The 57,671-nt window shown below is 61.4% G+C and carries 47 protein-coding genes and 1 pseudogene (2 of these 48 running past the window's edge); 14 read left to right on the top strand and 34 right to left on the bottom strand.

What is annotated here, in order from left to right; genetic code table 11:
- On the top strand, nt 1-396 hold the final stretch of the coding sequence (locus tag QRN48_RS05620; protein WP_285349343.1) for a M14 family metallopeptidase. Its footprint begins 591 nt before the window's first position; the window shows 396 of its 987 coding nt (coding positions 592-987); the start codon falls outside the window, past its left edge; the stop codon is at nt 394-396.
- 683 nt (nt 397-1,079) lie between these two features.
- Here the strand turns inward: QRN48_RS05620 and QRN48_RS05625 are convergent.
- On the bottom strand, nt 1,080-2,219 hold the full coding sequence (locus QRN48_RS05625) for a glutathione-independent formaldehyde dehydrogenase (RefSeq protein ID WP_037009540.1): 1,140 nt from the start codon (nt 2,217-2,219) through the stop codon (nt 1,080-1,082).
- A 198-nt stretch (nt 2,220-2,417) separates the two neighbouring features.
- On the opposite strand from QRN48_RS05625, the gene QRN48_RS05630 reads away from it, so the two are divergent.
- Both QRN48_RS05630 and QRN48_RS05635 read left to right on the top strand, forming a co-directional pair.
- On the top strand, nt 2,418-3,527 hold the full coding sequence (locus QRN48_RS05630; RefSeq protein ID WP_285349346.1) for a serine hydrolase domain-containing protein: 1,110 nt from the start codon (nt 2,418-2,420) through the stop codon (nt 3,525-3,527).
- A gap of 1 nt (nt 3,528) precedes the next feature.
- Nucleotides 3,529-3,654 (top strand): hypothetical protein, encoded by a 126-nt coding sequence (locus QRN48_RS05635; RefSeq protein ID WP_285349347.1) that lies wholly within the window; start codon nt 3,529-3,531, stop codon nt 3,652-3,654.
- A 30-nt stretch (nt 3,655-3,684) separates the two neighbouring features.
- Here QRN48_RS05635 and QRN48_RS05640 read toward each other — a convergent pair whose 3' ends face one another.
- Entirely contained in the window at nt 3,685-4,206 is a 522-nt protein-coding gene (locus QRN48_RS05640; protein WP_191943745.1) for a cupin, read from the bottom strand.
- A gap of 313 nt (nt 4,207-4,519) precedes the next feature.
- On the opposite strand from QRN48_RS05640, the gene QRN48_RS05645 reads away from it, so the two are divergent.
- The 3 genes from QRN48_RS05645 to QRN48_RS05655 all read left to right on the top strand — a co-directional run bounded on the left by QRN48_RS05645 (nt 4,520) and on the right by QRN48_RS05655 (nt 9,694).
- Nucleotides 4,520-6,775 (top strand): putative bifunctional diguanylate cyclase/phosphodiesterase, encoded by a 2,256-nt coding sequence (locus tag QRN48_RS05645; RefSeq protein ID WP_191943744.1) that lies wholly within the window; start codon nt 4,520-4,522, stop codon nt 6,773-6,775.
- 198 nt (nt 6,776-6,973) lie between these two features.
- Nucleotides 6,974-8,200 (top strand): MFS transporter, encoded by a 1,227-nt coding sequence (locus QRN48_RS05650; RefSeq protein ID WP_285349348.1) that lies wholly within the window; start codon nt 6,974-6,976, stop codon nt 8,198-8,200.
- Between the two features lie 183 nt (nt 8,201-8,383).
- Nucleotides 8,384-9,694, top strand: coding sequence for a GAF domain-containing sensor histidine kinase (locus tag QRN48_RS05655; protein WP_285349349.1), 1,311 nt, complete (start codon nt 8,384-8,386; stop codon nt 9,692-9,694).
- A gap of 307 nt (nt 9,695-10,001) precedes the next feature.
- On the opposite strand, the gene QRN48_RS05660 is transcribed toward QRN48_RS05655, so the two are convergent.
- The 7 genes and pseudogenes from QRN48_RS05660 to QRN48_RS05690 form a co-directional block, all read right to left on the bottom strand.
- Nucleotides 10,002-11,522: an ArnT family glycosyltransferase gene (locus QRN48_RS05660; protein WP_285349350.1), complete on the bottom strand. Its 1,521-nt coding sequence runs from the start codon at nt 11,520-11,522 to the stop codon at nt 10,002-10,004.
- Between the two features lie 3 nt (nt 11,523-11,525).
- A complete protein-coding gene (locus QRN48_RS05665; RefSeq protein ID WP_037009524.1) occupies nt 11,526-11,804 on the bottom strand; it encodes a lipid-A-disaccharide synthase N-terminal domain-containing protein in 279 nt (92 codons plus the stop codon).
- The gene (locus QRN48_RS05670; RefSeq protein WP_285349353.1) at nt 11,801-12,547 is read right to left on the bottom strand and encodes a glycosyltransferase family 2 protein; all 747 of its coding nucleotides are present in this window, start codon (nt 12,545-12,547) and stop codon (nt 11,801-11,803) included. The genes QRN48_RS05665 and QRN48_RS05670 overlap by 4 nt, the downstream gene beginning before the upstream one ends.
- Nucleotides 12,548-12,567: 20 nt before the next feature.
- Nucleotides 12,568-13,551 (bottom strand): NAD-dependent epimerase/dehydratase family protein, encoded by a 984-nt coding sequence (locus QRN48_RS05675; RefSeq protein ID WP_285349354.1) that lies wholly within the window; start codon nt 13,549-13,551, stop codon nt 12,568-12,570.
- A gap of 1,058 nt (nt 13,552-14,609) precedes the next feature.
- Nucleotides 14,610-16,010: pseudogene (locus QRN48_RS05680) on the bottom strand (right-handed parallel beta-helix repeat-containing protein); the annotation flags it as partial.
- Between the two features lie 94 nt (nt 16,011-16,104).
- Nucleotides 16,105-16,806, bottom strand: a complete 702-nt coding sequence (locus tag QRN48_RS05685) for a DUF3053 domain-containing protein (protein WP_285349356.1) — start codon at nt 16,804-16,806, stop codon at nt 16,105-16,107.
- A gap of 251 nt (nt 16,807-17,057) precedes the next feature.
- Nucleotides 17,058-18,002, bottom strand: a complete 945-nt coding sequence (locus QRN48_RS05690) for a DNA/RNA non-specific endonuclease (protein WP_285349358.1) — start codon at nt 18,000-18,002, stop codon at nt 17,058-17,060.
- A 336-nt stretch (nt 18,003-18,338) separates the two neighbouring features.
- Between QRN48_RS05690 and QRN48_RS05695 the strand changes: the two genes are divergently transcribed.
- Nucleotides 18,339-20,765, top strand: coding sequence for a DUF3772 domain-containing protein (locus QRN48_RS05695; protein WP_285349359.1), 2,427 nt, complete (start codon nt 18,339-18,341; stop codon nt 20,763-20,765).
- 99 nt (nt 20,766-20,864) lie between these two features.
- On the opposite strand, the gene QRN48_RS05700 is transcribed toward QRN48_RS05695, so the two are convergent.
- A complete protein-coding gene (locus QRN48_RS05700) occupies nt 20,865-21,734 on the bottom strand; it encodes an SDR family oxidoreductase (RefSeq protein ID WP_285349360.1) in 870 nt (289 codons plus the stop codon).
- 191 nt (nt 21,735-21,925) lie between these two features.
- On the opposite strand from QRN48_RS05700, the gene QRN48_RS05705 reads away from it, so the two are divergent.
- Nucleotides 21,926-22,819 carry a LysR family transcriptional regulator gene (locus tag QRN48_RS05705; protein WP_285349362.1) on the top strand — a complete coding sequence of 298 codons (894 nt, stop codon included), beginning with the start codon at nt 21,926-21,928 and terminating at the stop codon, nt 22,817-22,819.
- Nucleotides 22,820-23,141: 322 nt separating this feature from the next.
- Here QRN48_RS05705 and QRN48_RS05710 read toward each other — a convergent pair whose 3' ends face one another.
- From QRN48_RS05710 to tssA, 16 genes are all read right to left on the bottom strand, one after another.
- On the bottom strand, nt 23,142-24,119 hold the full coding sequence (locus QRN48_RS05710; RefSeq protein ID WP_285349363.1) for a serine/threonine-protein kinase: 978 nt from the start codon (nt 24,117-24,119) through the stop codon (nt 23,142-23,144).
- Complete coding sequence (locus QRN48_RS05715) at nt 24,116-24,844, bottom strand: PP2C family protein-serine/threonine phosphatase (protein ID WP_191943733.1); 729 nt, start codon at nt 24,842-24,844, stop codon at nt 24,116-24,118. The genes QRN48_RS05710 and QRN48_RS05715 overlap by 4 nt, the downstream gene beginning before the upstream one ends.
- Nucleotides 24,844-28,368 (bottom strand): type VI secretion system membrane subunit TssM, encoded by a 3,525-nt coding sequence (gene tssM, locus QRN48_RS05720; RefSeq protein ID WP_285349364.1) that lies wholly within the window; start codon nt 28,366-28,368, stop codon nt 24,844-24,846. The genes QRN48_RS05715 and tssM overlap by 1 nt, the downstream gene beginning before the upstream one ends.
- 13 nt (nt 28,369-28,381) lie before the next feature.
- Nucleotides 28,382-29,275, bottom strand: a complete 894-nt coding sequence (gene icmH / locus QRN48_RS05725; protein ID WP_285349365.1) for a type IVB secretion system protein IcmH/DotU — start codon at nt 29,273-29,275, stop codon at nt 28,382-28,384.
- Nucleotides 29,276-29,280: 5 nt separating this feature from the next.
- Nucleotides 29,281-30,612, bottom strand: coding sequence for a type VI secretion system baseplate subunit TssK (tssK, locus tag QRN48_RS05730; protein WP_285349367.1), 1,332 nt, complete (start codon nt 30,610-30,612; stop codon nt 29,281-29,283).
- Nucleotides 30,609-31,112, bottom strand: coding sequence for a type VI secretion system lipoprotein TssJ (gene tssJ / locus QRN48_RS05735; RefSeq protein ID WP_285349369.1), 504 nt, complete (start codon nt 31,110-31,112; stop codon nt 30,609-30,611). Before tssJ ends, tssK begins: the two co-directional genes overlap by 4 nt.
- Before the next feature lie 5 nt (nt 31,113-31,117).
- Complete coding sequence (gene tagH, locus QRN48_RS05740) at nt 31,118-32,329, bottom strand: type VI secretion system-associated FHA domain protein TagH (protein WP_191943728.1); 1,212 nt, start codon at nt 32,327-32,329, stop codon at nt 31,118-31,120.
- 15 nt (nt 32,330-32,344) lie between these two features.
- Nucleotides 32,345-32,485, bottom strand: coding sequence for a type VI secretion protein (locus QRN48_RS05745; RefSeq protein WP_191943727.1), 141 nt, complete (start codon nt 32,483-32,485; stop codon nt 32,345-32,347).
- 79 nt (nt 32,486-32,564) lie between these two features.
- Entirely contained in the window at nt 32,565-34,082 is a 1,518-nt protein-coding gene (locus QRN48_RS05750; protein WP_285349372.1) for a sigma-54-dependent Fis family transcriptional regulator, read from the bottom strand.
- A gap of 10 nt (nt 34,083-34,092) precedes the next feature.
- Nucleotides 34,093-36,756: a type VI secretion system ATPase TssH gene (tssH, locus tag QRN48_RS05755; RefSeq protein ID WP_285349374.1), complete on the bottom strand. Its 2,664-nt coding sequence runs from the start codon at nt 36,754-36,756 to the stop codon at nt 34,093-34,095.
- Nucleotides 36,753-37,775, bottom strand: coding sequence for a type VI secretion system baseplate subunit TssG (tssG, locus tag QRN48_RS05760; RefSeq protein WP_191943724.1), 1,023 nt, complete (start codon nt 37,773-37,775; stop codon nt 36,753-36,755). The genes tssH and tssG overlap by 4 nt, the downstream gene beginning before the upstream one ends.
- On the bottom strand, nt 37,739-39,526 hold the full coding sequence (tssF, locus tag QRN48_RS05765; protein ID WP_285349376.1) for a type VI secretion system baseplate subunit TssF: 1,788 nt from the start codon (nt 39,524-39,526) through the stop codon (nt 37,739-37,741). Before tssF ends, tssG begins: the two co-directional genes overlap by 37 nt.
- A gap of 113 nt (nt 39,527-39,639) precedes the next feature.
- On the bottom strand, nt 39,640-40,050 hold the full coding sequence (gene tssE / locus QRN48_RS05770; protein ID WP_191943722.1) for a type VI secretion system baseplate subunit TssE: 411 nt from the start codon (nt 40,048-40,050) through the stop codon (nt 39,640-39,642).
- Nucleotides 40,051-40,063: 13 nt separating this feature from the next.
- Nucleotides 40,064-41,539 carry a type VI secretion system contractile sheath large subunit gene (gene tssC, locus QRN48_RS05775; protein ID WP_191943721.1) on the bottom strand — a complete coding sequence of 492 codons (1,476 nt, stop codon included), beginning with the start codon at nt 41,537-41,539 and terminating at the stop codon, nt 40,064-40,066.
- A gap of 26 nt (nt 41,540-41,565) precedes the next feature.
- Nucleotides 41,566-42,069 carry a type VI secretion system contractile sheath small subunit gene (gene tssB / locus QRN48_RS05780; protein ID WP_285349379.1) on the bottom strand — a complete coding sequence of 168 codons (504 nt, stop codon included), beginning with the start codon at nt 42,067-42,069 and terminating at the stop codon, nt 41,566-41,568.
- A gap of 26 nt (nt 42,070-42,095) precedes the next feature.
- On the bottom strand, nt 42,096-43,652 hold the full coding sequence (gene tssA / locus QRN48_RS05785) for a type VI secretion system protein TssA (RefSeq protein WP_285349381.1): 1,557 nt from the start codon (nt 43,650-43,652) through the stop codon (nt 42,096-42,098).
- A 587-nt stretch (nt 43,653-44,239) separates the two neighbouring features.
- Here tssA and QRN48_RS05790 point away from each other — a divergent pair.
- The gene (locus tag QRN48_RS05790; protein ID WP_285349382.1) at nt 44,240-44,758 is read left to right on the top strand and encodes an Hcp family type VI secretion system effector; all 519 of its coding nucleotides are present in this window, start codon (nt 44,240-44,242) and stop codon (nt 44,756-44,758) included.
- A 52-nt stretch (nt 44,759-44,810) separates the two neighbouring features.
- Here QRN48_RS05790 and QRN48_RS05795 read toward each other — a convergent pair whose 3' ends face one another.
- On the bottom strand, nt 44,811-46,028 hold the full coding sequence (locus QRN48_RS05795) for an aspartate aminotransferase family protein (protein ID WP_285349384.1): 1,218 nt from the start codon (nt 46,026-46,028) through the stop codon (nt 44,811-44,813).
- 98 nt (nt 46,029-46,126) lie between these two features.
- Between QRN48_RS05795 and QRN48_RS05800 the strand changes: the two genes are divergently transcribed.
- The 3 genes from QRN48_RS05800 (at nt 46,127) to QRN48_RS05810 (ending at nt 49,495) form a co-directional block, all read left to right on the top strand.
- Nucleotides 46,127-47,029, top strand: a complete 903-nt coding sequence (locus QRN48_RS05800; RefSeq protein ID WP_285349421.1) for a LysR family transcriptional regulator — start codon at nt 46,127-46,129, stop codon at nt 47,027-47,029.
- A 224-nt stretch (nt 47,030-47,253) separates the two neighbouring features.
- Nucleotides 47,254-48,267 carry a zinc-dependent alcohol dehydrogenase family protein gene (locus tag QRN48_RS05805; RefSeq protein ID WP_285349385.1) on the top strand — a complete coding sequence of 338 codons (1,014 nt, stop codon included), beginning with the start codon at nt 47,254-47,256 and terminating at the stop codon, nt 48,265-48,267.
- A gap of 289 nt (nt 48,268-48,556) precedes the next feature.
- Entirely contained in the window at nt 48,557-49,495 is a 939-nt protein-coding gene (locus tag QRN48_RS05810) for a PI-PLC domain-containing protein (protein ID WP_285349387.1), read from the top strand.
- On the opposite strand, the gene QRN48_RS05815 is transcribed toward QRN48_RS05810, so the two are convergent.
- From QRN48_RS05815 to QRN48_RS05825, 3 genes are all read right to left on the bottom strand, one after another.
- Nucleotides 49,482-49,799 (bottom strand): hypothetical protein, encoded by a 318-nt coding sequence (locus tag QRN48_RS05815; protein WP_037009467.1) that lies wholly within the window; start codon nt 49,797-49,799, stop codon nt 49,482-49,484. The two genes, QRN48_RS05810 and QRN48_RS05815, sit on opposite strands and share 14 nt — an antisense overlap.
- A gap of 254 nt (nt 49,800-50,053) precedes the next feature.
- On the bottom strand, nt 50,054-50,491 hold the full coding sequence (locus QRN48_RS05820; protein WP_285349390.1) for a DoxX family protein: 438 nt from the start codon (nt 50,489-50,491) through the stop codon (nt 50,054-50,056).
- A gap of 102 nt (nt 50,492-50,593) precedes the next feature.
- Nucleotides 50,594-51,997, bottom strand: a complete 1,404-nt coding sequence (locus QRN48_RS05825) for an MltF family protein (protein ID WP_285349391.1) — start codon at nt 51,995-51,997, stop codon at nt 50,594-50,596.
- 197 nt (nt 51,998-52,194) lie between these two features.
- On the opposite strand from QRN48_RS05825, the gene QRN48_RS05830 reads away from it, so the two are divergent.
- Both QRN48_RS05830 and QRN48_RS05835 read left to right on the top strand, forming a co-directional pair.
- Nucleotides 52,195-53,031 (top strand): TatD family hydrolase, encoded by an 837-nt coding sequence (locus QRN48_RS05830; RefSeq protein WP_285349392.1) that lies wholly within the window; start codon nt 52,195-52,197, stop codon nt 53,029-53,031.
- A 112-nt stretch (nt 53,032-53,143) separates the two neighbouring features.
- Nucleotides 53,144-53,365: a hypothetical protein gene (locus QRN48_RS05835; RefSeq protein WP_052074958.1), complete on the top strand. Its 222-nt coding sequence runs from the start codon at nt 53,144-53,146 to the stop codon at nt 53,363-53,365.
- Between the two features lie 155 nt (nt 53,366-53,520).
- On the opposite strand, the gene QRN48_RS05840 is transcribed toward QRN48_RS05835, so the two are convergent.
- The 4 genes from QRN48_RS05840 to QRN48_RS05855 all read right to left on the bottom strand — a co-directional run.
- Nucleotides 53,521-54,315 (bottom strand): acyl-CoA thioesterase, encoded by a 795-nt coding sequence (locus QRN48_RS05840; RefSeq protein ID WP_285349394.1) that lies wholly within the window; start codon nt 54,313-54,315, stop codon nt 53,521-53,523.
- Between the two features lie 158 nt (nt 54,316-54,473).
- The gene (locus tag QRN48_RS05845; RefSeq protein WP_191943710.1) at nt 54,474-55,253 is read right to left on the bottom strand and encodes a CHAD domain-containing protein; all 780 of its coding nucleotides are present in this window, start codon (nt 55,251-55,253) and stop codon (nt 54,474-54,476) included.
- A 21-nt stretch (nt 55,254-55,274) separates the two neighbouring features.
- Complete coding sequence (locus QRN48_RS05850) at nt 55,275-57,275, bottom strand: transglutaminase TgpA family protein (RefSeq protein ID WP_285349396.1); 2,001 nt, start codon at nt 57,273-57,275, stop codon at nt 55,275-55,277.
- Between the two features lie 13 nt (nt 57,276-57,288).
- Nucleotides 57,289-57,671, bottom strand: the 3' portion of a protein-coding gene (locus QRN48_RS05855) for a DUF58 domain-containing protein (protein WP_191943708.1). 574 nt of this gene lie beyond the right edge of the window; only the last 383 of its 957 coding nucleotides appear in the window; its start codon lies off the right edge, out of view — the gene reads right to left on this strand; its stop codon occupies nt 57,289-57,291.

Raw genomic sequence — 57,671 nt, forward strand, 5'->3', positions numbered from 1 at the left:
GAGTCGAGCGCGAAGAATGCCCTGCTGATCGAAACGGGACAGCATGTGTCGGCTGTCAGCACAAAAGTCGCTCTGGATAGCGCGGCGCGTTTCCTGATGCTGACCGGCACCGTGAGCGAAGCCGACGTGGCGGAGTTCCTGCAACCGGTCAAGCCGGCGCCGCAGCGCTTTCTCGAAGTGACCGAACCGATCGTTGCCAGGACCATGGATTTCCGTTTTGTCGAAGACTACAAAGGGCTGGAGCAGATCAAACACGCGGGCACCGTCATCGCGATGGATGGTGATGACCCGGTGGTCACCCCGTACGACAACTGCGTGCTGATCCAGCCCTCGGTTCGCCATTTGGGCGAGGGCGTAACCGTCGTTCGCCTGGCAAAAGTGATCGACGCGCCGTGAGGGAAACAAAGTCGCCCGGTCTCTGACCCCGTGGCTGGCGCGTATCACAGACGGCAGCGCCGATTCCCGCAGCACCCGTAGGATGCCGGCTTGCTGGCGAACGCGTCAGGTCAGACGCTGCGACACTGGATGCCCCGCCCCATTCGCCAGCAAGCCGGCTCCTACGGTCAACGCGTAGACCCAGACACACCGCAGAGCCTGTCAGTGGGACCGGCTTTAGCCGGGAAAGCGTCGGGCGGCATACCGCGAACAAGTCACGGATAAAATCTGTATCACTGGCCGCATTGTGACCTGATAACCCATCCGGACCCGTAGGAGCCGGCTTGCTGGCGAACGCGTCGGGCCTGCAAACGAATTATCGGGGCGACTGACGCCTTCGCGAGCAAGCGCGCTCCTACAGCGGGTCTCCATAGAATGCAGTGCTGCGTTTAGGCAGAGATGACAAGGTAAGGGGCAATAACGCTAAAAGAGTTAGAACACTACGAAACAACTGTAGGAGCGCGCTTGCCCGCGAAATGGGCAGCGAATTCACTGCACATCCAGAAGACCGCACACGCAGGGGCGGCAAATGCTTCACCGACCCAGACCACGACCTCGCGGGCAATCCCATCCCGCTAGCGAACCGAGGAAGGTCATAGCACAAACGCCGGGCACTCTGGCCCGGCGTCTGCAATCAAGTGCCGTCAGGCGGCAGGCTTGAGAATCACTTTGGTCCAGCCCTCGGCGCGTGCATCGAACTGCTTGTAGGCGTCCGGTGCCTCACCCAGTTTCAGGCGGTGGGAGATGATCTGCGAAGGCGTGGCGCGCCCGTGGTGGATGAGCTCGGCCAGGCGACGGTTATAAGCTTTGACGTTGGCCTGGCCGGTGCGGATCTGCTGACCTTTGAACCAGAAGGCGCCGAAGTCGAAGGCCATCTTGCCCTCCTTCGCCAGCTCGTTCTTGGCGCCCGGATCCTGAGGCACAAATACGCCTACGACACCGATCCCGCCGGTGGCCTTGGTCGAGGCCACCAGATTGTTCATGGTCAGGTGGTTGGCCTCGTGGCCGTGCTTGTCGCAGCACTGATAACCCACGCATTCACAGCCGCGGTCAGTGCCCTTGCCATTGGTGAGGTTGAGGATCTGATCGACCGCTTCCTTCTCCAGCGAGTTGATCGGCGTGGCGCCCATCTGCGCTGCCAGCTTCAAACGATCTGGATGATTGTCGACAACGAAGACCTGGGAAGCGCCTTTGATCATCGCCGAATGCGCAGCCATCAGGCCGACCGGCCCCGCGCCGTAGATCGCGATGCTTTCACCCGGCAACAGGCCCGCCAGCTCGGTCGCGTGCCAGCCGGTAGGGAAGATGTCCGAGAGCATCACATAATCTTCTTCCCGCTCCACCGCGTCCTCGGGGAGCACCAGGCAATTGAAGTCAGCGTAAGGCACGCGCAACAGCTCTGCCTGGCCACCCTGATAGGGCCCCATGTCGGCAAAACCGTAGGCTGCGCCGGCACTGCCGGGGTTCGCGGTCAGGCAGAAACCCGTCAGGCCTTTCTCGCAGTTCTCGCAAAATCCGCAGCCGATGTTGAACGGCAGGCACACGCGGTCGCCGACCTTGACGCGGTCGACACCGGCACCGACTTCGATGACTTCGCCCATGTTTTCGTGACCGAGTACACGGCCTTCTTCCATGGAGGTGCGGCCTTCATACATGTGCAGGTCGGAGCCGCAGATGTTGGTGGTGGTCACCCGAATCAGGGCGTCGGTGGGTTTTTCAATTCTGGCGTCAGGTACGTTCTTGACACTGACGTCGCGTGGGCCGTTATAAACAAGTGCTTTCATAATGTTCTCGCGTCCAGGAAATGAATGGCAGCTGTGCTGCTCGCAAAGTGTCTGGCCTGCACATCCGCAGGTTGTTCAATCGTTTCAGCAGCGACACTGACGGGCGGTCGTTCAGCGCGGTTCATTCGGAACGGCGGCTCGCGACGCCGCGCGTCTTCGCGAAGTACTATTTCCCATCCCTTCATCACGAGCCAACCAATGACTGCTTCGACTCGCCTCCAGGCCTTGATTGATAGCCTTGCCCCGACACGCGTACCGGGCCTGACCCTGGCAGTTGGCAACCGCGACGGGCTTGTCTGGGAGGGGGCTGCGGGGTACGCCGACATCGTGAGTCAAACGCCGGCAGACCCTGCGTGCGTATTGGGGGTCGGAAGCATCACCAAGGTGCTGGTTGCGGTGCTGGTCCTGCAACTGGTCGAAGAGAAGCGCCTCGGCCTCGACCACACGCTGAATCCGTATTTATCGACGACCGTGCTTGCGGGGATTGCCAACGCTGACGTCACCACTGTTGGCCAGTTGCTGTCGCACCACAGCGGCATCGCCAGCTGGGAAGAGGACGCCCGGTGGATTCGCGACGCCAGAGGCGAGCGCATCACGCCCGGCAAGCAGTGGGCGAGCGTGGAACCGCTGAACTACATTCGCGGCGCGTCACCCGACCATGACGTCGGCACCCGCTTTCACTATTCAAATACCCATTACACCCTGTTGGGCCTGCTCATCGAAGCCGTCACGGCCAAACCCTTCGAGCAGGTCCTGGCCGAGCGCACCCTCGGGCCTTTGAACATGACGTCCACGTATCTCGAACGCGCAGATGCTCAACGTCCTCCACAGCTGTGCACCCGCTATCACGGCGGCACCGATGCATTTATAGAAACCGCTGGCGTCGCCCCGTCTTTCCGCCAGATTCAGCCCGGATGGCTGGAGGTTTCGTCGAGCAACTTGTCCGTCGAATGGGCCGCCGGCGGCGTAGTGTCTTCGGCTTCCGACATCGTCAGGTTCATGACCGCGCTCAGGGACGGGCGTGTACTGGGACGCGAGCTGATGCAGCAAATGCTGACATGGCGTCCGGCGCACAACGGCACGCAAATGGGTCTGGGGATTTTCCGCGCCGCAACGCCTCACGGCGCGGTGATCGGCCATGGCGGCAATGTGCTGGGCTTCAGCGCGACGACCTGGTGGTTTGAGGAGGGAGACTGCGTCCTCGCCCTGCTCACCAATTTGGGGTCAATGCATGCAGGACCTCAGGCCTGGTCCGCTTCGCGACTATTTGAAGACACCGTGCTCGGTCGGGAGGCGCAGGCGTTGTGAAGTGGCCGTCGACGATGACCGCGCCAAGGTCCCCGGCCTGCTGTTCGACGGTCTGATACCGGACGAAGTACCCATCAAGTTCATCGGCGTCAACCCGAGCCAGCCCCTTGATACGACTGTCGGCTAACACGCGATCCCGAACGCCTGGCGGGTGAAATCACTTGCGCCAATGCTCAACTACCCCGCCTCTATGGCCGATGACGGGATCACTGGCTGGAAACCTCAGGTGGGCGATCTGTTCGATCTGCGCCGGCGTCGCTGGCTCACGATTGATGTCGCCCTCCTGTCCCGGCGGATAGGCACCTACCACAGCGAAATCATCGCTGGACTCCAGGTTGCAATGCCCTGTGCCTGCCGGCAGCAGCAGCGCATCCCCGGCGTTGACCTCAATGACATGGCCGTTCGGCCCGCCCAGCATCAACCGCGCGCGCCCGGCATAAACTCCCAGCACCTCATGACCGCGAGTGTGGTAATGGTGAAAGTCGTAGACGCCGTAGCGCCACTGCGGCGGCCAGCCATTGGCGCCGAATAGCGCTTCAAACGCCTTGGCCGGATCATGAGCGGTGGCATCAATGGCACCGGCATACATCAGCACCGGCAGGCTTGGGTTGTTTGGAATGCCAAGGTTTGAATCCAGCGTCAGCGTCTGGATAGCTGGCGCAGCAGTGATTTTTTCCATGGTCAAGCTCTCCTTGGGCCCGGCAGGACGGCGAAGTGGATGTTTCAACTGACGTCGCAGCCGTGTTTCGGTTCGACCGGCTGTCGGTTGGCGGTCGAGAATGGCATCAAGGGGCCAACAAATCTTCGCCAATGATGGCACTAAGATACTATCGGGTACTCAAAGCTCATGCTCAACGGCCCATCGCCCAGGCGGCTCCACGTGTCTCCACGGCCCAGGCGTACGTGGCCGCCTCCAGGGTTGACTTGAACTCACCCTGATGGGAGCAGCCTCGACTGAATACCTTCTGAATCACCCCTCGCAGGAATTGTGCATGGCCGCGTTACCTCACCTTGGTTTGAACAAACAGGACGTGCTGGCTCACTTTGTGGATACGGCCTCCCACTTCACCGGCACGATAGGCGCGACCCTGATCTGCTGCGAGAACGATCGTTTAAGCATTGTTTCCTCCTACGGCAGCGCACCGCCGATCACGCCGGATTCCACCACGGCCGGATGGTTGAAAATGGTGTTGTCCTATGGCGACGTGGTCGACGTCGGCGAGACGATGCCGATTGACGCCGTGCAACCCACGGGGCTGCATTCACTGGTCAGCGATTCGCTGGTCTGCGTGGCCATCAGGGCACCTGCTGGCCGGCTGACAGGGGTAGTGCTGCTGACTATCCCGGTCCCCCATGCACGCCTGAGCGCTGCGCAAACCTACGCACTGCAAACCCACGCTGCCGACCTCTACGAAGCGCTCCAGCTGCACCCCATCAGCGCCGCCAGTGGGTCTGCGGCCATCGAACGCCTGCGCTTGCTCGAATCGGTGGTGGTCAATGCCAAGGATGCCATCCTGATTACCGAAGCCGAGCCCATCGATCTGCCGGGCCCGCGCATCGTTTACTGCAACCCGGCGTTTCTGGCCACCACCGGTTTCAGTCTGGAAGAAGTCATCGGCAAGACGCCGCGCATATTGCAGTGCGAGGACACCGACCGCGCGACATTGCAGCGCATACGCGACGCCCTGCAGCGCTGGGAACCGGTGGAAGTCGAACTCATCAACACGCGGCGCGACGGAACGAAATTCTGGGTGCAGCTGAGCATCGTTCCGGTGGCCAATGAGAAAGGCTGGTTCACCCACTGGGTGTCCGTGCAGCGTGACATCACCGAGCGCAAGGACGCCGAGCGCGCTGTCCAGCAAGCGCAGCTCGACCGTGAGGAACGCGTGGCGCTTGAATCGCGGCTGTTCGAGCGCGAGCGAATGCAGGACGAGCTGTCTTACGCCGCCTTTCATGACGAGCTCACACGCCTGAAAAACCGTGGCTACTTCATGGGCCGGATCCAGGCTGCGCTAAACGGCAACGGCGATGGACACGTCGGCGCGGCGACGGTCTTGTACCTTGACCTGGACCGCTTCAAATACGTCAACGACGGCATGGGCCACCACGCCGGTGACATCCTGCTCAAAAGCGTCGCCGAGCGTCTCAAAGCCTGCATCGACCCGGATGCCGTGATCGCCCGCATTGGCGGCGATGAGTTCGCCATCCTGTTGACCGGCGCGGACCACGAAGCCCAGGCGATTGAAACCGCCAGGCGCGTGACGCGGGCGCTCAGCGTGCCGACGGAGATCGACGGCCAGCCACTGTTCACTTCCTGCAGCATCGGCATCGCCAGCCTGGACGCTCAGCACAGCATCGCCGAAGACCTGATCCGTGATGCAGACGTGGCCATGTACGCGGCCAAAAACAAAGGCCGTGGCAGCTGGGCGGTCTTCGACCTGTCGATGCGCCAGGCGTCGATCAACATGCTGGTGATGCAGAACGCGCTCAAGCACGCCATTGCCCGTGATGAGTTTTACCTGGTCTATCAGCCGATATTTTCCATTGCCAGCGAAGCCGTCGTCGGCGTTGAAGCGCTGGTTCGATGGCGCCACCCGACACTGGGGAACATCTCACCGGACGTGTTCATCAGTGTGGCTGAAGACATTGGCGTCGCGGGCGATCTGGGTCGTTGGGTCATGCGCAACGCCTGCCGCGAGGTCAAGGGCTGGAACAGCGGTACGCAGGGCAAGATCAAGCTCAATGTGAACGTGTCGGGTGTCGAACTCAACCGTCGGGATTTCGCTGCGCAAGTCGCCGACATCGTCCAGGAGACCGGGTTTGACGCCCACTCCCTGCAGATTGAAATCACCGAGTCGGTGTTCCTGCACGAACCCGAAATGGTCGCCGAGACGCTTGAAGAGTTGCGCGCACAGGGCATCCGGGTTGCGCTGGACGATTTCGGTACGGGCTACAGTTCCCTGGGCTATATCGACCGTTACCCGATTGATTCGATCAAGATCGATCGCTCGTTTGTGACGCGCATGATGAAACACGAGCGCAGCGTGGCCATCGTCAAAAGTATCCTGTCCCTGGGCCAGGCACTGGACCTTGCGATTGTCGCGGAGGGCGTCGAAACGGTCGGCCAGCTTGAGCAATTGCGAAAGCTGGGCTGCCCGTATGCGCAGGGCTTTCTGCTCAGCCCACCGGTACTGGCGCGGGACGCCGAGGCGTTGTTTCTGGCGCGAAAGCCCAAGGCGCTTGATTGACCGCGACAGCCCTTCCCCGCGCCGGAGTCCTGGAAACATCGAACCGGACCACGGCGCAGGCGTCCCATTGATTGCACTGATGATCACTATCGAATGACCGGCCTGCAGGATTAACACGCCCGCCTCCTATACTCGCCTCCGATTTTGCCCATCCCCTCGCCTGCCGCACGGGCGACTTTTTCCGTGGAACCCAGCCTCATGCCAAGCGCCAGCCAAGCCCCTCGCGGCCTACCCGAACATCGTCAGCAAAGCGTCAAACAACAATGGCTGGCGATACTCTCCGTCGCCATCGGCGCCTTCGCTCTGGTCACCAGTGAGTTTCTGCCGGTGGGCGTGCTTAACGACGTTGCCAGCGATCTGGGCATCAGTGCGGGCCACGCCGGCCTGATGGTGACCCTGCCCGGCATTGCCGCCGCCCTGGCAGCCCCGCTGCTGTCGGTCGGCATTGGCGCCATGGACCGTCGCTATTTGCTGATCGGACTGACGCTGATCATGATCATCGCCAACACCGTGGTGGCCTACGCCAGCGACTTCAGCCTGCTGCTGTTTGGCCGTGTACTGCTGGGCATCAGCATCGGCGGGTTCTGGGCCACGGCCATTGCGCTCAGCGGACGACTCGCGCCCAAAGGCGTCGGTGTGGCGCAAGCCACCTCGATCATCATGGTCGGTGTGACCCTCGCGACCGTGCTGGGCGTGCCGGTCGGCACCTGGCTGAGCGGCCTGCTGGGCTGGCGCACGACCTTTCTGGTCACCGCGCTGGTCGGCGTGCCCGTACTGCTGGCGCAGATTTTCCTGCTGCCACGGCTCATGCCCGACAAGGCCATTCGCATCGCAGACCTGCCGGCCCTGTTCATCAACCCGCAGTCACGGGTCGGATTGATCGCGGTGTTGTTGATCGGCCTGGCGCACTTTGCCGCGTATACCTACGTTGCCCCTTTCTTCAAACAGCAGTCCGGCTTTGACGGCCCGACCATCGGCTCGCTGCTCCTGCTCTACGGCGTCGCCGGGGTCATCGGCAATGTGTTCGCCGGGTTCGCCGCCAACCGCAGCGTGCGCCATACGTTGTTGCTGGTCGCTGTGATGATCGGCATCAGCACGGCGCTGTTTCCCTACTTCGCCACCGGCATGACCGGCGCCGCCATGCTGATCGCGCTCTGGGGCTTTGCGTTCGGTGCGTTCCCGGCTTGCGCCAGCATCTGGATGTTTGTCGTGGCGCCCAAGGATGTCGAGCGCGGCATGCCGCTGTTCGTCGCCCTGTTTCAAGTGATCATCGCGCTGGGCTCGTTCTTCGGCGGACGTATCGTCGATACACTGGGCAGCTCCGCCCTGTTGAGCATCGCGACCGCGCTGGTGGTCTGCGGCTTTGCGACCGTGCTGGTGCTGGGGCGTCACGTCAGTAATAACCCGGTGGCACAGGCCTGCTAAGCAGCGGATTTGCGCGGTGTCGCATCTGCTTTCCCACGATTGACAGGCGCGACACCGAGGGCGGTATCGGGGCCCTTTTCTGGATCCCTGATAACGCCCATAAGCCCGCCTGGCCGCTGCGCTTGCGGTCCGACGGGCCTCAGCGCATGATGCGGGACGATTGACTCTCGCTCCGGTTTATTGATGGCCCATCATCCCGCCCCCTTCCCTTTCAACGAGGAAGAGCGTGTCTTATCGCTCGAACACCTGGATGTGCTGGACAGCGCACACGAAAAGGAATTCGACGATATTGTCTTACTCGCCACCACCTTGTGTGATGCCCCCATTGCGCTGGTTTCGCTGGTGGATCGAGAGCGCCAATGGTTCAAGGCCTGCATAGGCCTGGGCGTGCAGGAAACTCATCGAGACCTGGCTTTTTGCGGCCATGCGATTCTGGAGCCCGCGGATGTCCTGGTGGTCGAAGACGCGACCCTCGACCCACGCTTCTCCTCCAGCGCCCTGGTGCTGGGGCCGCCCTATATTCGCTTCTATGCCGGCGCGCCCATCGTCACGGGCAGTGGTGTTGCGCTGGGAACGGTCTGCGTCATCGATACCCGCACACGAAGCTTGAGCGAGGGCCAATCCCTGGCCCTGCAGGCCCTGGCCCGACAAGCCGCTGCGTTGCTTGAAGCCCGTGTGTTGGTGAAGCAGCGCGAGCAGCAACTGGACCATCTTCAAGAGCGTTTCCAGCAAGCGGAGCGAACTCACAGCGAAGTCATGCCGCTGCTTGAGCATTCACGCTGCATTTCTTCGCTGGGCATGCTGACCGCCAGCATTGCCCATGACTTCAACAACCTGCTGCAGAGTGTCAGCGCCGCCTTTCAGATGACCCGTTTGCGCTCGCGCCGGCCGCTGGACGTCGAGCGCTTTTCCGACACCGGTTTGCAGGCGGTGGAACAGGGTCGTCAGTTGATCAGCTACCTCATGTCGAGCGTACGCGGTGACGGGCCCGACCTGATCTGTATCGACGTGACGGCGCGCCTGCATTCCGCGCAATCGTTGATGAAACACTCGATGGCGGGGTCCATCGACCTGAGTTTCGATTTTGCCGAATGGGGCTGGGGGGTGCTGTGTGTGGAGGCCCAGCTGCATGCGGTGGTGATGAACCTGCTGACCAACGCTCGCGATGCGTTGAACGGCACAGGGCAAGTACGGGTGGCCACGCGCTGGGTACACGTCGAAGACGATCTGTCGTTGCAACAGGGCGATTACCTGGTGGTGAGCGTGCAAGATAACGGCCCGGGCATGACCGCCGAGGTCGCCGCGCGGGTGTTCGAGCCCTTCTTCACCACCAAGGCCAGCGGTGCAGGCACAGGCCTGGGACTGGCCCAGGTCAAGGACTTCGCGGTCAAATCCGGCGGTGACGCGCGGATCAGAACCGCTCCCGGTGCGGGCACAACCGTCAGCCTTTATCTGAGAATCCTCGGTTCCATCGCCGCTTCCGAGGCCATTTAATGGCTGAAGCGTTGCGGCCGCCATCCCCTTTTTCCGCCTGAATAGCCAGCCCCCGCGGTTGTTCCAGGCTGAAGCCATTCTCGCAACGGGAATTGCTGACAGATGAGGGTGAGCTTGCTCACAAAGGGATCAGCGCAGCCAATGGAAAATCTGCGCAAGCCTGCGCATTCCGAATGCAGAAGAAGCGGCTCAACCTCCCGCCTGCAACTCAGGGTTCGTCGGCAGAGTCAGGCTTTGGGTGCAAGCCAGAAAGCACTGCAAGAACTCCGCGCATGAGCCCGGCCGCTTTTAATTCAAGTCGAGCGCGCTACCGGCCGGTGTCTCCCCATGAAAAATGAAAAGCGCGGGCAGGCGTCGTTGGGCTGCATTGGCCATTGTCGGCATCAGGGCCGACGATGACCCACTCAGCTCTCGACGTTGATCCAACCGCGCGGGCTTTATTGCGCAAGAAACACCGCTCGATCTCAGCCACTGGCACCATCGCATAGGCCTCGGGATGAGTGCGCAACCAAAGAGCGGCATGTTCAAGGGCCAAGGGGTCCGCAAAGCCGAAATGGACCAGCGGCTGGCGCGCGAAGAGCCAGTGTCCCTCCCGCCAGCCAACCAGAACCAGTTCGGCGCTGGAAGTCATTCGAGCAGCTTCGGCCATGAGCTTTTCGTGGGGGTTGGGCCCGTCTGTGTACGGCTCGACGAAGCCACGCGCGAACCACAGAAAAAACCATGCCACCGCCACGCTATTGAATACGCCGCGACGTTTTGGCCGATCACCAAACCATCGTCGAAGCAGCCAGGGAACCATCGGTGCAGCGGCCAATACCAGACCAGGCACTGCCGGAAAAATATAAAGCTTACGCTTGCCGGTGCTCAGGCAGAAAAACAGCACCACAAGAACCACCCAACCCAACAGCACAAGCAGGCGGCCGTCGTGCCTTTGCAGTTGCCGTCGCCACACGGGTACCAGCCAGGGTAATGCCAGGACCAGGGGCAGCCAATATTGCGGGATGACGGTCAGGAAATACCAGAACGGCTCGCGGTGGTCCCAGGCCGAGGCGAATCGGTCGCCGGTCTGGTGGAGCAAAATCTCCTTGAGGTATGCCAGTTCTTCAGCGCCGCCGTGGAGCCAGACGTTGGCCAGCAGCGGGGCAAGCCAGACGGCACAGCCCGACAGCAGCATCAGAAAACCCACAGCCCAGCGACGGCCCTGTCCCGGCATGATTGCCACACCCTGCCACCTCTTTCGCACTGCATAGACGTAGGGCAGCAACATCAACGCGGGCAGAAAACCGACCCCTTTGCTGATGATGCCCAGGCCCATCGCCAGACACGCGAGGTAGAACCACCCCCATGCCGGCCCCAGCAGCAGATGACGTGCCATACCGTAAAAGCCGACGGCAATCCACAGGCACAGGAAGCTGTCGATTTGGCCGACACGCAATACGCTGTAGGTTTGATAGGTGGCTAAAAACAGCAATGCTGCGATCCTGCCGACCCTTTGGCACCATAGGCGCCGGCCCAGGTCGTACAACACGGCAGTGGTCGTAGCCGCCGAGAGCAGGCCCGGGATGTATAGCGCCTGCCCGGGCGAGCCGGTCAGCCAGATAAAAAAGGCGACCGCCCACATGAACAGGGGCGGCTTGTCGCCATATATCTCGCCGGCACGATGAGGGATGAGCCAGCTGCCGCTGTCAAGCATCTCCAGCGATACGCCTAAAAAGCGTTCTTCGTCGACGTTGAACGGCTGTCTGATACCAAAACCTGCACCGACCAGCAGCAGAGCAAGCACCACCAAAGCCAGGCATTGCAGCATGGGGGAATGGGCACGTCGCAATCGTTATTCCTTCAATGCTTTGTGTTTGGCAATCAACTGCAGATTGCGCAGATAAACGACGAAGCCAAATGACTGGCCGATGATGAACACGGGATCTTCGCGGTAGATTGCATAAAGCAGCAGCAGTGCGCTGCCGAGCATGCTGAGGTACCAGAACCCCACAGGAATAACGCTACGTTTCTTGATTTCGCTGTAGAGCCATTGCAACACGAAACGGCCAGTGAAGACTGCCTGGCCGAGAAATCCCACACCGAGCCAAAGCGCTTCGCGGGTGAAGTTCATTCGACCACCTCCACAGCTTTCGTACCAAGCCGCGTACGACGCACGAGCCACCACACTCCGAAGAGATCGAGAATGCCGACAAGCGCTCGATCCAGATTGCCATAGTTCGAAACGCCAGCCTGGCGATGACGGTGGTGAACGGGATGCACAATCATTCGGCCTTGATCGCGCTGGATCAACGCGGGAATGAACCGGTGCATGTGGTCGAAGTAAGGCAACCGCAGAAACGCCCGGCGCTGGACCAGTTTTAGGCCACACCCCGTATCGGGCGTCGCGTCCCCGAGCAGGCGGCTACGCAGGGCATTGGCGAAGCGGGACGCCCAGCGCTTGCTCGCGCTGTCCCGCCGGTTGATGCGATGCCCCGCCACTAACGTCACCAACGGGTCCTGCCCGTGGTTGGCACTGCGCACGAGAGCCAGCATGCCGGGCAAGTCGGCAGGGTCGTTCTGACCGTCACCGTCCAAGGTCGCGAGCCATTCTCCACAAGCGGCGTGGGCGGCATGCCAGATCGACGTGCTCTGCCCCAGGGAGACCCTGTGGTGCAGGATTCGCAACGGGTCGTACCCTTGCGCTTTGATCTGTTGCAGAACGTGGAGCGTGTCGTCGGTACTGCCGTCGTCAACTACCAGCACCTCATAGCGCTCGCCGGCGAGTGCCGTTCGTATTTCATGCAGCAGTGAGGGCAGGTTCTGCGCTTCATTTTTTGCCGGGATCAACACCGACACAAGCACCGTTTCACTCATTGCACCCACCGATTTTCCTGTTATGCCTGTTTGGCCGGGTAGAAATTCCGATACCAGCGCGCGAATTCAGCCACGCCTTGCTCCACGCTGACCTGCGGGCTGAAGTCAATCCACTGAGCAAGGCCTGATACATCGGCCCAGGTCTGCGGGACGTCTCCGGCTTGAAGTGGAAGGTAATTGCGCTTTGCCTGGACTCCCAATGCCGATTCCAGGCAAAGGATAAAGTCAAGAAGCTTGACCGGCTTGCCTCGCCCGATGTTGAACAGCTGGCAGGGCGCGACCCCATCGATGAGCGGTGGTGGCCTTGGCAGCAGCCGGGTGATCGACTCGACGATGTCGTCGATGTACGTGAAATCCCGCGCCATCTCCCCGTCGTTGTAGATATCGATGGGCTCGCCGTGAAGGATGGCTCGGGTGAATTTGAACAGCGCCATGTCCGGCCGTCCCCACGGGCCATAGACGGTAAAAAACCGCAGGCCCGTTGCACGAATGCGATACAGATGCGAATAGCTGTACGCCATGAGCTCGTTGGCGCGCTTGGTCGCCGCATAGAGAGAAACAGGCTGCTCAACGGCATCCTCCACGGCGAAAGGCATCTTGGTGTTTGCGCCGTAAACAGAGCTGCTGGATGCGTAAACCAGATGGTTCACAGGGTAAGCCCTGCACGCTTCAAGGACGTTGAGAAACCCGACCAGGTTGGCCTGGGCATACACACCCGGGTTGTCGATGGAATAACGAACCCCCGCCTGAGCCGCCAGATGAATAACCTCGCTGAAGCCAGACGTGCTGAAAAGGTCGAGCAATGATCGAGGGTCGACGATGTCGATGGGCTGGAACTGAAAGGATGAGAAGTTTCCAAGCTGCGCAAGTCGGGCGGACTTGAGCTCGACGCTGTAGTAGTCGTTCAAGTTGTCGATCCCGATTACCTGAACGCCGAGGCCGCACAATCGCCTCGCCATATGAAAGCCGATAAAACCCGCAACCCCCGTTATCAATACCGTCATCGCGGTACCCGGTGACTGTGCGGATGTACGCCGATATCACGCCGCGCCATCGCCCCATCACCCAAACAGGATGCAGAGCTGCCGGCTGCACGGGTAAACCCCTCGGCCCTGGCTAGCCTGTCGCTATGCCTCATCTGTACCGGCCGGAAGACCTGAATGAGTTCAACACCCTTTGCGCCAACCACGATCACCCTCATTTCACATGCCCTTGTTACAGAACTTGCCAGCTGGCCAGCATTTTCAGGCCAGAGGGATCGGCCCTGTTAAATGCATGGTCGGCGAAAAGAAAATCATGTCAGAGCAATATGAACGAGAGATGTCGTCAAGCCGAAATGGCAGAGCTTGTCTTGTAGCGTGGGACGGGCAGTCGGTGCCGGGTGACAGTGCAAGTTAGCCTGAACTACAGGCTTCACCCACCTGATGAAGTTAGCCAAATGGACAACGTGATGCCGTGAGCAGACAGTTGCTAAACGAGTAACCGTGCGGGGTTGACGAAGGTGAATGCCGAGGGGCCGAGGTGATATCGCGGTGTATGACAACACCATCGAGACGTACCGCAGGGCCGGTTTGTTGCCATGCATTGCGAAGGGCTGGCGGCGACAGTGATGCCTCGCCACGCGCCGTGAACGTCTTGTTACGGCGCGTGGCGGATTCAGTTGTTCACCGCTGCCAGACTTCAGCCGGGCAGATGGCAAACGGGCCCGGCATCAGGCAAACCCGGCCTCTGGATGCGCCACCGCCACGCCCACCACTTCGACCGCCGCGTGCTCCGCTCCGGCAGACGTGCTCGCCAGCGCTGCATCAGCGTGGGCGAACACAACCGACCGCGCCGGCAGACCTCCTGCGAAATTGCCATCGAGCACCAGCTCAAAGCGATGCCCTTGCACATCGGCATCCAGATCCTTGAGGTACACCCGCGTGTGGTCAGCGTTGGTGGTCAGCTTCAGGGTCGAATCGTGGCCATCGCCAAAGCCGACGAATCCAAGGCCGGAGACGTCTATCGTGTCGTGTTTTACATCAAAGTCGCCAATGCGGTCGGCATGCCCCTGGGTCGCGGTTCGGTAGCTGTCGGACACCGAACTGAACCGGAACACATCGGAACCCGCGCCACCGAAGAGTGCGTCGGCATCGGCCCCGCCGATCAAAGTGTCGTTGCCGCTGCCGCCGCTCAACCGGTCTTGACCATCACCGCCCCACAGCAGATCGGCGCCTGCGCCGCCGTTCAAGCTGTCCGCGCCGGCCTTGCCATTGATCGAATCGGCCTTGGCCGTGCCGCTGAGGGTGTCAGCGCTCTGCCCGCCTTCGATGGCATTGAGCACGTGGTTGGTGCCGATGTGGTCACCCGCACCTTGCAGGGACACGTCGCCCTGCTGCAGATGAGCAAAGGTATTGCCGTATACCGAATTGCTCCCGGTCTGGCCATTGACCTCGGCCACGCCGAAGGTGCTCTTGGCCCCGCCAGTGATGATGTTGTCGGCAAACGTGTTGTGGTCCGCAGGGAAAAACTTCCCCGAAACGCCGCCACGGTCATCGAAGGGTTGAATCAAGACCTCCGGCAGCGCTCCACCCTGGGCGTTTTCATGGATCAGATTGCCGCGGACTTCGACATCAGTGCTGCCATAAAGGCGTACACCGGAGGTGGCATTGTGATGAATGTCCACCCCGCTGATGTCGACACCGCTCGACAGCTTGACCAGCACGCCTTCGGCTCCGTTGCCGTAGAGTTCGCCGCCCTCAATCGTGATGTGGTGCGGTGACGGAATGTTTTCGCTGCCGCGCTGAATGACGATGCCGGCGCCGGCGTTGTCGTGGGCCACGTTATTCAGCAGCGCCAGATCATGGGTGGTGGTCACGATGTTGAAGCCGTGACGGTCATTGTCATAGGCCAGATTGTTGCGAAAGGTGCTGTCGATGAGGTAATCGGCAACGAAACCGTCCAGCCCGTTGCCGTGAGACACGCTGTTTTCGATCAGCATGTTCACCGTGCGTTCGTGCGGGTCGAAGCCGTAGCCGGAGCAATCGCGGATTTCAACGCCAGACAGCGTGACGTTGCTGTCCTGCCCCGGCTTGCCTGGCAGAAAGCCGTTGTACCAGCCATCCACTTTGCCCGTGGTCGCGTCGCGGTTGCCATCCAGGGTCAGGTTGCTCACGCCGAAATCATGGGTCGCCTCGCCGCTCGCAGAACGGATGAGACCCGTGACCGCCTGGCTGGAACCGTCCGCCAGCTTGAGCACCGTGGCGCCCATGCCGTCGCCTTTGATGAATACGTTGCTTTTAAGCATCAGCGCGCCGTCGGCGGGCTTGCCTGCTGCGGTGAGGGTCCACGTGCCCGCAGGGATATAAACTTCCCCGCCGCCGGCCTTGGCTGCTGCATCGATGGCCGCCTGGATGGCCGCCGTGTCAGACGTATGCCCATCCCCGACTGCGCCAAAATCCCGGACATTGAATTGCTGTGTCATAAAGTGCTCCGTTTCAAAAAGTCGTGGGCAGTATGCGCATGATCACGGCAGCGCGGCCCGGAGTTAGCACGAACAGAGCGCCTGCACCTGGGACTCACCGACCCATCATCACGCTCTGCAAGCGAGTCTGGGCGTCCTGCACCTGCCTGGCCTTCGCATTCAGCTCCTGCAGGAGGCCATTCAGTTCAGCCTGCACCTTGGCGTCTTTCACCTGCACCACCGCACCGTTGATCTCGATTTGCGATTTATGCGCCTCGACGTAGTCCGCCACTTTCAAACCGGTGTCCAGCGTGCTGTTGACTTGCGGCAAGACCGTCAGGAAGGTATTGGCCGGCACGGACACCGTGCGGTCGTACGCGCTGTCGTAGACCGGCTTCAGGTCGTCCGGTTGCTTGAGCTGGGCGTGGGCAGTGTCGGCCTTGGCCAACTGCTGCTTGAGCTGAGTGACCATGTCGTTCAATCCGCTTTGCACGGCCTTCAGATCGTCCCGCCGTTCAATGACATCTCCCAGCGAACGGAAGGCGCCCTTCTGCACCAGACCGCCCAACGGTTTGACGCTGGCGTCCATGCCGCTGTTGAAATCAGCAATCACCGCATAGTGACTGGCGTAGTCGCCAAACGCCTTGGATTCATCCGGCGTGAGCTTGGGCACATGTACGCCCGGCTTGTCGATGATCCGGGTTTGCAGGAACTGCTTGAAAGCGGCGCGCTGGTCGGGCTCGCTGTTGCCGCAAGCGGTCAGCAGCAACGGTAGCGCAAGGGCGAGTAACCAGTGACGGGTAAAGGTGACGTTCATGTCGCAAAATCTCCGGGAAGTGAATGGGCCCGCCATCAAGGGCTGAGGGCGGGCGTGCTGTCGAGCCTGCCGATCAACCGGACAGAACCGGGCATCGGCGCGGACAGCAGGCGTCATCCTAGATAGCCGTTAAGCGCATTAATTCCCCTTGGCTCCTGTTTTTTCGTGAAGGTGAAGAACGACGGTCATCTGGCGTCCGGCTTTGCGCGTGGGTCCACTGCAGGCCAAACGGGCTCGGCCGGGGCGGCAGGCTACAAGCGGATATCCTGCGGCCCCTGAATCAGCGCTTCGATGCGGGTACCGGTGATCTGCTCTTCATTGGAAAATCCGTCGTAGCGCACCAGCTCGCCGAAGTCGACGCCGGCGAGCTGTCCGATCTGCGCGACGCTGCGGCGATAGGTCCTGAGGGCGCCAAATACCAACTCCAGTTTGTCGAGCTCGCGGGTCTGGTCGATCAGGTACGCGCTGGCCGACGGCTTGCCGTCATCGCCCAGAAACGCGACCACCTTCCAGAAGGCGCGGGGGATCTGCACGCCTCGGTACACAGGGTCGTCAGTGCGCAGCACCGGCCCGGTGAAGATCGTCGCCCGGCCGTTCCAGCGGCGCGTGTTGTCCAGAATGAAGTTTTCCAGTTCGAGCCAGGTTTTTTGATTGAACGCGGCCATCTGCGGCGAGCAGTTGGTGAAGTGGAAGGTGTCCAGGTTGGCGGCCTGGGCTTCGGTGCCCCAGTTCGGGTCCTGGCGGCGGACCAGGTGGCCGCGGTCCAGCAGGTTGTCGCGGTACATGTCCTCGCCAATCTGCGCCTCCACCGGCAGGCGACCGTCGTAGGCCCAGGCGTCCTGCTTTCGCACGATCTCCACGCTGCTGGCGCCATCGATGTTGACCCCGACGTACTGCGCGATGCGGCGGCTGCGGGACATGCTGATCGAGAAATGGGTGTAGTCCAGACGGTTCCCCGGGTTGCCCAACGGGTAGATGTCTTCCGGCGTAAGCGAGGTCGGCCACGGCACCACGAAGTCACCCAGAAAATCACTGCTGTAGCCCTGCCGGTCTTCCAGCTGCGTGGCTGGCGTGATCCGCGGTTGCGCAGACGACCGCAGCGCAGTGGCGGGTGTCGGCGCCGCAAGGGCAATGGGCTGCAGATCCGCCAGGCGCGGCTGGTGGGTGAGATTGGCTTGAACGTGCTGTGTCGCCATCGTGTTGCCCCTCTGTTCTGTAATGGCTCGCCATACGCGTGCCGTGTCTGAGTGCGAAACGCGATCATGTGCCGGGCAATGTGACCATCCCGTGACCCTGCCGCCTAACCCGTCGCACGGGCGGCACCGAAGCGCCGGTTCAGGCAGCCAGAGCTGAATGATTCATCCGCCGCCAGGCAGGGCCTGCGAGGGTGCTCATGCCCCAATCCTTGCTATGATCCGCCTCCGCGCGATGGCGAATCTCCCATAGCCGCGACCCTGCGTTCAAGGCGCAGGCCAGACGCACAGACCGCAAAGCCGGTTAACGCACCGGTTAACGCACCCAAGGGAACCCCAATGCAACACGCTACGTTGAACCGTATCTACACCGGACTGCTTGCCCTGCTGCTGTTGTGCGGCACGCTGCCCGCAATGGTCCAGGCAGCGCCCGCGCCGCAGGTGGCGACGCAAGCCGACGCCACACCAGAAGTTGAGGCGCCGAGTCTGGATGACCTGAGCGAGCAGCTCGACCAGATCCGCCAGAAAGTCACGGTGAGCGCCAACGAGGACCTGCTGTCCACCTTGCGTCAGGCTGCCTTGCAGGTGCAAAAGCAGGCCGACGATCTGGTCGCCAAACAAGCGGTCGACATCGAGCACCTGAATGATCAACTCAACATTCTGGGCCCGGTGCAGCCGGACGAAGCGCAAACCCTGACGTCCCAGCGCAAGACGCTGACGGCGCAAAAGAACGCGCTGGTCAATGACGAACGCCAGACCACCACACTGAGTCAGTCCGCCCGAGACCTGGCCACGCAAATCTTCAGCCTGCGCCGCAGCCTGTTTGACTCGCAAATCAGCACCCGCACGGCCAGCCCGCTCAGCTCGGCGTTCTGGTCGACGCTGATCCGCCCGACCGACGATGACCTGCGACGCATGAACGGCCTGCTGAGCGATGTGCGCAGCGTCTTCAACAGCGCACTGGCACCCGGCAACCGGATGCTGTTTGGCAGCGTCGTACTGGGCGCGCTGTTCGTTTGGGTCGTGGTGCGGCGCCTGCTTGAAAGCCTGTTGATCCGTGTGGTGGTCCGCTGGTTGCCCGAGGGACGCCTGCGTCGCAGTGCCCTCGCGCTGGCCGTCGGGCTGTCGACGATCCTGACCATTACCGCGGCCACTTCCCTGCTGCGCTGGGGCATCGTCAGCAATGCGGTGCTCAGCAATGACGTGGTCAATCTGCTCGACCAGTTGCAGACGCTGATCACCTTCTGCGCGTTCATTGTCGGCCTGGGTCGCGCGCTGCTGATGCTGCCGCACCCTTCCTGGCGTTTGCCGAATATCGCTGACGAGATCGCCACGGCGATGGGTCGCTTCCCGCCTGTATTGGCGCTGGCGCTGATGATCATCGGCACCCAGGAGCGCATCAATAGCGTCATTGCCAGCAGCCTGGCCCTGACCGTTGCCGTCAACGGCCTGACCGCACTGGCGGTCTCGCTGGTGTTCTTCTTCGGCCTGCTGCGCTACCGCCGCACCCGCCGCCAGCACGCATTACCCCGCCCGGGCGGCCTGGTCGGGCTGATCCCGTTCGTGGTTGCGGTGTGGGTCGGCCTGAGTCTGCTGGCATTGCTGAGCGGCTATCTGACGCTGGCGTATTACCTGGCGGTCAAGCTGCTGTGGATGAGCGTGGTGGCTTCGACGGCTTACCTGTTGGTGGCCTTCTTCGGCGACGTCTGCGAAAACCTGTTATCACCCAAGCAACCGGGCGGGATGGCGCTGGGCTCGGCACTGGGCCTGTCGCCACGCCATCAGGCCCAGGCGAGCACTGTGCTGGCAGGCATCGGCCGCACTCTGCTGCTGCTCACCGCCGCACTCCTGGCGTTCCTGCCCTCAGGGTCCAGCCCGGGCGAACTGCTCGAAAGCTTCACCCAAGTGGACGTCACCAACAAATCCCTGGGCAACCTGAACATCGTCCCGAGCGACATTCTGCTGGCGTTGGGCTGCCTGGTCGCCGGCCTGCTCGGCGTGCGTGTACTCAAAGAATGGTTCGGCGAACGGCTGTTGCCTGAAACCAACATGGACGCCGGGATGCAAGCGTCGCTGGTGACCTTGATCGGCTACATCGGCTTCGTGCTGGTGGTTGCGGTGGTGATGTCGACCCTGCACATCAGCCTCACCAACCTGACCTGGGTGGTCAGCGCACTGTCGGTGGGGATCGGCTTTGGTCTGCAAGCGATCGTGCAGAACTTCATCTCCGGCCTGATCCTGCTGACCGAGCGGCCGGTCAAAGTCGGCGACTGGGTCAGTCTGGCAGGGGTTGAAGGCGATATCCGCAGGATCAACGTGCGAGCGACCGAAATCCAGATGTCCGATCGCTCCACGGTGATCGTGCCGAATTCGCAGTTCATTACTCAGAACGTGCGTAACGTGACCATGGGCAACGCGCTGGGCGTGGTGGGTGTCTCACTGACCCTGCCGCTGGAAACGGACGTCTTGAAGATCCGCGAGCTGCTGTTGCAGGCCTTCACCGAACACGAGGCCATCCTTGATACGCCGGCGCCATCGGTGACGTTCAAGGACCTCACCAACACGGGCCTGATCATCAGCGCCACCGGCTTTGTGAACAGCCCGCGTTCGGTGGGTAATGCCCGAAGCGACCTGTTGTTCACGGTGCTTGGCCGCCTGCGGGAAATGGGCATCGCCCTGTCTGCACCGCAAAGCATGGTGCTGATCAATGAGGGTCTGGGCAACGCCGGGCTGCGCCAGGAGCCGCCGCCAGCGACGGTGGTGTAAGTTTCCGGTCGCGCATGGACGCGCGACACCATTGCCCAGACATAACCAAGCCCGCTGATCGCGGGCTTTTTCTGCGCCAGACTTCAGAGCGTCGGTGGCTCAGACCGGGCGCGCCAGAGGCATGGCGAAGTCCTGATAGCGATGCAGGTCCCGCCCGAGCATCTGCGTCAGGCGCGCCACGTCGCCGGGTTCCGGAATCATCCCGTCGCCGACAAAGCGCTCGGCCATGAGGCGCATCTCGTAGGCCATCCAGGCGGGCATGAAGTTCGCGACGTTCTGTTCAAAAGCGGTCGGATCGTCGCCCCCGTAAACCACCGGACGACCGAGCACCTGCGTCCAGATCGAGGCAACACCCTCCCCCGTCAGCGTGTCCGGCCCCACCAGATTGATGGTTTCAGAGGGCAACTCATTGCGCGCCTGATCGCGACGCAGCAGCTCCAGGGCCGCCACCTCGGCGATGTCCCGCGCATCGACCATGGCCAGCCCCTTACTGCCGATGGGCATGGGGTAAATGCCGTGCTCAAGGATGGCCTGGCTGACCATTTCGTCGTTGTCGATAAAGTACGAAGGACGCAGGATCGTGGCGCTGAAGCCCATCGTCTCGATCATTCGCTCGGCGCCTGACTTCACCGCGAAATGCGGCACATTGACGAAGCGGTCGGCGTGGATGACCGAGAGGTAAACGACCCGGTTAACGCCGGCCTCCCTGGCGATGTTCAGTGCAATCAGCGCTTGAGTGAATTCATCGGCGGCGACGGCATTCAGCAGAAAGAATGTCGAGACACCAGCAAACGCGCGCCGCAGTGACTCAAGATCAAGCATATCGCCCTGAACCACCTCGACCTCAGGCGCAAAGCGGGTTTTGGACGGGTCCCGAACCAGCACGCGCACGTCTGCGCCGCGTTCAAGAAGTTGCTCGACGACTTTGCTGCCGACTCGGCCGGTAGCGCCCGTAACGAGGATGGTCATGATGTTCACCGTGGTGGGTTGGACTGGAGACGTCACTATCGGCGGATCATGGATGGGCCGATAGCCTCGATAATTGGACAGGCCGTCCCGTATGTGGAACAGTCGCCGCTTCTCGTGGAAGACTCCTTCGGCGCTGAGATTCAGGCTCCCGTCCTTCAGCCACGGCTGGTGTGAACATTTCAGGTGCGACCATGGATTTACTGGCTCTTTCGGATTTCAACCTCGTCGCCCGGCACGGCGGATTCGGGCGCGCCGCTCGAGCCACCGGCCGGCCCAAGGCAACGCTGTCACGCCGGGTCGCGGAACTGGAGCGCAGCCTGAACCTGCGCCTGTTCGAACGCGGCGCACGCACGCTGAAACTCACCGAAGAAGGCCGGGCGCTGTACGAGCGAACCGGCTCGTTGCTCAGCGAACTCGATGAGACCGCAGCAGACATCGCCTCAGGCGGTGCGCGGCCGCGCGGCCGATTGCGCATCAGCGCCCCGCTGTTCTTTGCGCAGACGGCGATGGGCAAGCTGGCCGCAGGTTTCGCGCTGGAACACCCGGAGGTGCGGCTTGAAGTCACCACCGAAGACCGCGCCGTGGACATGATCGAGGAAGGCTATGACCTGGTGATCAGGGTCAATCCCGCGGTCGATGAAAGCCTCATCGGGCGCATCTTCCTGCATGATCGTCTGGTCGTGGTCGCGAACCCGCAGTTGGCGAAACCGGCAGCCGACGTTGCAGTGCCGGCGGTGGTGAGGGGACCCGGCGACCGCGACATCAGCTGGAACCTCACCTCCCCCGCGGGCCGAAGCCGCATGACGATTGACCCGGTGCTGAGCCTGTCTTCGCTGATAATGGTGCGCGATGCAGTGCTGGCGGGCGTGGGCGTCGGGCGTTTGCCCGTGTCACTGGTGGGCGAGGATATGCGCGCCGGCACGCTGCTGCACTGGGGCGACATCGACGCTGCGCCCGTTGCATTGTGGGCGCTGTATCCGTCGCGGCGGCTGCTGAGTGCGCGCGTGTCCGCGTTCCTCGATTACTTGCGACGCGCCTTCCCGCACGGCGCGCCCGAGGAGCTGGCGGCGTTCATGGCCCGGTAAAGCTTTCCGGCTGAAGCCGGACCTACTGAAAAGCAATCGCGTGGATCCTTTGGGACCGGCATTGGAACGCGGTTGGTCTTGTGGAACCGGCTTGAGCCGGGAAGGCGTCGGGCGTCACGATGCGAAACTGACGGTGCGTCCAAGGGCCTCTTCCCGGCTGAAGCCGGTCCCACTGAAAAGCTATCGCGTGGATCCTTTGGGACCGGCATTGGAACGATGTTGGTCTTGTGGGACCGGCTTTAGCCGGGAAGAGGCCAGCGGCAACACCATCATGTTTGATCTCCACACCTGCCCAACGACCAGCAACGGCGCTTGGTCAGCGTCACCGGCTCGACCCTTGCCACCACCTGAGTGAGCGAATCGAGAAAACGTCACGCAGTTGTCCAGCCGTTATCGTACGAGCGGCGACGTCGAAGGCCAGCGCCTGCCGCAAGGCCGGCCAGCAGCGTTTGGGTAGGTTGTCGGGGGGACGCAGCTCACGGTCCAGGTGTTCATCGCGGGCCTGGGTTGAAAGGAGCCGTCGGAAGGGATGCCTGCCGCTCGCCAGCTCGTAGATCAGGCACGCCACTCCATAGACGTCAGCGCTGGCCGAAAGCCGTTGATGCTCCAGCAATTCCGGTGCCGCATAGCCCGGCGTCCAGGCATCGAACCGCTCGCGGCTGAGGTGCGGTAGACCGGGCAGCACACCCTCTTCGGCCCGGCTCAAACCGAAATCGAACAGGCGCACCCCCTCCTCGGTAAGCATCACGTTACTGGGCTTCATGTCGCCATGAACCACGCCGCGCGCATGAACGTAGGCCAGTGCGTCGAGGAGCGGCAGCACGATCTCACGCAGCTCCTTCCATGGCAGCCCCAGAGGTCGCTCACAGAGCAGCTGGTCGAGCGTCATGCCGTGAAGCAGTTCCATGGTGATGAAGGCGCGTTGGCTTGAGGCGTCGACGTGAAACGCATACAAACGGAGGACATGATCGTGGCGCAAATGTTGGGTCAGACGAAACTCGCTGTAGAGCAGAGCGCTGGCGTCCGGGGTCTCAGAAAACGCCTCGTTGAGGACCTTGAGCGCGACGTAGGGATGCGGGTCCTCATACTGCTCGGCGAGCAGGTCGCGGGCGCGGTAGACGGCGCCCATTCCGCCAGCGCCTAGCAAGCGCTCGATGCGATAGCGACTGGCGAGGACGTCGTGCATCGCAGCAAGGCTCGATGGTACGGCCGCCGGTCCGCGTCGATGTGGAGGCGCGAAAGCAAGATAGGTGAGATCGCCGTCGCTGGCGTCGTCACCGGGGTGCGCGGCGTCAGTCATTGACGTATGACCACCGCGGTCAGGTTGTCCCTGGCCGCTCCCCGCAACGCGAAGTCAAACAAGCGTTGCAGTGCCTTTTCGGGGACAGCGAGGTTGAGCGCCCGGCCCAGGGCATCGCTGCTCATGCCTTGGTAAAGCCCGTCACTGCAGAGCAAGAATGCATCGCCCGGAAGCACTTCAAGCTCAAGCACCTCCAACGCCAGTCGCTCGCCAGCGCCTACTGCGCGGGTCAGGGCGTGCGCGCCCGGGTGCGCCTTGGCCTGACGGACATTCATCTGCTGCTCGTCGATCAGTTGTTGCTGTAGGGAGTGGTCTCGGGACAGTTGATACAACCGCTGACCACGCCATAAATAGCATCGGCTATCGCCCGCCCAGACACATGCCGCCCGGCGTTGCTCAAGCAGCAGCGCGACCACCGTGCTGCCAATGATATTGTCGCGCCGATCCGGGCTGACCGTCATTTCCTGGCCGAGTCGGCGGTTCAACCAATGCAGGCATTGCCTGATGCGAATGACGCGATCATCGAAACCCAAGTGCAGGGGCAGCGCTGCCAGGCTGGCCACAATCATCTGGCTGGCAATGTCGCCGCCCTGATGCCCGCCCATGCCATCGGCGACAGCCCAGAGGCCGTGTTCGGGACAATTCAAAAACGCATCCTCGTTTCGCGCCCGAACCTTGCCGGTATGGGTCCGGCCGGCACTGCGCCACTGACTGCCAGTGCCCATCAAAGCTGCGCCGGCATGCGCAACCGTCGCAGCGCGGACAGGTCGAACGGATTGGGGGAACGCTGACTGGTCAGCACATAGCTTGCACGCAGCCCGCCGACGTCGGCCTTGAGGACCAACACATCACGACCGCTCAGTTCTTCACGCTCCATCGAATCCAGCAAACGAAACAGTGACCACGGGCCGGTGCTTTCTTCGATGCCCAGAGGACGACCGACCATTCGGTCGAGGACCAGGCTGGTTCGGCCGGCGTCGGCATCCGTGGGCCACTTGAACGACACCGCAACGATAGGCCCGTGGCGGTACTCAAGGGTTTTATCGCCGAGCTTGAATTCGGAACGGCTCACGGAAGAGTCCAGGGTATGAGGTTCAAGCTTGAACTGCACTTGAGGCTCGGCGGGGTCGTCTGCGAAAAAACCTTGACGAATGACCCGAACGGCAGCCATTTGCTCGAGATAAACCCGGGAGACCGGCAAGCTTTGCCCGTCGATGCTGCGCAGGCGCAAGGTGCCTGCCTCGCCGCTCACGAACGGGCGCATGAAGCTGTCGAAGAAACGCTCGGCAAGCCCTTGAACCTTGAAGAACTCCCGAAAATCACCCAGCGCCACGTCACTGACGCTGTCGGCCTTGAACGGATAGCGCTTGCTGATCGCCTTGGCGTAGAAGCCGTACACCTCGCTCTGGTAACGCTGGTTGATATGCCGATAAGCATCGTTGAGCACCAGCCGCCAGGCATCTTCAGCCAAGGCGTTGAACCACGTTCCCACTGGCCGCGGCAGGCGACTGGATGCAGCGCGCAGGCTGCCGAGTGCATCGCGCTGACCACCCATGCGGGACTTGGCCATCTCAAATGCGGCCTGCTCGGGTGAGCCGGCCTGGCCCAGGCTCGCCATCTGCATTTGCAGCTCGTTCAGCATGCCCAGAACTGGCAGTAGATCGGCCGCTGGCCCATCTTTGTCGTCGAGCAGGCGGTGCAAGGGATCAAACCGGTTTTGCAGCGATTTGCGCGCCGTATCGGGAATTGCCGCCCTTGGCGCGTCCGTTGTCTTGCTGATGACGGCTACCGTTTTGCCCGCAGCGCCATCTTTGTCCTTGGGCTGCGCTTTGGCGTCAACGGCAGCGGTCAGGGTTTCGGCGAGGGGGGTGAAGCGGGTGTGCTCGCGGACTTCGCGCAGCAGATTGACCACCGGGGAATGCGCCGACGTCAGGCCGGCCAACTGTTGCGCGCCGTCGACAAAATCGTAGGGGCCGGCAAGCTCGACGGCGCTGATGGCTTCGCCCCACTGATCAGCGTAATCCCGAAAGTAAAGCTGCTCCAGTTCGACCATCAGACGACGCATGTCCATGTCGCTGAGGCCGGAGCCCTCACCCAGCACCCAGTTGTCACGCAGGATATCGGCAACCACGCGAGCGCCCTGCAGCGAAAAATACTGCTGGTAGCCCTGACGGGTGTAGAACCCAGGGATCACGGCATCCGTGCCGACAAACATTGCCGCTTGCGGGCCCAGATGCTGGTCGAAACTATAGGCCGGCAAGCTCGCCGCCTGCTCGCGCAGCATCCGATAGACCACCGTCGCCAGGGACTCACTGCGCAATACCTGGCGGGCCTGGGCCACTCGCTGATCATTGAGCACATGCACGAAAGGCAGCTTCAGCAGTCGCTCAAAATGGCCGTTCAGCCTGTTTTGCACCGCGGCGTCCTCGGGGTAAAGGGCCGACCAGTCGGCGGCGACTTCATCTTTGAGCCAAGCCGCGTCGCGCCGGTCTTTCATCCCTAGCATCAGATAAGCGCGCAGGCGTTTAAGCAGTCCCTCGCGGCTATCCAGATGGGCGACCATCTGGCCTTCCAGCATTGCCGCGACCTGTGGCAGCAGCTGAGACTCCAGCTCACGTTCGTAGGCTTGCGCGATCACGCGATTGACGGCTTCTCCCTGATACAGACCGCCGCGCGCCTGATACCCGACTTGCCCTTTATCAGCAAACACCTGGGTCGCCGCATAGCCGGTGTCGAGGGTTTCAAGCATGGCCAGCAAGGTGTCCTGTGGCTTCGGCGCCGAACGTTGTTCGGCCCATGCACGGGCAAGCTCACCGACGCGATCCAGCCGGTCGTAGTTGAAGGAAAAACTCCCGACCCAGAGCATGCCAAATAGCGCGAGTGCCACGATCGCACCCACGTACAGCATGCGCTGCGCCCAGTGAATGCGCTGTTGCTCGCGGATGTCGAGGCCCGCAAGGTCTGCCTCCGGAAAAATCACTCGGCTGAGCAGGTGATGGATAAAGCGCGCCCTGCTGTTGCGCAGGGTCGCCACTTGCCCCAACGGGATGCCTGGAGGGGGCGCCATGCCCCCGCCGAAGGCGGCTTCCTGCTGAGCTGTGAGTGTTGCGCAGGTCAGATAGAAGCCGCGCAACTGGCTTGCAGGCTGGTAGCGAGTGCCCGTGAACGCCAGCTCCACGAAAAGACAGAGCTGTTCGCCGATGCTGCTCAGTTGGCACGGGAAGTCGAGTATGAGTCCTCGTCGCGAGGGATCACGTTCCTGGTGAATACGGGTGATCACCTGATTGTTCAGACCCAGCAAAAGCGCGCCGAACTCATCGCGCAAGACGCCCGCATCGGTGCCGTTCTGCCCTTTGCTGAAGCTGGTACCGAGCACCTGGTCGCTCTCGTCAGCAGTCAAAGTGTCGAAAAACTCGGAGAAGCCAGGAAGGCTGTCGGCCTTGCTCAATACCAGGTACACCGGCACTTCGAGGTGCAGCTTCTGATGGACCTCCTGCAAACGTGCTCGCACCTGCCGCGCAACGGTTTCGAGGGCGAGCTCGCTGCCGTTGAGTAACAGGTCGACAGGTAACGTGACCAGCACACCATTAAGCGGGCGACGACGACGGTGCTTGCGCAACAGACCCAGCAACGCCGTCCAGGCATTGCGGTCGACATCCTGACCAGGCTGGGTCAGGTACCGGCCAGGGGTATCCAGGAGCACGCCACTATTGGCGAAGTACCAGTCGCAGTGGCGAGTGGCTTGAGGGTTTCGGCTGAGCGTGCGCTCAAGCTTGTTCAACGGAAAATCAAGCCCCGAGCATTCCAGCAAGGTGGTTTTTCCACTGCCCTCGGGGCCGATCAGCAGGTACCACGGCAAGTCAGCACGCCCGTGTTCACGACGGCCGCGATACAGGCTCGAGGTTTTCAGTGTCTTCTGCGCATCACTGAATCGCGAGCGAAGTTCGGCCTGTTCCTCATCCTGCCGGTCGTCGGTCAGGCTGCGCGCCTGACCGATTTCGCTGCCTTCGACGGCCTTTTCAGCCACTCCCGCCCGCCAACCGACATAGACCATTGCCAGCCCCCAGGACAGGAACAGTGCGCTGATGGTCAGCAAGCGGGAGCTGGCACTCTCCCAGAACTTCCGCTCATCGACGGCCAACACCGGCCCCAAGACCCAGACAAACAGCGCCAGGCATAACACCAACAGCAGTGTCCACATCCATGTCTGACGCAACAACGCGCCGGTTTTCTTGAAAAGCTCTTTCATCACACGTCTCTGTTTACGGCTGCGGTTGCAGTTGTGATTGCGATTGCGGGTCAACTGCGGTCTGGTCCAGGAGTTGATAAGGCTGCAGAACGGCTTCACGGTGCTCGCCCAGCACCCAGGCGAAGCCCGAATACATCACGACCAGACAGACGACAACGAGCGTGACCACCGTCCATGCGGGAACAACGTGCACAAGGCTGCTGCGCCGGCCACTTAACCCTTGCCAATGGGGAGAGAACTCTCGGGGTGCGTCACCGCGCAGGTGGCGGATTTGCCGATACAACGCGTCGCGAATACTTTCAAGTTCCACCACACCACGGGTCTGCACGCGGTATCGGCCCTCAAACCCCAGGGAAAGGCACAGGTACATCAGCTCCAGCATCGGCAAGTGCTTCACCGGATTTTTCGAGAGCCGATCCAGTAGCTGGAAAAACTTTTCGCCACCGAAGGTTTCATTGTGGAAGCCGCTAAGCAGACTCATCTGCGACCACTCGCTTTCGTTGCCCCATGCAGTGGTGACCACCGCCTCATCCAGCACTGTGCACAGCACATAACGGGCGCCCATGACCTGACTGCCCTCCACACCGTTATGCAACGCCCGCACCTCGAAGGATTTAAGCGCGTGTGTCAGGTGATCGTTGAGGGTGGCCATGTCTTGCGGGTCCTCGACGCGCTTGAGGCGCACCAATTCGGACAACAACTCGGACGCCGCCGCCACGAGCGGATTCATGCCCACGTTGAACACCTGCGATGCAGGCAGATGCGCGGCATACACCATGCGTTCTTCGAGCTGCTCGAACCGCGGCGGCGCGGTGGAATCCGTCATGGGGCCTGTCGAGGGTCCATGACCCTGCCGACTGACCAGCACGGTTTTATCATCCTGGTGGTAATCGCTACCCCTGCTCATGTCGGTCAGCTCCTGATGGCCCAGAATTTGAGCTCCAGCTCGGGAAACTCGCCGGATACGTGAAACGCAAAGCCGCCTGAACGTTCGAGCTGGGCCAGGTCTTCGGCGGTCAGGTCGAGAACGAACCAGGTTTTTTTGGAGTGGAAGGCAATTTGCCGCGGCGCCACCGGCAGCGGGGTTAGCTTGATGCCCGGCAAATGCAGGTTTACCAGTTGGCGGATACGCTCCACCGGTGCCACCTTGAGGTGCGCGGGCAAGCGATGGCGCAGTTCCTCGGAATCACAGTGAGCGCTGGCGGCCAGCACAAACGAAGCCGAACCCAGCAGCGTGTGGTCATGCAACGGCGAGACGCTGATGCCGTACTGGCGCGCTTGCAGGGCCAACTCGACGGCATGTTGTTCAAGCACCATGGACAGCATTTGCCGCAGAGCGTCCATCAGTTTGCGGAAGCTCTCACCTTGATCATTGTGTTGATAGCGGCTGTCCAGACGTGGTCGTCTGTTTTCGCTCGAAAAGGTCGCCAAGTCGCCGAGCAGCGTCAACAACGTGCGGTAGAGTTCTTCTGGATGCACCTGCTCAATGCCCAGGTAATGGCGCAGCAGCAACTCTGCCCGGTTGATCAATTGCAGCATCATGAAGTCGCCGATCTCCGCGCTGGCCACCGTGCCACTGCAGCGAATGCGCTCGGCAATCGTGTCGCCACGGTGACTGAGCATGCCGATGACTTCCTTGACGCAGGACAGCAGGTAACTGGACGCGTGGGCTTGGAGGTAGGTGGGGACGAAATCCGATGCGAGAGTGACCACACCGTCCGGACTGGTGTCCAGCACCTGGCAGATTTTCAGCCTCACGAAAGCCTGGTCGCTTTGCTGTTCACCGAGCAGCAGCCTGAAGTCGGGGCGGCCACAGCTGACCTGGCACACCGCGTCATCACCGGCGTTCGAATCGGCGACCTGGGTTTCATACGCGGTGTAGCGCGCCAGAACATCAGTCTGCTCACCCCGGCGTGACTCGACATGATTGCCAGTAACCAACGGCAGCGCCAGATAAACAGGCGTGTCGGCGGTATTGGGCGGAACGTCCAGGGCCAGGGACTCCTTGCTGCCGCCCAGGTCGAACAGGCTGCCGTCGGGCAGGACGCCGGACGCCCGGCTGATCACCAGTTTGCCCATATGGAGAAACTGCACGTCGATGTCCAAAGTGATAAAGCCCCAGACATAGCCGCCCATTAATCGGGTGCGGGTTTTTATCTGGTAATCGTGGTAACGATCGTTGTGCTGCAAGTGCTGCGGGCGCAGCAACATGCCCTCCTGCCAGATGACTTTGTGGGCGTTCATGGGTTTTCCGTCTCGGCCAGCGCTTCTCGTGAAAGGCGAATGCCACTTTGATCAAGGGTAAGATCGATCTTCGTCGTCTCGGGCGCTGCAACACGATGCGTTGAGCGCCACACGGTTTGGGACAGGTCGCGATAGGCCGCGACCACACCGACATAGCGAGTGCCACGGTGTACGCTGAGCTTCAGTTCAAGCGTCTCGCCGGGGCGTAGCTCCAGCTCCTCGCTGGCGACCATGTCGGGCGCGAGGGTTTCTTTGGCCCGCTCATAAAGACTGAAAAAATCGGCATTTTCGAAAGCGACCGCGTGGTTGAGCTCGTAGAGCCGTAACACGATGGGCGACGGGCGCCCGTTCAGATCAGGATTCAGTTGATCGCTGGCAGTGAGCCGGAGGTCGAGCTTGGTCAGTCGTGAATAGGGAGACAGCGTCGAGCAGCCTGCCAGCAGCACACACACGGCCAATGCAGTCAGCGCGCCTGAGACGCGAGTGGAACGACAAAACATGTGTTTCATCCCTGGTGGCCACTGCGGAGGGTGGCGATCAATCGGATCTGCTCTTCATAAGCCTGAGCGAAGTCGCGCGCCATCAGACGCTCGCTCCAGTCGTTGTCCTGACGCAGGGCCTGGTGATAGCGGCCGTAGGCCCTCCATCGACTGCCTGAGGTCGGGAACAACGGCGGTTTGTCGCGCTCGAAGCGCAGGATCAGCTGTTCCGGCGAGAAGTGCTCCAGGGTGGCGCGAACGGCGGCGCGGCTGGCCGCCATCAACGCCACCTGATGCGCCTGCACGTCGTTGCAGGCCCGGGACACCGCCTGCTCGCCCGGCAGTTGGCCGGGTTTGTGGGATGTCAACAATGCCGCCAGGGCTTGTGGCGCATCAACGGCCGATTTCAGCGGGTTGCCTTGTGCGCCCTGCACCGTGGTCTGCGACAGGCGCAGTTCGTTTTTGAGTTCGCTGCGCGTGTGCAGAATCTGCTGCAGCCCGGCGACACTCAGCCTCAGCAAGCGACCTGCATCCACGGCCAGAGCTTCCCGGGCATCCTGATCGAGATGGCCGAGTTCAATGCCGAGGGCCGCAGAGAACTGCGTCCAGAACTCGCCGCCATGGGCTCTGGTTGTGGCCGTCGATGTAGCGTGATCAACGCTGGGGGCCGATGGTTCTGCAGGCGCCTCGACCAGTTCCGGCACGCGCAAGCTTTCCATATCCACCCGGGCATAGTCCGCACGATGGGAGCCATTGCTGACGCCAGCCGGGGGTGAAATCAGCTCGTCGATGTCCGAGTGAACACGTTCCTGCTGGTCGAGCGCATTCAGCGGGTCGAGGTCAAGAAAGGAATCATCGGGGATGATGCATCCGGCTGTGTCTGCAGGCGCCGCTTGCCGGTCGGATGAAGCTGAGCCCCGGGTGAGCCGTGCGCGAATTTCAAAATCGCCAATCACATACCCGCTGCCGTGATCAATGCGAATCGCCTGGCCCTTGGGCAACCGCTGGCCACTGTCGGCATCCATCACGCCGTTGCTGCTGGTGTCAGTCAGAAAAAAAGCGTTGTCGTTGCAGCTGATCGTCAGGTGGCGGTGTGACAGGTGCCGGGTGCGGTCGGGGATGACCCAGTCGCAGTCCTCTCCCCTCCCAATCACGCCGCCTCCCGCCCCGAATGTCATCCGGTACGACTGCGCTGGCACAAACTGCCGCGCGCTGTGCATTTCCAGAACCAGTTCCATGTTGATACTCCTGGGTCAATAGCCGCGGTTCGCCGGCTGCGGGTCACCCAGAGGGCGGTACAGGTTGTCGTTGAACTTGTAATTGCCGGCACAACCCGAGAGGCCGGATAACAGAAGAAGGGTCAATAGAACGGCTTGCCGATGACGAGCAGACATCAGGTGGTCTCCAGAGCTGAGCACGCGGCGCCAATGCCTGGCACCCTCGAAAATGGACAGGGGATGACGCGTTTGCTGACTAGGCATTCACGTCACCCGGATTGATATTCAGACGGGCCAGCCGGTACAGGAGCGTGCGCCGGGGCAAGCCGAGCTTGCGCGCGGACAAGCTTTGATTGCCCCGGTTTTTGCGCAGGCAATCGAGCAGCAGACCGCGCTCGATATGCTCGAGGCGTTCGCGCAGGTTCAGGTGGGTGTCGTCAGCCACCGGGGCACGGGTGAGGCCGAAATGCTCGGCGAGCAACTCCCCGCCCTCGCACAGCAGAACGGCGCGTTCAACCAAACCCTTGAGCTCTCTGACATTCCCCGGAAAAGCGTAACCACACAGTTGATCAAGCGCTGCATCCGACCAGCTCAGTGCATGGCGCTGCAGAGACGCACAGGCCTGGTCAGCGAAATGACGGGCCAGCTCAATGATGTCCTCGCCGCGCTCGCGCAACGGCGGCAACTCGATCGGGAACTGCATGAGCCGGTAGTAGAGGTCCTCGCGGAACGTGCCCTCCCGAACCATAAGCGACAGATCGCGGTGCGTCGCTGCAACAATGCGCACGTCGACCTTGTGGGTGTCATTGGAGCCAAGCGGCCGGACTTCACCTTCCTGCAAAACACGCAGGAGCTTGGCCTGCACCGACAGCGGCATGTCGCCGACTTCATCCAGCAACAACGTGCCGCCATTGGCTGCGTCGAATAGCCCTGGACGATTGCGCAAAGCGCCGGTGAACGCCCCTTTGCAATAGCCGAACAACTCGCTTTCCAGAAGGCTCTCCGGCAACGCCGCGCAGTTCTGCACGATGAATGCCTGTGAGCGACGCGGGCCGCAGTCATGGATGGCCCGCGCGACCACTTCCTTGCCGGTGCCCGTTTCACCGCGCAGCAGCACGGTGTATGAGCTCTGCACGACCTTGCCAATCATCGAGCCGGTCTGGCGTATGGCAGGGCTCTTGCCCATCAGCCCGTAGGCACTGACGCTTGGCAAGCAGACGCGACGCGGCGGTGAACCATTGGCAGGTAGCCTCGTCCGTTGAAGCAGCTGCAGCTGCCCCAGCACGAAGCCGCCCAACCGGGCGAGTGAATCGGCAAAGCCGCGCAGTTCCAGAATTCGGCTGCTTGCGCAGACCAGCAAACCGTGGCCGGTGCCTGGACGGCCTGTGATCGGGATGCACAGCAACGACTGCCAGGCGGTGTCACGAGGCGGCAAAAAACGGGTCTCGTGCAGACTATTGGCGAGATCGGAGAAGCACACGACCCGGTCCTGACGCAACGCAAAACTCAACAGCTGCTCACCGCTGCCATCCACCGACAGACTGGGCGCTTCACGCGGCTGCAAACTGCCGTCCAGGCACTCGGCAGCCATGAACAGCCGGTCTTCAGTGGCGTCTACGCTGTACAGCTGGGCCAGTTCGCAGCCGCTCAGCCTCGCCAGGCCGGATACGAGACCGCTCAACAGCGAGGCCTCATCGACCGCACGTGCGAGGCTGCCGAACTCTTCGAGCAAGGCTTCGGCATAGGCCAGTGCCTGCGGCACCTGACTGAACATTGCTCCCATCTCAGGCAATCTCACACGTCACGCAGTTGCTGTGATCAAGCGTTGCATGGACACGCGTGAGACGTTGGCCTGCCGCCATTGCATCCAGTAGCCGATCAGCCACCTGCGGCAGGACATGAAGTTCCAGCAACTGGTCAATCAAACGCGCTCCACTGTCACTTTGGCTGCAGCGCTCAGCCAGATGGTCGACCAGCGTCTCGGAAAAAGTGAAGTCCAGCCGACGACGGTTCAGACGCTCGCCCATATTTTGCAGCTTGATCTCAATCAGCTCGCGCAACACCGAATCGCTGACCGGGTAATAAGGCACCACACGCATGCGCGCCAGTAAGGCTGGCTTGAAATGCCGGGCAAGCAGTGGACGAATATGTTCCTCAAGGACCTGCGCTGATGGGCGCGCGCCGCCTGCGCAAAGCTCGCTGATGCGTTCACTTCCCAGGTTCGAGGTCATCAGAATCAACGTGTTGCGAAAGTTGATCTCGCGCCCCTCCCCATCATTCGCCATGCCCTTGTCAAAGATCTGATAGAACAGGTTCATGACATCCGGGTCTGCTTTCTCGACTTCATCGAGAAGGACCACCGAGTAGGGTTTCTGCCGTACGGCTTCAGTCAGCATGCCGCCTTCGCCATACCCTACGTACCCGGGCGGCGCGCCGATCAGACGGGAGACAGTGTGCTTTTCCTGAAATTCGGACATGTTGATGGTAGTGATGAACCGCTCACCGCCGTACAGCAAATCGGCAAGCGCCAGAGCAGTTTCGGTCTTGCCGACACCGCTTGGGCCTACCAGCAGAAATACACCGGCTGGCGCTTCAGGCTTGCCGAGGCCGGCAGCAGCAGCGCGCATCGAACGATCCAGCGCGTTAACCGCCTGCTCCTGCCCCCGAATGCGGGTGCGCAGGTCGGTGGCAAAACTGGCGACTCTGGCGTTGTGCTCGCGGGCGATCTGCGCCAGCGGCACGCCCGTCCAGGCGCTGACCACTTCGGCGACGAGACGCGGGCAGACTTCGTAGCTGACCAGACGTTCGCAGGTCTGGGCCTGACCCAATGCCTGGTGGACGTTATCCAGCGCCCGTTGCATATCCTCGACGCTGTGGGCTTCCTCGATGGACAAGGTGTCGCCTGCCGCAACTGTGGCATCTCGCTTAACCCCCACAGCTGCCCCGGGGGGCTCAGCATCATCAACAGCAGCATCATGGGCCAGCGCGAGTTGCCGACGCAGTTCGAGCAAGCGCTCGGCCAACGCCTTCTGTTCACACCATTGCGCCTCAAGCAAACGCCTTTCTTCGTCCGCAGCGCACAGGCGCCCTTCCAGCGTCTGCAATGCGGTCTGGTCGATGGATAACCCCGCTTCGGCGTCACGTCGCTGTGCCTGACACTGGCGCTTGCCTTCAGCCATTTCGCTGCGCAGAAGCTCCAGCCGTTGCGGCGCAGCGGCCAGACTGATGCGAACCCGCGCACAGGCGGTATCAAGCACATCGACTGCCTTGTCCGGCAATTGCCGGCCGGCCAGATAGCGGGCAGACAACTCGGCCGCGGCGACCACTGCATCGTCACGCAAATAGACACCGTGGCTTCGTTCGTAGGCATGCGCGAGGCCACGAAGAATGGTTACGGCTTCGTCGACGGTGGGTTCGTGAAGTCGCACGGGCTGGAAACGACGGGCAAGCGCCGGGTCCTTTTCAAAGTATTTTTTGTACTCGCCCCAAGTGGTTGCAGCAATGGTGCGCAACTCCCCGCGAGCCAGTGCGGGCTTGAGCAGGTTGGCCGCATCGGAGCCGCCTGCGTCTGCACCCGCACCAATGAGGGTGTGGGCCTCGTCGATAAACAACACGATTGCCGCTGGGGACGCCTTGATCTCCTCGATCAGGCCATTGAGGCGTCGCTCGAACTCGCCTTTGAGGCTGGCGCCGGCTTGCAACATGCCCATGTCGAGCGCCAGCAGTTCCACGCCGTGCAGCGCCTGCGGCACTTCACCCGCAACGATGCGCGATGCCAGGCCTTCAACGACGGCAGTCTTGCCAACACCGGCCTCACCGACCACGATCGGATTGTTTTTGCGCCGGCGGGCCAGAATATCGATCATTTGACGGATCGCTTCGTCGCGGCAAAGCACCGGGTCGAGTTTGCCGTCCCGCGCCTGCTGGGTAAGATTGTGAGTGAAGCGAGTCAGTAGCGATTCCGCGCCAACGGCCTGCTTTTGATTGTCGGCATCGGCATTGCGAGAGAGCGCGAAGGCTTTCAAGCGCTCGGTGTCGAGCCTGGCAAGCAATGCCTGATAGCGAGTGCCCGCGTAGCGCAAGGGGTTGCGCATCAGCGAGAGGATCAGTGCTGCCTCCCCGACGTGGGTCTGTCCCAGATCAAGGTTGGCCACCAGCAATGCATCCTGCAGCCACTGCATCAACTCAGGCGCGAATACCGGATTGCGCGACGCGCTGTTTTCAGTCTTCAGGTGCAGCGTTGCGCTGAACTCGGCCGCGTCCAGGCCGGCATCCTGCAGGGCGCAAACAAGCAGGCCGTGCGGTCGGTCCATCAGGCCCAGCAACAGGTCCTCAATGAGGATTTTGCTGCCGCCGCGCGATACACAGCGTTCGGCCGCGTGTTCCAGATCGCGACGGCTTTGGGCGTCGAGCGCCTGAATGAGTTGTTGCAGGTTGAGGGTATTCATCGTTCGGCCGTCCTTAATGTTTTACTGCTCAGCGTCACTACACCGTCCGCGTAATCGCGGCCCAGCCAACTGGTCCACCCCAGACGACAGGTGTTCTGCTCAGCGAGGCGTAACTCACGGATTTCTTCCTGTCGCAGCACCAGGCGTACGTCGTAGTCCATGGGGTCGCGCAGCGTGAATCGAACCAGTGCGCACAGCGGCCGGTAGCTCGCCCCGATCGGAAGAAACTCATGGAATCGCCCCCAGCCAAGTTCGCGAATGTGTATGCGAAACTTGCCGCTGCGATCACGCACGCGGTTGCCCAGGACCAGGTCTTCGCCGAGGTTGCTGTTGGCCCGCCCCAGGCCGTTGCGTTGCTCAACGAGGACTTCCACGCTGCGCTCGATGCATTGCTCGATCGTCACCCCGCCGTGCTTGAAGTAGTAACGCAGGACCGATTCGATCAGCGCCGCCGAGTGAGCTCTGAGGCTGAGCAAACCCAGATAAGGCAGCAGGCGCTTCCAGTTCAGCTCGCGGTCGCTTCGTATTTGCTCGCTGCCCAAACCGATGAGGGCGAAGAGTTGCGATGAAAACGGGTCGGTCGCGCCGCGTTCAAAGCGGGCGTGGTAGCGATACTTCTTCCAGATCGGCAACATCAGCCGATGCAGTCGATGGTGAAAGAGGTCGAGAAACTGCCGGGTCGGGTTGCCCTCTTCGCTGTCGCCCAAGGCTTGTTCGCTGTAGAACGCAGGCAAGGGCGAGGCGGAGCCGACCAACCCTGGCAGGTTGAAACGCAGGCGTGCTCGGGTCAGCCCTGATTCCTCAAAAAACTCCACGCGATCCACGTCGCTTCCGGGAAACCCAAGGCTCGGGTTGGCCTGAAATTCGAGTTGGTCGTACAGGTCGTCATCACTCAGGTGCGGGTGCTCAACGCGTAGCCGGTCGAGGACCAGCAGAACCGCCTGGAACAGCGAATATTCGCGGATGCCCTGGCTCAATTCGTTCATAGCAGGGGCTGCTGGCCCATACGGGACGTCCATTGGTATACCTGTCCCGGTATGCTGATCACCCGCAGTTCGTGATACGAATTGAGGCTGGCGTAAAGCGCGAAGAACTCATTCAGCACCGAGCCGAATACGAACAGATCACCCTCTCCGATGTAGCCCTGTGGGTCGATGGTCAGCTCAGTGCGCAAACCACGTACGGGCAGCCCCCTGTACAACCTGTCGACGTGCTGGTGCTTGATTGCCTTGAGGCCGCCAAGCAACCGCTTGCTGATCTTTTCTGCGTGCGGGTCGTAATAGCGCGGCAGGTCGTAGGTTTCGAGTATCACTTTCAACGCGTCGACGTCGGCCAGCGACAGGTAGTTGAGCGACATGTTGCTGATCAGCTTCCACAGGAAGTCCTGATTCAGCGGCGGCGCGTAACTCTGGGTCGCCGGGGTGATGTTGCGAAAAGTCAGAAACTCCGGCGTCTGTTCGCAGGGAATGCAAATGTCACCCAGCTTGAGTCTGCGCGGCAGGTTCTGGTTGGTGCACATCAGCTCGATCGAGAGGGTTTCGCTGGCTTGGGCCTGACGCATGCTGAAGCTCAGATACGTATCGAGCCCATCGTGAAGCGACGATGGCCGCTGGCGAATGCTGTAATGGGCACGACTGGCCGGCACGTCGAAGCTGGGGTCATGTTCAAAGGATTCAAAGGGGACATAGCGTTGGTAACCCAGCCCGCCAGGCTTCCAGCCAGTCACGCTGTCAATCGAGAAAACGCCGCAGTGCTCCGGCGCATACACAGCCGGCAACAACAGGTATTCGTCCTGTTTGCCATCCAGGCGTATGGGCGAGGCGTCGTGCTTGAACAGATTGACAATGGGCGTGCAATGGAGCCTCACGTTGTCCAGCGTAGGTCGCACACGCTGGACGGGACTCTTGCGAATATCGAAGCGCAACTCAAAGCCGCGCACTTGCTTGATGACGTCTGGCGCCAACGTCGCGAGGCAGTTCAGGCCGTCGATGTCGACGAACAGAAATTTGTCCTGGAACGCAAAGTACTCTTGCAGATACCGATACCCCCGAAAAGTGTTCAAGGGATAAGGGATCATCGCTTCTTCTTCGGCGAATCCCACTGGCTGCGCGCCAGTGCTCGGCAGTCTGAACGCGATGGGCATGCCATCAACGGCATTGAGCGGCTTGCCGGCGGCGTCCAGCGGAACCAGCTCAATGCCTTCCAGGTCGTGCAGCAGGCTCAGGTAGAGCATCTGACTGATATAGCGCTCCCCCGCGAGGTGAAGGCGCAAGCCGGTCAATGCCAGTTCCCCCACATGACCGTCGGCGGTCATTTCCAGGCGCAGGCACAACAGCGACCGTTCGCCCTTCGCCGAATAGGTTAACGAAGCCAGATCGAGCGCTTGTACATCGGTGGTGTAGCAAGTGCGGAAGCGGCACGGCACCCCGTCAATCGCAACGCTGTCGACCGGCGTGTCCCGGTGGACCTTGAGCGCAGGCCCTGCCAGGGTCGACGGATCGAACTGCAGAATGCTGAACGCAGGTAACGGGCGCATGTAGTTGGGCCATAGCAGCTGCATCAGTGAATGAGTGAGCTCCGGAAGCTCATCGTCGAGCTTCTGGCGCAGGCGTCCGGTCAGGAACGCGAATCCCTCCAGCAACCGCTCTACGTCCGGATCGCGGCCGGCCTGCCCCAGGAATGGCGCCAAGGCGGGGCTGCGCTCGGCAAACTGACGACCCAACTGGCGGAGGGCAGTGAGTTCGCTTTGGTAGTAATGGTTGAAAGACACGGATTACCTTCAAGCAGAGCGGTTTGATTTTCAGCGTGATGCTGGCTACATGCATGGCGAGATGCTTCATGGAGGGGGCGCAATAACGCAGCTTGGCTCTGTCGGCTGTGGTCTTAGCAACTGACCAGAACCTGCCCGCTCCCCTCCAGGCGCGCGGCGAAAGTTGCCTGACGCCTGACTCCCTCTATTTCCAGCAAGCCCTCGATCCTGAAAGCCAGTCGAAGCTGATCGTTGCCGTGTTCCAGTGAAATAACCTGGACGTTGCTCAGGCGCGGCTCGTACGCCTCGATAAAGACTTCGATTGCCAGCCGTGCCTGCGTCAGCGAGTCGTGAAGGCTCAAGCGCATGTCATTGAGGTCAGGCAGCCCATAGTCGGAAAGCGTCTGAACACCTCCCGCTCGTGTGCTGAGCATCTTCGCCAGATGGCCCGCCACCGAGGCCATGGCTGAATCTTCGCGGGTCCAGCCGGCGCGTTTGTCAGCATCGCCACCCAGACGCTCGAAAAGGCTGCCATAGCCCGTCATGCGCTGATCCCCGTCACTCCTTGTCCAACTTGCCAACCAGTGACAGGGTGAAATCGGCGCCCATGTATTTGAAGTGCGGCCGCACGTTCAAGCTCACGCGGTACCAGCCAGGCTCGCCTTCGACGTCACTGACGACGATCTGGGCGGCGCGCAGCGGTCGGCGCCCACGGACTTCAGCGCTTGGGTTTTCCTGATCGGCGACGTACTGGCGGATCCATTTATTGAGCTCCAGCTCCAGGTCGGTGCGCTCTTTCCATGAACCGAGTTGCTCGCGTTGCAGCACTTTCAGGTAGTGAGCCAGGCGGTTGACGATCATCATGTAGGGCAGCTGGGTGCCGAGCTTGTAGTTGAGCTCCGCCGCCCTGCCTTCCGCGCTGTTGCCAAAGAATTTGGGCTTTTGCACCGAGCTCGCCGAAAAGAACGCGGCGTTGTCGGAGCCCTTGCGCATGGTCAGGGAAATGAACCCCTCCTGCGCAAGCTCGTATTCGCGACGATCGCTCACCAGAACCTCTGTTGGGATCTTGGTTTCGATTTCGCCCATGCTTTCATAGTGATGCAGCGGCAGGTCTTCGACGGCGCCACCGCTTTGTGGGCCGATGATGTTCGGACACCAGCGGAACCTGGCGAAGCTGTCGGTCAGCCGCGTGCCGAATGCGTACGCTGTGTTGCCCCACAGATAGTGCTCATGACTGTGGGCAACCGTCTCCTTGTAGACGAACGACTTGACCGGGTTTTCTTCGGGATCGTAGGGATTGCGCAGCAGAAAACGCGGCACTGTCAGACCTACGTAGCGAGCGTCTTCCGACTGGCGGAAACTTTGCCATTTGGCGAATTGCGGGCCGTCGAAATGATCCTTCAGATCTTTCAGGTCAGGCAGGCCGGTGAAGCTTTCCAGGCCGAAGAATTTCGGGCCGGCAGCGGCAATGAACGGCGCGTGGGACATGCAGGCGACGCTTGAGACATATTGCATCAGCTTCACGTCTGGTGAGCTTGGAGACATAAAGTAATTGGCGATAATGGCGCCCACAGGCTGGCCGCCAAACTGGCCATACTCTGCGCTGTAGATATGCTTGTAGAGCCCCGCTTGCATGACCTCCGGCGAGTCTTCGAAATCCTCCAGCAAGTCGCTCTTGGACACGTTGAGGATTTCTATTTTGATGTTCTCGCGGAAATTGGTGCGTTCCACCAACAACTGCAGGCCGCGCCATGCCGATTCCAGGGCCTGGAAATTCGGGTGATGCAGGATCTCGTCCATCTGACGGCTTAGCCTGGCGTCGATTTCGGCGATCATGCGGTCAACCATCGCCTTCTTGACCGGCTCTCCGGCGTTCTGAGGTTTGAGCAGCTCTTCAATGAACGCTGACACACCGCGTTTGGCAATGTCGTAGGCGTCGTCGTCGCGGGTCAGACGGGTCTCGGCGATAATGCTGTCGAGAATGCTGTGCTCGCGGGTCTCTTTGCTGTGCTGCTGAACAGGAATGGTGCTCACGGTGTTGCTCCTTGGATGGCAGTGACTCAGTCGTCCCGGGATGTGGCGTTCAAGCCCAATTCACCCAGCACTCGCCCTCGGGACTCATCGTCGGCGAGGACGCCTTCAATGGCTTTGCGGAACGCCGGTGCATTGCCCAGCGGCCCCTTGAGCGCTACCAGGGCGTCGCGCAGCTCCATCAACTTGCGCAGTTCCGGCAACTGATCCACCAGTGAGGCCGGGTTGAAATCCTTCATCGTGTTCACCTTCAACTGCACGCCAAGCTCCTCACCGTCTTTCGCTTCCTGCAGGCGATTGGGGACGCTCAGCGTCAGGCTCAAGGCTTGCTTGGCGAGCACGTCATCAAAGGTCATTTTGTCGATGCTGATAGGCTTTCGCTCTTCCAGCTTGCGGTCGTCCTTGCGCAGGGTGTAATCGCCAATCGCGAGCAGCTTGAGCGGCAGTTCGATCTCTTCCTGCGCACCGCCAGTGGCCGGCTTGAATGTGACGTTGATACGTTCCTTGGGGGCTACCGAGCCTTCTTTGGCCATGGTGTCTCTCCTAGCGATTAGGGCCTTTAGGCCTGTTCAAGTGCCACTTCCAGATCGAGGTGGCACAGCCTGCGATAAACCTGGTCCTTGTGATCACGCACGCCTTGGTTGAGAGGCAACAACGCAAGGCAGCTGTGCAATAACTGCAGAACTTGCAGCGCGAGATCGGGCTCCCAGGCATCGAGGCCTGACTGCTCAAGTGTCTGGTCAAGGGTTTCGAGTTGGGTTTTGGCCAGTTCATAACGCCTGGCCGTGAAGCACAGCCGCGCGAGAGAGAGCTGCCAGAAAAAGCGCGCCCGCTTGCCATGGGCGCTGCGCATCCCGTGCTTGAGAATGCGCACTGCAGACTTGAGCCCGTCCTGGCTCAGCACCGACAGCGCATCGCTCAGCGCGCACTCCCATGGAAGCTGCGCACCAGCAGCTTCGACAGAGGGGGGCACAACGGCGCACTGCAGGCAAGGCATGACACTGCCGGAGATCCAGGCTTTGGTCGCAGCGTCTGCAAACGGCACGCCGTCGTGAAATCGCAGCTCGGTGACACCCGGCAGGCGCTGAAGAAACAACGCAAAGTGGAGTTCGACCTCACGCATTGCCGCGTCTGCATGCACGCCTTGCAGGCACTCCCAGACCATTCGTTGACCGTCGAACCAGAACGGTGCCTTGGCCAGACTTGCTTCAAGTTCGACAAGCAGATCGGCATAGCGCCGGTGCTCGTACTTGTCCTGATAAATCTTGAGCCTGTCGGCCGGGAGCCCGCGCAGCGCGGTGATCTGCTCTGTGTTGCTCTCGGGCATCGACTCGATAAGCAGCCAGGGCAAGCTGCGGTTGAGGCGCAACGCGCGCACGTCGCCGACTTTCTGATCGAGCCACCAGCCGCATAAAGGGCGTGCGCTCTCCTGCAACTGACGCAGGCATTTATGGGCATCTTTCTCACTTTGGACCGTCGAGCCCGGGGCAGTCTTGGGCGTGGCGCTTTGCTGGGGCTGTACGGGAGTGGCGCCCTGGGCTTGCGGCAGCGTGTCGGCTGCGGGCTGAACGAGGATTCGTATCCGCCTGCAGATGGGCAAAAGAGGCGGAGCGTCAGCATCCAGATGCCGGGCAAACACCTGATCGAGGCTTTCAAGCACTGCAATGAGGCGATCGCCCAGGGCCGGCTGCTCACTGAGCACAAGGTTGTCGTCAAGCATCCGTTCGATACGGGGGAAAAGCCAATGGATGGCGGCGCAACGGGTGCGTTGCTTTACGGGATGAATGTCAAACCAATGATTGGCGCAAAGCTCATGGATGAGTCCGAGCCCCGCCACCAGCCCGGGAAAGGATTCGCGCTGGTAAAGCGCCCATGTCAACCACGCACCGATGCGCAGATCCTTGGACTGGGTGGCGAGGAGTATTTCGCTTTGCTCACGGACCTTCACCCAGTCGACCTGTCCGCCGTCATGCATGGATTGCGCTTTACTCAGCTCACTTTCCAGCGACTCGTATTCGCTTGAATAACGAACGTCCTTACCCGCGAAGTTCTCTTTGGATATAGAGACCTTGGCGAGTTCCAGACAATGTGCGGAAAGTGCGCATGAGTGAGGCATATACATTCAACTAAACATGAGTATTTGGAAGGAAGTGCTCTGCCGTTTGGATAGAACAAAACAGATACGTTATTTATTCGGCAAGGTGTAACAAAACGTCTACAGGGCAGAGGCCGCAGATACTACGGAGCACAACTAACACTATCAAGTGCTAGATAAGCGAGGCTAGCAGACAATTAGTGTAGGAAATTTCTCCAGGTTTCTTGGCCGGCCACTCATAACCTCCAGCACTTAACCCAAAGAATCACCCCTGACCCCATACGCGGCCGAGGCTGCCACCATAAAGCCGGTATGCGCAGCAACCTGCCCTACGAAGGGCGGTGAAAAGACGACGCATCGGCGCGAACGACTTATGCGGCAGTGCTCTTGAGTCAGTGCGCAGGATATTGCGCAGTGCCGGGTGACTAACTGCGCATATGCACCCTTTTGAATAACCTCTTTAGAGGGCGACATTGTCGCTGCGCATTTAAATTGAGGAGTTAATGGCCAAATTTGGTTAGCTGGCATGACACTTGATAAAACACATCGCGCCCACTCGGTGAATCGTCTGGTGGGTATTCCGTTTATGCAAATCAAGGAGCAACATAATGGCCACACCCGCTTATATGTCCATCACGGGCACCAAACAAGGTCTTATCACTGCGGGGGCTTTCACTGCTGATTCAGTGGGCAACACTTATCAGGAGGGGCATGAAGATCAGGTCATGGTTCAGGGGTTCAAGCATGAAGTGATAATCCCGCGCGACCCGCAATCCGGCCAACCGACCGGGCAGCGCGTGCATAAGCCGGTGAAAATCACCAAGGTCTTCGACAAGTCGTCTCCCCTGCTTCTGGCGGCGTTGACGTCAGGCGAGCGCCTGACCGAAATCACCATCCAGTGGTACCGTACATCCGCTGCCGGCACCCAGGAGCACTACTACACCACGAAGCTGGAAGATGCGATCATCGTCGGCATCAACGATTACATGCACAATTGCCAAGACCCTTCCAACGCGCATTTCACTCATTTGGAAGATGTGGAATTCACTTACCGAAAAATCACCTGGACCCACGAGGTCTGCGGTACTTCTGGCTCCGATGACTGGCGCTCGCCGGTTGCCGGCTAAGCACAACTAGGCACAGCCAGGCAAACCTCGATGCCGGTAACGGTGTCGAGGTTTAGCGCATCGGCGTTCCTGAGGGACCATGTTCCTCCACTGAACGCCACTCCCCCAATGCCCCCACTACCCCCGCGACAATCCTGTCCACATCCGCCTCATCGATAATCAACGGCGGCAGCAGCCGGATGGTCTGTCCGCGCGTAACATTGATCAACAGGCCATACTCCCGGGCCGCGATCAGACACAGGTCACGCACCGGCCGTTTCAACTCAACACCGATCATCAGCCCCAATCCCCGTACGTCCGCCACCTCGGGGTGCCCGGCCAATGCGTCGCGCAACCCCGCCAGCAGGCGTGCGCCCTGAACCGCTGCGTTGTGCAACAGCCCCTGTTCTTCAACGATGTCCAGCACCGTGCAGCCCACACGGCACGCCAGCGGGTTGCCGCCGAACGTGCTGCCGTGACTGCCAGGGGTGAACAACCGCGCGACCGCCGCCGTCGCCAGACACGCGCCAATGGGGATGCCATTGCCCAGCGCCTTTGCCAGCGTGATGACGTCGGGCGCGATGCCCTCGTGCTGAAACGCGAACCAGCGGCCGGTGCGGCCGATACCGGTCTGGATTTCGTCGAGCATCAACAACCAGGCGTTGTGGGTGCAATGGGCGCGCAAGGCTTGCAGATACCCCGGCGGGGGCACCGCCACGCCGCCTTCTCCCTGAATTGGCTCAACCAGGACCGCGACGATGCGTTCGCCGTACAACCGTGTCGCGCGCTCGACCGCGGCCATGTCGCCGAACGCAACTTTGACGAACTCCCCGGACATCGGCTGATAGCCGAGCCGTGCGGCACCGTTGTCGCTGGCCGATAAGGTGCCGAGGGTGCGGCCATGGAACGCATTGTCCATGACCATCACCAGGGGATGTTCAATGCCCTTGGCCCAGCCGCACAAACGCGCCAGCTTGAGCGCCGTCTCGTTGGCTTCGGCACCCGAGTTATTGAAGAAAACCTGCTCCAGCCCCGACAACTGCGTCAGCCGGTGGGCCAGTTTCTGTTGCCACTCGATGCGGTAATGGTTGGAGGTGTGCAGGAGCATCCCGGCCTGCTCGCTGATGGCGGTAACGATTTTCGGGTGACTGTGGCCCACATTGGTCACGGCAACACCCGCTACGGCGTCCAGATATTGCCGCCCGCTGTCATCCCACAGTCGAGCGCCCTCGCCGCGCACGAAGCTCAAGGCCATCGGTTTGTAGGTGTTCATCAGGCAGGCGGCGGTCATGGCGGTGGCTCCATCAGGGGAATGATGGCCAGTATCGTTAGCCGCCTCTGGTGTATAAAGGGGGCTGGACTTCAATGACTTTAAATCAGGGCTTGATAATGGACGTGTTTCTGGCCATGACCGTGTTCGTTAAAGTGGTGGAAGGTGGCAGCATGACGGCGGCCGCGCGCGAGTGCGAAATGTCCACGACCATGGTGGGCAACCATCTCAAAGCATTGGAGCAAAGGCTGGGTGTGAGCCTGCTGCAGCGCACCACTCGACGACAGAATCTGACGGAGTTCGGCCTGCAGTATTACCGGCGCTGCGTCGAGGTGCTGGGGCTGGTCAACGATTCCGAACGCATGGCCGAGCAGGCCCAGACCGAGCCCAGCGGCACTTTGCGCATTACCGCACCGCCTGCATTTGGTGCTGAGCGGGTGTCGCCCATGCTCAGCGACTTCGTCCAGCGCTATCCGCAGATCAAGGTCGAGGTCGTGCTCAGCAACCAAACCATGGACTTGGTCGAGCACGGATTCGACGCAGCCATCAGGCTCGGCACGCCAGAGTCATCAGCGTTGATTGCGCGCCCGTTGCAGGATTACACCCTGACCATCTGCGCAGCGCCCGCCTACCTCGAACGCTGCGGCACGCCCACGTCAGTTCATGACCTGCGCGAGCACAACTGCCTGGCCTTCGCCTATCCGGCGGGTGACGACTGGCGGGCCAGCGAGAAACTCTGGCGCCTTACAGGCCCCGAGGGCGTGCTGGAAACTCCTGTGTCAGGGAACATGATTGTCAACAGCACCCCGGCATTGCGCCAGGCGGCGGTCGCCGGCATGGGCGTGACGATGCTGCCGGACGTGCTGATCAGCGAGGACCTGGCAAGCGGAAAGCTCGTGCCCCTGCTGCAGGACTATCGGCCGCCCAGCCGTTCGCTATGGCTGATGTACGCGCAAGACCGCTATCGGTTGCCGAAGGTGCGGCAATTTGTCGAACACGCCCTGCTCGCCTGGGGCAAATAACCCCCCGCCCTATGGGCCGCCTCCCTCTCGTTGCTGCCGCATCAACTGTGCCCTCGCGCAACAGTCGCCGAGCCAGTCAATCAGGCTCGTGGGCCTCGTCGCCGGCAAAGTCACACAGGCGAATTGATAGCACGCATGTCGGGTATCGACCGACACACATAGTGCCGCAGGGTTGGCATCGATACAGTCGTCGCAACACTCAACGACAGGCATCGAGGTTTAAAATGTCACGCGCCATCAAATTCCATCGCTTCGGCAAAGCCGATGTCCTCAGTTGCGAGGAGCAACCTGACCGGGCCCCTGGGCCACGGGAAGTGCTCGTGCGTGCCGAGGCCATCGGCATCAGCTGGGACGATGTGTTGTGGCGCCAGAACCTGGCATTGGCACCTGTCCAGTTGCCTGCAGGACTTGGCAGCGAGATGGCCGGCGTTGTCGAAGCCGTGGGTGCTGACGTGGCCGACCTCAAGGTGGGCGACAAGGTGGCGAGCTTCAAGGCCATGAGCGCCAATCAATACCCGGTGTGTGGCGACCACGTGGTGGTGCCGCGCAATGCGCTGACGCGTTATCCCGAGGTCTTGAGCGCGGTGGAAGCCAGCGTTCATTACACGCCGATGCTGCTGGCCTGGTTTGCCTTTGAACTGGCCACCGTGCAACCGGGCCAGACAGTGCTGATTACCGACGCGACTTACAGCCCCGGCATTGCCTTCGTGCAGTTAGGCAAGGCGTTGGGCCTGCGGGTCATTGCCGCGACGGCCCACGCGCAAGACCGCGACTACCTGCTGGCCAACGGCGCCGAACGGGTGATCGTCACCGATGAAGACGACATCTGCCTGCGCATCGAATCCCTGACCCAAGGTCACGGCATCGAGGCGGTATTTGACGGACTGGGCGGCATGCAGATGTCGATGCTCGGCGACGTGCTGGCGCCACGCGGTAGCCTGGTGCTGTACGGTCTGCGCGGCGGCAACAAGACGCCCTTCCCCGCGCTGCAGGCTTTTCGCAAGAACATGCGCTTTTATGTGCATTGCCTGGAAAATTTCACCGGCAAGCCGGAGCTTGGCATCGAGCAGAATGAGCCTGCCGTGCAACGTGCCCTGCAGGGGATCAACGCGATGACAGCGGACGGTCTGCTCAAGCCGGACATTCATCGCACCTGGCCGTTCGAACAGTTCGGCAAGGCCCATCACCATCTGGACGATCATCCGGTACGCGGACGCGTGGTGCTCAAGGTCAAGTGAGCGGCATGCAAAGGCCTTGTCGCACGCACACCTCAACCGGGGCACCGCTCTCATAGAAAGCGGTAGGAGCGCGCTTGGCCGGGAAGCAGTCCCTGCACCCAACGCAGGTGTATCGCTCAAACCTCGGCAGCCACTTTGCGCCTTGGTGCTCTCACATCCGGCAACGGTTGGACCCCGCCCGCAGGATTGACGCCAGCGCAGCGACGGCCAGACTGGCTACAGGATTCGAGCGAAACATCGCTCAGGTTGCTCCGCCCAGGGAGCTCAAGACACGTCAAGGACTGACTGTATGACCCTCAACTTATCTGCTGCGGCGCGCCCAGCGCATTTCGACTGGATGGCGCAGACCCCCGAGCTCGGCGGGTTGCGTATCGACCAACTCATCTTGCCCGGCAGCCACAACGCCGGCAGCGACAAACTCTCCCCAAACTCAGGCATCCCCCAGGAAAAAGCTCAGGACGTCTCGCCACTGGAGCAGCTGCGCCAGGGCGTGCGCGCGCTGGACCTGCGCGTCGCCTTTTACGCCCGGTACGAGAGACATGACCCACGGCGATTCCAGCTGTTTCATCTGACCTCATCAGGCCGCAACGTAGTGGTCGACATCCTGCAGGCGGTTGACGGATTCTTTGCAGAACTGGAGAAAAATGGCGTGCCTGCGAAGGAAATGGTCATCCTGGACTTCCATCAGTTCAAGGATTTCTCGCCGCCCGTCCATGAGGAGTTCCAGAACCTGCTCATGCGCGGCCTGAAACCGAGGCCTGTGCCAACAGCCGTGAACGCGTGGTTGCTCGAGGACATCTGGCGTGACCATCCAGGCCAGAATGTCATCTTGGCCTACAACCATGGCGCGGCCAGCGAACACCTGTGGCGGGGCGTCAAACAGCGCTGGCCGGGACAGAACCTGTTCAACACCAACACCTTGAAAGCGTTCGTCAACGAAGTCGCGCTGGAGTACAAGCCGGAGGGCAGCCTGACCGCCATCCAATGCGCCAAGTACTCACTGCCGCTCCATGCCCCCACCGACCTGAGTCTGAAGATCAACCAGTGGTTCGCGTCGGAGGATGAACACAGCTTCATCCAGAACTTCTACATCATCAACACGGATTGGACGTTGCGCAGTGAACTGATTGCTCACTGCCGTCATGCCAACGAAATACGCGCGCGCTTCAAGCGCCAGCACCCTGACCAGCCCTTGCAACCCAAGCGAAGAGCGGTCAGCAGCGCGTGATCAAGCCCTGTCGAGCGACGCGGACCAGCTGGTGGATCACCGCCTGCGCGCGTTCGGCTGCAGGTGCCTGAATAACGGCCAGGTCGAACTGGTCGTTGCTGAAGCGCTCCAGGGCGTCGTCGGTTTCGATGAATTGAATGAGAAAGGCGTGCGGGCCGCCCTGTCGTCGCGGCCAGCCGTCCAGGTAACGCAGCAGGGTCGGCTGATGGGCTCCGCCAAGAAGGATTTGTGGATTACGACGATTGAACTGGCTGGCAATAGGTGCCAGGCGAACGAGGGGACGCGGGTGGGAATGACTGCTCATAGTGTCGTTTCTCTGCCTCATTGATCCGCTGGGCAGCGGTGAGAGGCAACACCGAACCAGCGCTTTAGCGGAATTTCGATAACCGGCCAGCGTTATCAGGCGCCCCGCAAGTAGCTGTTTAAATCGGCGCATGAGCAGCATCCTAGAGAAGCGATGCGGGCACTGTCAATCGACTGATTCGATCAACGTAGAGTCTGACCTGACGCACAAAAAATCCCGGTCTCCTCCGAGCCCGGGATTTTTGTCTGCAACGATCAGCGGCGTGCGATCAGGCGGTCCAGTGACAGCCGGCCTGCGCCCTCGAACAGCACGGCCACTGCGCCGGCGATCAGTGCCAAACCAAACTCGTACCCGTTGTTGGCCATGAACAGGCCGTTGTGGATGTGCACCGACAGGATCGCCACCACGAGCATCACGATTACGACCAAGGCAGCGGGCCTCGCCAGCAAGCCCAGGAACAAGGCCAGACCGCCGAAGAATTCCGCGCTGCCGGACATCAGCGCCATCAGGTAGCCCGGATTGAGCCCCAGGCTGGCCATGTATTGGCCGGTACCTTCCAGGCCGTAACCGCCAAACCAGCCGAACAGCTTCTGGCTGCCATGGGCCATGAGGATGATGCCGACCAGAATCCGCAGTCCGGTGATGCCAAAGCCGGCGTGGGTAGTGAAAAGCGATTTGAGTGAGGTGTTCATGGCGGTTAATTCCGTTTGATTTGAGAATGGCGCCATCATAATCGGATCTATAAATGTTACTACCGCAAAATACGCGTCATTTATATCGATTTTTCAGATTGGTTAACGAGACGACGGACGCTCAAGCGAACTGCGCGCCTGGTCGAACGCCAGGTAATACTTGTTCACGCTATTGACGTAGCTGACCACGTTCTTGCCGCCCTGCTCCAGCGCAACCCGTTCCACCTGAAAAAACCACTGATTGGGGTTGAGGCCTTGCCGCTTCGCTTCGGCGCGCATGCCTTGCACACGTTCCGGGCCCAGGTTGTAAGCCGCCAGCGTAAACGCCATGCGTTCGCGCTCGTTGATCTTCGGGCTGGCGAAGAACGTGCGGCGCAACATCGCCATGTAGCGGCTGGCCGCCTGCACGTTGCCATCCAGGTCTCGAATGTTGTCCACGCCCACACGCTGCGCGGCGGACGGCGTGATCTGCAGCAGGCCGGTGGCCCCGCTGCCGCCTTTGGCGACCGGGTTGAGCGCCGACTCTTTAAACGCCACTGCCGCGAGGTCGAGCCAGTCCATCTTCTGCTTGTCGGCGTGCAATTGCAGCGTAGGGCGCAGCTTTTCCAGGCGCTGACGGTCCTCGCGTGCCAGCGGGTTGTGAATCTGATAGCGGTCCTTGTAAGCGTTCTGAAACGCAACGTCCTGATTGCGGGGTGGCGAATAGGTTTGCAGGAACTGATCGACCGCACCGCGCAGCATCACCGCGTCCTTGCGCACGAACCAGTTCATGTCGCCTGGCTCACTCAAGGCCGCGGCGCGGTCGACACGCAGTTTGGGCATCACGCGCGCCCAGCGTTCGGCGATGGGTTGCTCGACCACAGTGAGGTGGTAAACGCCGGCCTGAACCATTTCCAGCACGTCTTCCACCGCCAGGCTCGGATCGACCCACTCGATCTTCACCGGCGGCAATTTGCGCAGGGCCAGTTTCTGATTGAGTTGCAGGATGGCTTCATCGGCAGCGCTGCCACTGGTCAGCATCAGCGTGCGCCCGGAAAGCTGTTCGGGGTGCTTGAGCGCGCGTTCGCCTTTCACGCCTACCACCACCAGCGGCACGTGGCTGACCACCGGTTGCGTGGCCTCGACATAGCGGGCAGCGCTGGCGTCCAGCAGTTCGCCCGGGGCGACAATATCGCCCTCCCCGCGCTGCAGTGCTGCAAGCAACTGGTCCTTGGCTTTGGGAATGAGCTTGAGGGAAACCTTCTGGCCATCGCGGGCATGGCTGTTGAGGTAGGTTTCGAACGCTTGCAGGCGACGACACTCGACGCCCAGCGGCTCACCCTGCACCTCTGCCGAGCTGTTGCGGCTCTGGTTGACCAGCACGCGCAACACTTTAGCGCTGCGTATCGCAGGCAGGTCACGCACCTGATTTTTCTTGATCACCACGGGCGGACCGGCGGGCCGTGGCGACGCATGGGTGGGAACCGCCACGACGCACAGCAGCGTGAACAGGGAGGCTCGGATCATTGATGCTCCGATGAACAGCCGAATAGGCGGCTTGAAGCCTGCGCCTGGCAGCCAGGTGGCTCACGGCGCGTGCAGCGGCGTGCGTCTGGTCGGGCGCTGTCACAGGATGTGGGTGATGCAAGCAGTTGGGCCTGCCTGTTTTTTATCGCACCAGTCGCTCTGGTATTCTTCTCGGCCTCTGGCCTGAAGGTAGCACCATGCAACTAATCGACATTGGCGTCAACTTGACCAACGCAAGCTTCGCCTCCCGCGAACGCGAGGTCGTGGACCGCGCGTACGCGGCCGGCGTCAGGCAGTTGATACTGACCGGGACCGACATTGAGGGCAGTGAACAGGCTCTTGCCTTGTCGCGCCGACTGGATGACAGCGGCGAGCGGCTGTTCAGCACTGCCGGTATTCACCCCCACTGCGCGAGTGCATGGACCCACGAAACCGAACGCCAGCTCAGGGCGCTGCTGGCGGAAAAATCCGTGTGTGCCGTCGGCGAATGCGGGCTGGATTTCAACCGTGACTTCTCTCCTCGCCCGCAGCAGGAAAAAGTGCTGGAAGCGCATCTGGCCCTGGCGGTGGAATTGCAGCTGCCGGTGTTCCTGCATGAGCGCGACGCTGATGAGCGCCTGCTCGCAATCCTGCGAGAATTCCGCGATCAGCTTCCGGCGGCCGTGGTGCACTGCTTCACCGGAGAGAAGCGTGCGTTGTTCAGCTACCTCGATCTGGACCTGCACATCGGCATCACCGGCTGGATTTGCGACGAACGCCGCGGGACACACCTGCACCTTCTGGTCCGGGACATTCCGCGCGGTCGTCTGATGCTGGAAAGCGACGCGCCGTACCTGCTGCCGCGCACCTTGCGGCCCAAGCCGAAGAACGGTCGCAACGAACCGGCGTATTTACCCGAAGTCCTGCGCGAAGTCGCACTGCATCGGCAAGAAACTCCAGCCGAGGTGGCAGCGCATACCACCGACTGCGCTCGCGAGTTCTTCGGGTTGCCAACCGTCTCGCACGCGGACGAACCCTCCTCCGCTGAGCGCTGATCTGCCGCCTATCAGGCTGATAGCAATCCTCGATTCGCTGGAGTGAACCTTGGCGCCTATTCTCACCTCTATCAAAAACACTTCTTATTCAGGTTTCAACGAGGGGAGCATCATGCCCAAGTTCATTACGGATCTTCATATCGGGGAATTCTTCAGCGGGTCGCGCAAGGAAGGTCTGCCTTCTAACGCTGTGCTGTCGTCACTGGCGTTCCCGCTGTCCATTGTCTCCGGCCTGCTGTTGCTGGACGGTGCCCTGAGCAGCAGCCTGACCTCAGCCGCCATCGGCATTTTAGGTCTGGTCGCCGCGCAAGCCATCAAAGCCAGAGGCCAGTAAACGGCCTCTGCGTGAAACGGTTCCAGGTCGTCACCAGCGAATGTCCGCTCCGCTGACGCCTGCCAGGTTAATCCGCAGCGCGACCAAGCTGCGACTGCGCCCACGCTGCAATCAGAACCCCGCTCATCGGCAGAACAGGCTTCAGATCCCGACTTTCAGCCAAACACCGTCACCGTCTGGCGGCTAATAGCTACCAGCTCCCCTTGTGGCCCCCACAGCGCCGCTGCGGTATGTCCATAGCCGTCACGGGCGTGCTCAATCTCGGCTCGATATTGCGTCCAGTCATGGGTCGTCATCGCGGGCAACGGCTGCACAAACTCAATCGTCCAGGTCAACGAGCTCCCCGGCGCAGGCTTATTCAGATGCGGCAGCACTGCGGGCGGCCAGGTGTCCACCAGCGCGAGCAGGTGCGCCTCGGTCAGAGGCTCCTCCTCTACGTCCCTCAAACGGGCGTAGCCGCCAATGGCTCTGGACGGCGTGCCGGAAAACGGCAGCCCGCCCAACGCCCAGCGCAGATCAATGTAGCGAAGGTATTCCGGCATGACGCCAGAAATGAAGGGAAAAGGCTGAATATCGCCCACCGCCTTGAACACCGGCGCAGGCTCGGCCTGGACGGAGACCCTCGACGCCCGGGGCGCGCCGAAGCTGCCCTGAATCAACGTCATGACTTCGCCGTTCTGCACAGCGCGCCCCAGTACTTGGCTGACCGCCTTGCCTTCGCGCAGCACTTCCACCTCAAAAGAAATGGGCGTGTCGATCGCTGGCGGCGCGACAAAACAGATTGCCAGTGAGCGGACCGGACGCTGGGACGACACCTTCGCGCGCATCGCTTCGTATCCCAATGCAGCCATCAGCCCGCCGAAGCAGGCCCTCCCCTGGGCCCAGGATGCGGGGATGGTTACGGATTGGGGGTGAGTACGTACGGCGTCGAGCAGCTCGGAGAATTTCATGCGCGTTCCAGGGTGGCAGGCGGTGTACACGGATGTTAACGAGGCAGGCGCCGCAGGACAGGGTCTATAAGTGCCAACCTGCGGACCAAAGCATCCTGTCCTGCCGGTCCTGCCTCGCCTTCGCCTTCGCCTTCGCCTTCAACGTTTTACGATGGCGCTTATCGAGGCGAATGCTTGCCAAAACAAGCCGTGTACAGCCGGTCCAATACTTCGTCGGACTTTTCCTCGGCGCGGCGAATTCCAAGCTCCCATCCCGCCACACAGGGCGCGAGGTCCTGCTGGTGCCGGGCCTGCTCCAGCCACTGCAGATGGTCGTGCCAGTCGCCCAGCGCGCCCTGCGCCACTTTCAAACGACGCTGCATGTTTTGGGGCTGATGACTCAATTTAGGATAAGCCTCGGCGGCGTAGCGCACGCGTTTGATCAGCAGGCGCAGACGGTGACGGTCATGGGCGGGGTCACCCATCGCCTGGCGCAGTTGTTTCCACTGTTTGTCCAGACGCTTTTCAATACGCGGCTGCAGCTTGTCCAGCAGACCATTGCGCTGCTGGGTGCGCAGCAGTGCTGGCAGCTGGTCCAGCACGCCAAGCAACCGATTGAGCTCGGTTGAGGTGGCAACATTGGGGCAGACTTTTTCCAGGTACTGGGCGCGTTTGGCCGCCGCCTGCGGCAAACCCTGCTCGGTCAGGAACGCGGCCAGCACCTGCATGTCCCGCAGCGGCGTGGTCAGCGCGCCGACGTCCTTTGCCGCCGCTTCGACTTGATCCAGGCCCGGCAAACCGCGCAGAGGTCGCAGCACGCTGCGCAGACGCCTGACAGTGGTGCGCAAGTCGTGCAGCGCCTCACTGTCGGTGGACGCTTCCAGCCGCGCGTGGCAGGCCAGCAATTTGATGTTAAGGCCGATAATCTCGGCAACCAGGTGATCAACCATCGCTGACATTAAACACTCCTTGGCTGTTGATTAAGGCTGTTTGTCCTTCAACGAAGACAAACGCCACGGCAAGCTGCGGCGCAGGGATTTGAGGTGCTGGTGCAGCGTCGCCTGAGAACCACCTCCTCCGGCATAGCGCTGAGCCTGAAACTCCCGCACAAACGCTTCGATGGCCTGCGCCTGTGCGGGAAGCCGCTCGCCGGCGCGCCGGGCAAACGCCTGGGCACCCTCACCCGGCTGCCGCTTAAGACCCTGCCGGGCCAGCAGACGTTCGAAACGGTTGAACACACGCAACTGGAAATCGCTCTGGCGCTGCCACGGTTTAAGCAGCCACAGCGCCAGCAGCCCGAGAATGATCATCGCCCCCGCCGCGAACACCGGCGCCTGAAACCCGGAAAACCAGCGCCCCAGTACCTGCAGTTGCTGCTGGCCCTGATAACCCAGCACCCAGCGCTGCCAGCCGTAATTGAGGCTGTCCCAACTCATGCGAATCGAATTCAGCCACGCCAGGTTTCGGTAGCGCAGCGCCGACATGGGCGAGTCCCCGAGGAACTCCTCGTCCGCGGCGAGCGCCTGTTCAAGGCCTTGCTCGACACGCATCGGTGCGACCGCCGCCGTCGGGTCGACACTGCGCCAGCCCACGCCCGCTTGCCAGTATTCAACCCAGGCGTGCGCATCGAACTGGCGCACGCTGAGGTAGTTGCCGTCAGGATTCAGTTCGCCGCCTTGATAACCGGTGACAACCCGGGCTGGCACCCCCGCCGCACGCAACGCAAAGGTCATCGCCCCGGCGTAGTGCTCGCAGAAGCCGGCGCGGCTGCCGAACAGGAAGTCATCGACACTGTTGGCACCCAGGGATGGCGGCTTGAGGGTGTAGCGGAACGGCTGCGCGGTGAAATACGCAAGCAGCGCATCCACCACCGCGTCGGCTGCGCCATGGTGACGGTGCAGGTCGGCTGCCCACTCGCGCACTTGCGGGTTGCCTCTGGCCGGCAATTGCAACGCCTGTAGACGAGCGCCTTCGCTGAGCACTGTCTCGCGCACCGCATCGGGCCAGGACTCAGCGCTGTACAGCATCGATTGCTCAACCGGACGTCGACGCTGCCAGCGGAAATCGCTCATCTGGCGCACGCCGGCCAGATCGGTTTGCCCGACGTCCAGCGTCATTAGCCAGGGCTTGCCGGTCGGTTCCAGTACCACGCTGTAGCGCACGCTCGGGCCTTCACGGCGCCAGGACGGTGCATCCGGCACCTGCGCCCTTGAAGATTGCGACCAGCGCCGGCCGTCGAACTGGTCAAGCGTCAGCGCTCGCCAGTACAGTTGATGACGGGGCGGCGGCGGACCCTCAAAGCTGGCGCGAAACGCCAACGCAGCGGATTTGCTCAGCTCGGCGATGTCACCCGGCGTCATGCTGTCGGAAAGGCCGGTCTGCGCTTTGTTGCTTGGCTGCGGCAAGGACCACAGCGGGTCAAGCCGTGGGAAGAACAGGAACAACAGCACCATCAGCGGCACGGCCTGCAGGAGTAACTTGCCCGACAATTTCAATGTCGCGGCTGGCCTGCTTGAGACGCTCGACTGCTGCAGGCCGATCAGCGCGGCCAGCAGCGTGGTGATCGGCAGCAGAGTAAACAGGCCCCAGAGCAACGAGTCTTCAAACAGATAACCGACCGCGATGCAAAAAAAGCCGAGAAAAATCAGCACCAGGGCATCGCGTCGGGTGTGCATTTCCAGCAGCTTCAGGACGAAGGCCGCGATCAGCAAAGCCGCCCCTGCGTCCAGGCCGATCAGGCTGCCGCGCGCCAGGTAAATCCCGCCGGCGGTACCGACCAGCAGCCCCGCCTTGATCCAGGTGCCGGGCATGCGCACGCGCATCCGAAAGATCTGAATGCGCCAGAACGAGCACGCCAGCCAGAGGACCAGCAAGGCCACGGGCACATGCAGCGAAAACGGCACGATCACCAGCGCCTGGGCGATCAACAACCAGTTGAGGCTGACGCGCGGGATGGGCTTGCCCAGGCTTGCGGACGTCATGGCTGTGGCCTGTTCATGCCCGCACCCCGTACAGCGCCAGCTGGCGCAAACACGTCTCGCGATGGGCGTCACCGCTGTCCACGGCCGAAACGAAGCCTGGCAGACGCAACGCAAAAGGCCGCTGGCGACGGGACAGCTCCAGCACCCAGTAGCAAAGCCGCGACAGCCGTTCTTCGATGTCACCGCCCAACGCCATGAAATCCAGGCACAGGTCGTGGCCGCTGAGGTCGCTGAACTCCTTGACCATCAGCGCCTGCCCGCGCGACCAGGCTTTCCAGTGCATGCGTCGCGTCGAATCACCCGGCTGCCACAGGCGCAGGCCCTGATAGTCATCGACGCCCGGCCCTGTCGTGGCGTGCCCCTCGTCCTCGGCGTGGGGCTGCACGCCCTGCAGCA

It is taken from the genome of Pseudomonas sp. ME-P-057, assembly GCF_030208975.1.
Classification (GTDB): domain Bacteria; phylum Pseudomonadota; class Gammaproteobacteria; order Pseudomonadales; family Pseudomonadaceae; genus Aquipseudomonas; species Aquipseudomonas lutea.

What these genes read in the sequence shown, in the direction of transcription:
- QRN48_RS05835 (WP_052074958.1), top strand. Translation starts at nt 53,144, where the DNA reads ATGCCCAAGTTCATTACGGATCTTCATATCGGGGAATTCTTCAGCGGG.
- tssK (WP_285349367.1), bottom strand. Translation starts at nt 30,612, where the DNA reads ATGAACGCCCACAAAGTCATCTGGCAGGAGGGCATGTTGCTGCGCCCG.
- QRN48_RS05850 (WP_285349396.1), bottom strand. Translation starts at nt 57,275, where the DNA reads ATGACGTCCGCAAGCCTGGGCAAGCCCATCCCGCGCGTCAGCCTCAAC.
- QRN48_RS05750 (WP_285349372.1), bottom strand. Translation starts at nt 34,082, where the DNA reads ATGTTCAGTCAGGTGCCGCAGGCACTGGCCTATGCCGAAGCCTTGCTC.
- tssH (WP_285349374.1), bottom strand. Translation starts at nt 36,756, where the DNA reads ATGAATACCCTCAACCTGCAACAACTCATTCAGGCGCTCGACGCCCAA.
- QRN48_RS05810 (WP_285349387.1), top strand. Translation starts at nt 48,557, where the DNA reads ATGACCCTCAACTTATCTGCTGCGGCGCGCCCAGCGCATTTCGACTGG.
- QRN48_RS05795 (WP_285349384.1), bottom strand. Translation starts at nt 46,028, where the DNA reads ATGACCGCCGCCTGCCTGATGAACACCTACAAACCGATGGCCTTGAGC.
- QRN48_RS05800 (WP_285349421.1), top strand. Translation starts at nt 46,127, where the DNA reads ATGGACGTGTTTCTGGCCATGACCGTGTTCGTTAAAGTGGTGGAAGGT.
- tssJ (WP_285349369.1), bottom strand. Translation starts at nt 31,112, where the DNA reads ATGTTTTGTCGTTCCACTCGCGTCTCAGGCGCGCTGACTGCATTGGCC.
- tssG (WP_191943724.1), bottom strand. Translation starts at nt 37,775, where the DNA reads ATGGACGTCCCGTATGGGCCAGCAGCCCCTGCTATGAACGAATTGAGC.
- QRN48_RS05645 (WP_191943744.1), top strand. Translation starts at nt 4,520, where the DNA reads ATGGCCGCGTTACCTCACCTTGGTTTGAACAAACAGGACGTGCTGGCT.
- QRN48_RS05715 (WP_191943733.1), bottom strand. Translation starts at nt 24,844, where the DNA reads ATGGGCACTGGCAGTCAGTGGCGCAGTGCCGGCCGGACCCATACCGGC.
- tssE (WP_191943722.1), bottom strand. Translation starts at nt 40,050, where the DNA reads ATGACGGGCTATGGCAGCCTTTTCGAGCGTCTGGGTGGCGATGCTGAC.
- QRN48_RS05675 (WP_285349354.1), bottom strand. Translation starts at nt 13,551, where the DNA reads ATGACGGTATTGATAACGGGGGTTGCGGGTTTTATCGGCTTTCATATG.
- QRN48_RS05820 (WP_285349390.1), bottom strand. Translation starts at nt 50,491, where the DNA reads ATGAACACCTCACTCAAATCGCTTTTCACTACCCACGCCGGCTTTGGC.
- QRN48_RS05705 (WP_285349362.1), top strand. Translation starts at nt 21,926, where the DNA reads ATGGATTTACTGGCTCTTTCGGATTTCAACCTCGTCGCCCGGCACGGC.
- QRN48_RS05670 (WP_285349353.1), bottom strand. Translation starts at nt 12,547, where the DNA reads ATGAGTGAAACGGTGCTTGTGTCGGTGTTGATCCCGGCAAAAAATGAA.
- QRN48_RS05700 (WP_285349360.1), bottom strand. Translation starts at nt 21,734, where the DNA reads ATGACCATCCTCGTTACGGGCGCTACCGGCCGAGTCGGCAGCAAAGTC.
- tssM (WP_285349364.1), bottom strand. Translation starts at nt 28,368, where the DNA reads ATGAAAGAGCTTTTCAAGAAAACCGGCGCGTTGTTGCGTCAGACATGG.
- QRN48_RS05650 (WP_285349348.1), top strand. Translation starts at nt 6,974, where the DNA reads ATGCCAAGCGCCAGCCAAGCCCCTCGCGGCCTACCCGAACATCGTCAG.
- QRN48_RS05830 (WP_285349392.1), top strand. Translation starts at nt 52,195, where the DNA reads ATGCAACTAATCGACATTGGCGTCAACTTGACCAACGCAAGCTTCGCC.
- QRN48_RS05845 (WP_191943710.1), bottom strand. Translation starts at nt 55,253, where the DNA reads ATGTCAGCGATGGTTGATCACCTGGTTGCCGAGATTATCGGCCTTAAC.
- tagH (WP_191943728.1), bottom strand. Translation starts at nt 32,329, where the DNA reads ATGGAACTGGTTCTGGAAATGCACAGCGCGCGGCAGTTTGTGCCAGCG.
- tssA (WP_285349381.1), bottom strand. Translation starts at nt 43,652, where the DNA reads ATGCCTCACTCATGCGCACTTTCCGCACATTGTCTGGAACTCGCCAAG.
- icmH (WP_285349365.1), bottom strand. Translation starts at nt 29,275, where the DNA reads ATGAGCAGGGGTAGCGATTACCACCAGGATGATAAAACCGTGCTGGTC.
- QRN48_RS05685 (WP_285349356.1), bottom strand. Translation starts at nt 16,806, where the DNA reads ATGAACGTCACCTTTACCCGTCACTGGTTACTCGCCCTTGCGCTACCG.
- QRN48_RS05805 (WP_285349385.1), top strand. Translation starts at nt 47,254, where the DNA reads ATGTCACGCGCCATCAAATTCCATCGCTTCGGCAAAGCCGATGTCCTC.
- QRN48_RS05640 (WP_191943745.1), bottom strand. Translation starts at nt 4,206, where the DNA reads ATGGAAAAAATCACTGCTGCGCCAGCTATCCAGACGCTGACGCTGGAT.
- QRN48_RS05790 (WP_285349382.1), top strand. Translation starts at nt 44,240, where the DNA reads ATGGCCACACCCGCTTATATGTCCATCACGGGCACCAAACAAGGTCTT.
- QRN48_RS05840 (WP_285349394.1), bottom strand. Translation starts at nt 54,315, where the DNA reads ATGAAATTCTCCGAGCTGCTCGACGCCGTACGTACTCACCCCCAATCC.
- QRN48_RS05745 (WP_191943727.1), bottom strand. Translation starts at nt 32,485, where the DNA reads ATGTCTGCTCGTCATCGGCAAGCCGTTCTATTGACCCTTCTTCTGTTA.
- QRN48_RS05630 (WP_285349346.1), top strand. Translation starts at nt 2,418, where the DNA reads ATGACTGCTTCGACTCGCCTCCAGGCCTTGATTGATAGCCTTGCCCCG.
- QRN48_RS05665 (WP_037009524.1), bottom strand. Translation starts at nt 11,804, where the DNA reads ATGAACTTCACCCGCGAAGCGCTTTGGCTCGGTGTGGGATTTCTCGGC.
- QRN48_RS05815 (WP_037009467.1), bottom strand. Translation starts at nt 49,799, where the DNA reads ATGAGCAGTCATTCCCACCCGCGTCCCCTCGTTCGCCTGGCACCTATT.
- QRN48_RS05695 (WP_285349359.1), top strand. Translation starts at nt 18,339, where the DNA reads ATGCAACACGCTACGTTGAACCGTATCTACACCGGACTGCTTGCCCTG.
- tssB (WP_285349379.1), bottom strand. Translation starts at nt 42,069, where the DNA reads ATGGCCAAAGAAGGCTCGGTAGCCCCCAAGGAACGTATCAACGTCACA.
- QRN48_RS05825 (WP_285349391.1), bottom strand. Translation starts at nt 51,997, where the DNA reads ATGATCCGAGCCTCCCTGTTCACGCTGCTGTGCGTCGTGGCGGTTCCC.
- QRN48_RS05625 (WP_037009540.1), bottom strand. Translation starts at nt 2,219, where the DNA reads ATGAAAGCACTTGTTTATAACGGCCCACGCGACGTCAGTGTCAAGAAC.
- QRN48_RS05655 (WP_285349349.1), top strand. Translation starts at nt 8,384, where the DNA reads ATGGCCCATCATCCCGCCCCCTTCCCTTTCAACGAGGAAGAGCGTGTC.
- QRN48_RS05710 (WP_285349363.1), bottom strand. Translation starts at nt 24,119, where the DNA reads ATGACTGACGCCGCGCACCCCGGTGACGACGCCAGCGACGGCGATCTC.
- QRN48_RS05690 (WP_285349358.1), bottom strand. Translation starts at nt 18,002, where the DNA reads ATGGCGACACAGCACGTTCAAGCCAATCTCACCCACCAGCCGCGCCTG.